Here is a 56,690-nt window from a genome sequence, read left to right as displayed (position 1 = left end):
TGAGCACGGCGACCCGGTCGCCCATGGTCATGGCCTCGACCTGGTCGTGGGTCACGTAGACCGTCGTCACGCCGAGCCTGCGCTGCAGCGCGGCGATCTGCGTGCGCGTCTGTACGCGGAGTTTGGCGTCCAGGTTGGACAAGGGCTCGTCCATGAGGAACACACTCGGCTCGCGGACGATCGCCCGGCCCATGGCCACGCGTTGCCGCTGCCCGCCGGAGAGCGCCTTGGGCTTGCGGTCCAGGAACTCGTCGAGGTCCAGCAGGTGGGCGGCCTCACGGACCCGGCGGTCGATCTCGGTCTTGGGCGTCTTCATCACCCGAAGGGCGAAGCCCATGTTGTCGGCCACCGACATGTGCGGGTACAGGGCATAGTTCTGGAACACCATGGCGATGTCCCGATCACGCGGCGCCAGGTGGGTGACGTCACGCTCGCCGATGGCGATGCGCCCGCCGTCCACCCTTTCCAGCCCGGCGAGCATGCGCAGGGAGGTGGACTTCCCGCAGCCCGACGGGCCGACGAGCACCAGGAACTCACCGTCATGGATGTCGAGGTCGAGCGCGTCGACCGCGGGCCGGTCGGATCCGGGATAGACGCGGGTCGCCTCTTCGTACAGGACTCTGGACATGATCTCTCCTTAGGACGCACCCTCACTCCTGCGGCCGGACGACGGCCTTGACCAGCTTGGGATCACGGGTGCCCGCGGTGAGTGCCTGTTCGACGTCGGCCAGGCCGTAGTGGCCGGTCACCAGCGCGTCCAGTTGGACGCGGCCCGCGGCGGCCAGGGCGATGGCCGCCGGCCAGGTGCCGGCATAGCGGAACGTGCCCGTCACCTCGAGTTCGCGGGTCTGTACGTGGGAGAGCGGCAGCGGGATCTCGTCCCCGCCCATGCCGATGAGCACGACGCGCCCGGCCCGTCCCACCGCGCGGATGGCCTCCCCGATCGCGGCCGGATGACCGGAGCATTCGAGCAGCACATCGGGTTCGAACCCGGCGTCGGACAGGCGGGTCTCGCCAACATTGAGCGTCTCGCTCGCGCCCAGGTCACGGGCGACCCCGAGCCGGACGGAGTTCACATCGGTGATCAGCACGTCGGTCGCGCCGAAGGCCAGGGCGGTCTGCATGCACAGCAGCCCGACCGGGCCGGCGCCGGTGACCAGCACCCGGGTGCCCGGCTCGACCCGGGCCTTCCAGCAGGCCCACACGCCCACCGACAGCGGCTCGATCAGGGCGGCGGCGTCATCGGACAGCGTGTCGGGCACGGGGTGGGCGAACTCCTCGTGGGTCACGACGTACTCGCAGAAGGCGCCGTCGATCGGCGGGGTGCCGAAGAAGCGCATGCTCGGGCAGAGGTTGTAGCGGCCGGCCCGGCACTGCCGGCAGGTGAAGTCGGGCACCCCGGGCTCCACGGAGACGCGCCGGCCCACCCGATCGCGGCTGACCCCGGGCCCGGCGACGACCACGGTGCCGGACGGCTCGTGGCCCAGCACCAGCGGCGACTCCACCACGAAGTCGCCGATGCGGCCGTGTTCGTAGTAGTGCACGTCCGAGCCGCACGTCCCGACCGAGGCGACCCGTACCAGCACCTCCCGGGGGCCGGGCTCGGGCCGTGGCCGCTCCTCCAGCTGGATCCTGCCGACACCCTCCAGTACGGCCGCGCGCATGGCCCACCTACTCCCCGGTGATGGCGCCGAGGGTGAGTCCGGTGACCAGCCAGCGGCGCACGGCGAGCCCGGCGAGCATCATCGGCACGACCACGATCGTGCCGATCGCGGTGAGCTGGCCCCAGTCGATACCCGTCTGGGTGACCAACTGGGAGGCGGCGATGGGCAGCGTCTGGGAGTTCGGCCCGGAGAAGACGACGGCGAAGGCGTAGTCGTTCCAGGCGAAGACCAGGCACAGGATGAACGTGGTGACCAGCCCCGACTTGGTCAGCGGCAGGATCACCATCCAGAAGGCCTGCCAGCGGGAGCAGCCGGAGACCAGCGCCGACTCCTCCAGCGACGACGGCACCTCGGCGAAGAACGCGCTCATCAGCCAGATCGCGAAGGGCAGGTTGAAGGTCAGGTAGGCCAGGATCAGCCCCGGAATCGAGTCGATCAGGCCGAGCCCGCGGAAGATGAGGAACAGCGGCACCACGACCGCCGCGATGGGCGCCATACGCGTGGAGATGATCCAGAACGCCAGATGCTTCTTCCCACGCATGTGGGTGCGCGCCAGCCCGTACCCGGCCAGCGCGCCCAGGCCCACCGCGAGCAGCGCGGAGATGCCGGCGGCGAGCACGCTGTGCACGATGTACGGCCCGAGGTTGTTGGCCCCGCTGAACAGGTTGCGGTAGTTGTCCAGAGTCGGCGCGAAGAAGAACTGCGGCGTGGACGCGGTCACGTCCTGGGCGCTCTTGAACGACGACATCAGCATCCACACCAGGGGGACCAGCGTCCAGAGCAGCGCCACCACGATGAGCAGCGTCACCATCCACCGCGTACGCCGGCTGCTCTCCTCCAGCGGCGACTGCGCCTCTCCGCGCGGGGCAGCGGTGACCGGCTCCCGCGGCGCGGCCCCACCGGGCACGGTCTGCAGAGGCGGGGACGACGGAGGCGTCATCGACTTGCTCATCGGGTCAACCCCCTCACATCCAGCAGCCGCACGAACGTACGGGCGATGAAGATCGAGAAGGCCAGCATCGCCAGGCCGATGGCGGCGGCGTAGCCCAGGTCGAAGAAGCGGAACGCGGTCTCGTACAGCCGGATGGGCACGATCTTGGTCGCGTCCGCGGGGCCGCCGTTGGTGGTGACCCAGATGATGTCGAAGTAGCGGATGGCGTCCATCGAGCGGATGAGCAGCGCGACGAGCAGCACGTTGGAGATCGCCGGGAAGAGGATGTAGCGCAGCGTCATCCAGCCGCGGGCGCCGTCGACGGCGGCGGCCTCCCGTACCGACTGCGGCACGCTGGACAGCCCGGCGAGAGTGATCAGGGCGATCAGCGGGGTCCACTCCCACACGTCCATGAGGACGACGGCGGCGAAGGCGCTGAGCGGGGCGCCGAGGATGTCGCCGGTGTAGCCGAACCCGCGCAGCACCCACGCGTAGAGCCCGAAGGTGGAGTCGGTGAGGTAGCGGCCCAGCAGGCCGACGATCGACGGCGCGGCGAACATCGGCAGCAGCAGCAGGGCGAGCAGGATGTTGCGGCCACGCAGCACCCGGAACAGGCACAGGGCGATGCCCATGCCGAGGACCATCTCCAGCCCGACGGTGAGCACGAAGAAGATGATCGTCCGCAGCCAGGACAGCCACATGTCCGCGTCGGTGAAGAAGCGCGCCCAGTTGCCCAGGCCCACCAGGTCGAGCCGTACCCCGCCCAGCAGCCGGACGCGGGAGAAGCTCATCGCGATCAGGGCGATGAACGGCACGATCGACAGCGCGGCCAGCAGCAGCAGGCCCGGAGCCATCATCCAGCCTTCGAAGCCGATCCGCGGCTCCTTGCGAGGGCTGATCTTCGGCGTGGCCGTTCCGCGTACCGCCGAGGTCTGCGCCGCGTGCGTCATCTAGGCCACCCACCCTCGCGCCACGATCTGGTCCACCCGCGACTTGATCGAACGCATCGCGTTCGCGGGTGACTCGGCCCCGCTGAGCATCGTGGACAGCTGGGTGAAGATCGCGGTGTTGCACTCGTTCCACATCGGGATCTTGGGTCGCAGGCCGATCCGCTCGGGCGTCCAGGCCTCGCGTACCGCGGCGGCCGTGAGCATGTTGGGCATCGGCGACGGCCGTTTCTCGGCAGCGCGCACTTCCGGCATCTCGTACACGGAGGTACGCGTGGGGGTGCCGCCACCGGCCTTGCTCTTGAGGTTGGCCAGTTGGGTCTCGGGGGAGGTGGCCCACACGAGGAACAGCCAGGCGGCGCCGCGCTCGTTGGGCATCGTGTTCGCGCTGATGCCGACTCCCGTGCCGCCGTACATGTTGGCCGTGGCGACCGGGCCCTTGGGCAGCACCGCGTAGCCGGCCTTGCCGGGCATCACCAGCTCGTTGCTGGCCGCGAACTCATGCCAGTTCGGGCACATCGCCAGCCGGCCCGAGCGGAAGGCGGCGCCGACGCCGTCCCAGTCCCACGTCTTGGAGGCGGGGTCGGCGATGGAGAGCAGCCGGTTGTAGAACTCCGCGCCCGCGATGGCGGCCTCGGAGTCGAGCCGGCACGGTCCGGGATCCCGCGCGCCCAGACGTCCCACTTCCTTGCCGTTGTCAAAGTAGGCGCCGCCGTAGGACCACAGCACGTTGCTGAAGTCGTTCATCAGGGAGTCGTGCTGCCTGGCCTGGTGGCCGGTGCCGTACTTGACGTCCGAGGTCGCGTTCTTGTTGAACCACTGGGCGATCTTGAAGTACTCCTCCCAGGTCCGGTCGCCGCCGGGGGTGGGGTCGAACCCGAGGTCGTTGGCCATGCGGTCGTGGTACTTGGCGAACAGGTCCTGCCGGTACTGCCAGATCATCGTCGGCGCGTCATAGGGGAGGGCGTAGTACGCCGTGGGATCGACGAACCGTCCGGCGGCGTCCATCTGGACGGGGATGAAGTCCCCGACCCCGCCGGGCAGCTTGGGGAGGTTCGGATCCGCCTCCAACGTACGCAGGTCCACCAGCCCCCGCTGGTACGGCGCGAGCACCTGGTAGGGGTCGGCGTAGATCACCTGGTATTGGGCCCGGCCCGAGGCCAGGTCGAGGGCGACCCGCTGGACCAGGGCGGTCAGCTCGAGCGTCACGATCCTGACGTCGATCCCCGTCAGATCGGTGAACGGCTTGGTGTTGGCGGCGATGGCGGCGGTGGGGGCGGTGTTCTCGGAGATGAAGTTGAGAGTGGCGCCCTGGAACTGGCGCCACTGGTCGCTGGTGGCGGCTCGGGTCACATCACCGTGAGATCCGCACGAACTCAGACTTCCGCCGATGGTCACCGCTGCCCCGGCGGCCAAGGCCCCGCGAAGAATATCGCGCCGGCTCGGCTGAGCTGGATAGTTCACGGCCACTTCACCCCCGCTACTGCATGAGAAAAGGGCGATAAGACCATGTTTATCCCTTGGCGACATTGCTTTAAATGGTGCATGCGAGATTTTCGCCGGGATTATAGAATCATTTGGCTTTTAGTGAGTTAAGTAAAATTCTCCGCGAGCTCCCGCACCGTGGCGCGGGCGCCCTTGGTGTGCAGCGACTCCAGCGCCTTCAGGTACGGCTCCACGAACCGCTGGTCGTCCACCAGATCGCCGAAGAGCTCCCGGTTCGCGATGAACGCCGTGGGCTCCCGGCGCTGGGTGCCCGCGATGGCCGTCAACCGGTCCTTCAGCCGGTCGACGATCGCGATCGGCGCCCCCGATTCGTCGACGCCCTCGGCATAACGCGCCCAGCTGGCCACCACGGCGGTGGCGCGGCCGACCTCACCGCCCCGGGCCAGCTGCTCGCGTACGACGGGAAGCAGCCACTTCGGGATCCGGTCCGACGACTCGGCGCACAGCCGCGCGACGGTGTCGCGTACCTCGGGATTGGAGAAGCGCTCGATCAGGGTCCGCTTGTAGAGGTCCAGATCGACGCCCGGCACCGGGCGGAGCGTGGGAGTGGCCTCGACGTCCATGTAGGCGAGCAGGAACGCCGCGATCGCCGGGTCGGCGGCCGCCTCGTGGACGTAGCGGTATCCGCTGAGGTAACCGAAGTAGGCCAGCGCCTGGTGCCCGGCGTTGAGCAGGCGCAGCTTCATCAGCTCGTACGGCTCGACATCCGCGACGACCTGGACCCCCACCTCTTCGAACGGCGGCCGGCCACCGGGGAAGTGCTCCTCCAGCACCCACTGCGTGAACGGCTCGCAGATGACCGGCCACTCGTCCCGCACCCCGAACCGCCGGGCCACGGCCTCGCGGTCCTCGTCGGTGGTGGCCGGGGTGATGCGATCGACCATGGAGTTGGGGAAGGCGACCTCGCGCTCCATCCAGGCGGCCAGCTCGGGATCGGCGAGCCGGGCGAAGGCCGTGAAGGTACGGCGGGCGACGTCGCCGTTTCCCTGGATGTTGTCGCACGACATGACCGTGAACGGCGGCACCCCCCGATCGCGCCGGCGCCGCAGCGCCTCGGTGACCAGGCCGAACACCGTGGCCGGGCGCGCTCCGGGCGCCAGATCCGCGAGGATCGCCGGTGCCCGCTCGTCGAACTCACCGGTGACGGGGTGGAAGTTGTAGCCCCCCTCGGTGACGGTGAGCGAGACGATGCGTACGGCGGGCTCGGCCATCTTCTCGATGACCGCCTCGGGATCGTCGGGGGCGAAGAGATAGTCGATGATCGACCCGATGACGCGGGCCTCCCGCGTCCCGTCAGGGTGCTTCAGCACGAGCGTGTAGAGGCCGTCCTGCGCGGTCAGCACGTCGCGCATCCGCGCGTCGCCGGGCAGTACCCCGACCCCGCAGACCGCCCAGTCGAACGCCTCGCCCTCGTTCATCAGCCGGTCGAGGTACATCGCCTGGTGCGCGCGGTGGAATCCCCCCACCCCGAAGTGGACGATGCCCGCCGTGAGCAGCGACCGGTCGTAGGAGGGGACCGCCACCTGATCGGAAAGACTGGTCAGTGTCTCCTGCGTCAGTGTCGTCACAGCCATACGCTCAACATGGCCAACTCCACCCGCTTCAAACTCCTGACCTGCAGGTATGGCCGTGAGCCAGGTGCCTCGTGGCGGTCAGTGGAACTGCGGGACGATCAGGTAGATGCCGTAACCGACCACCGCCGCGCAGGCGGCGAAGCACAGGACGGCCGCGGTCAGTGCGCCACCGCCCGTGGCCTGCCGTTCCTGGGCGAGCTGGCGGGCCGACATCGACAGCACGCCGAGCGAGAAGATGACCACGACGACCACGCTGACGGCCAGGCTGACGACGAAGACCTGGCCGAGAGCGGCCCATTTGATGTCCATGAGATCCTCCGATCAGGCCGCGACCTGCTGCGGTACGGCGGGCAGCTCGTTGACGTTGCCCGCGTGCACGGGGTCGCGGCGGCTGGCCGCGTACAGGCCGGCTGAGGCGGCGAGCGCGACCAGGGCGGCGATCGTGACGCCGAGCGTGCCGGTGGTGGCCACGGCGGCGGCGACTCCGCCCACCGCGGCCGCCGCGGGCAGCGTGAGCAGCCAGGCGAGTGCCATCCGGCCGGCCACGCCCCAGCGCACCTGGGCCAGGCGGCGGCCGAGTCCGGTGCCGAGGATCGCGCCGGAGACCACCTGCGTGGTGGACAGCGCGAAGCCCAGGTGGGAGGAGGCGAGGATGACGGTGGTCGCGCTCGCCTCGGCGGCGAAGCCCTGCGGCGACTCGATCTCGGTGATGCCCTTGCCCATGGTCCGGATGATCCGCCAGCCACCCAGGTACGTGCCCAGGCCGATGGTCAGCCCGGCGGCGGCGATCACCCAGAGCGGCGGGCCGGAGCCGGAGGCGAGCGCGCCGGTCGAGATCAGGGTGAGGGTGATGACGCCCATGGTCTTCTGCGCGTCGTTGGTGCCGTGCGCCAGCGACACCAGCGAGGCGGAGACGATCTGGCCGAAGCGGAAGGTGCTGGTCACCGACTCGTGCCGGGCCTTGGCGGTGATCGTGTAGGCCAGGTAGGTGGCGGTCATGGCGACGAACCCGGCGATCAGCGGCGAGACCAGCGCCGGGACGAGGATCTTCTGCAGCACCGTCTCGAAGTGCACGCCCCGCATCCCGGCCCCGACCCAGACCGCGCCGATCAACCCGCCGAACAGCGCGTGCGAGGAACTGGACGGCAGCCCGAACAGCCAGGTGAGCAGGTTCCACAGGATCGCGCCGATCAACCCGGCGAACACCATCGGCGGGGTCACCAGCTTGTCGTCCACGATCCCGCCCGAGATCGTCTTGGCCACCTCCACCGAGAGGAAGGCGCCCACGATGTTCAGTACGCCGGAGATCGCCACCGCCACCTTGGGCCGCAGCGCGCCGGTCGCGATGGAGGTGGCCATCGCGTTGGCCGTGTCATGGAAACCGTTGGTGAAGTCGAATGCCAGTGCCGTGATGATCACCACGACAACCAGGAACGTTACGTGCTCCATGTCGCTGTCCTCATCGTTTCGACGTTTTCAGCACGTTAGTCGCACACGATGAACCGGTAGTGAACTCCCCACGGAAACCGGATAAACGACACCGGGAGTTGCCGGTCGTTTTCCTGCGGTTAACCTCTCGGCCATTCTTTATGGAGTGTGCGCCTTGATGGCCACGCTGGTCAGGGCGAGCAGCAGGTCCAGGTCGAGCTCGGCGTCGACGTGGACGGCCACCCACGCGCGATCGGCGCAGCTCTCCACCTGGTCACAGTCGCGCAGGTGCGGCTGCAGCCGGTTGATCGCCGGGGCGGTCAGGCGCAGGCGGACCTCGTCCTCGCCGGTCACGCGGACGATTTTCGTCCTTCCGACCGTGAAGGCCACGCCGCGCCGCGTGTCGCTCAGGGCCAGAGCCGGCCAGGAGCGCAATTCGGCCATCGCCCGGGCCACAAAAGGCCCGTGACGAAGGCTCGTCTGTCGCCTGACGGAAATTCCTGCCATACCCCCTAATGCTGCTCCACGGCACACCGCGCCGCCATCCTGTGTTCCACAACTGTTATCCGTACGGCGCCGATCGTGCGCCGTAAATATCAGCCCTCGGTGTTGGCGGGCCGGCGCCAGGGGCCGGTGATCGCGAAGACGTGCCCGGGGGTCTGGATGTTGGCGAACAGGATCCGGCCGTCGGCGCTGAAGGTGGGGCCGGTGAACTCGCTGTCGTTGTGGTCGTTGCGCGCCATCGGGTACGCCTTGCCCTTGTCGGTGACGCCGACCAGGTGCTGGATGCCCTCTCCGTCCTCCGCGAGGATCACTCCGCCGTACGGCGAGACGGTGATGTTGTCCGGCCCGTCGTAGTTCGTGTCCTGGGTGGGGTCGGGGTTGACGCCGAAGAGGGTCTTCAGCGTGACCGTCTGGTGGCGCGGGTCGTAGAACCACACCTGGCCGTCGTGCTCGTTGACGCTGCCGTCGGTGTGGCGGGCGAAGCTGGCGACGAAGTACGCGCCGCCGTCCGCCCACCAGGCGCCCTCCAGCTTGCGGCTGCGGGTGACCTGGTCGTTGGTGAGCTGCACGCGGACCGACTGGGTACGCGCGTCACGGTCGGGCACCTCCACCCACTTGACCTGGTAGCGGGTGCCGGGAGTGGTGGCCTCCGACAGGTCGGCGACGTGCGTGCCGTCGTGGTAGCAGCTCATCGCCTCCAGCTTGCCCGCGGTGTCGCCGCCATCGGACAGCGCCAGCTTCCGCAGGGCGCCCCTGCCGCCGCGGAAGCCCTTCGGCGGCGTCCAGCGGTAGTACAGCCCGTTCGGGCCGCCGGCGTCCTCGGTCAGGTAGATCGCCGACGTGTGCGGGTCGACGGCCACGGCCTCGTGCGAGTAGCGGCCGAGGAACTTCAGCGGCACCGGGTCCTGGTTGGCCTTCCGGTCGAACGGGTCGACCTCGAAGACGTACCCATGGTCCTTCTGGAAGGCGCCACCGGCCCGCTGCTCGGTCTCCTCGCAGGTCAGCCAGGTGCTCCAGGGAGTCTTGCCGCCCGCGCAGTTGTTGTGCGTGCCGGCCAGGCTGACGTACTCGCGGATCCGCTCGCCGTGCGCGTCCACGTCGATGTTCGTGGTGCCGCCGCCCGCGCCCGGGTCGTAGGTGAGACCGGGCAGGGCGGGCACCCGGTACGGCTCGCTGCCGCCGATCTCATGGTTGTTGACCAGCGTGCCACCCCGGCCATGGGAGAAGCTCGCGGTCCCGTCCGCGTCGCTCGGCGTCGGCTCGCCGCTCTCCAGCTTCGTCACCCCCGCCTCCGCGACGATCCGGTACGAGAACCCGGCGGGCAGGGCCAGGATCCCGGCCGGATCGGCGACCAGCGGTCCGTAGCCGAGCGGGGGCCGCGTGGCCGCGAACGCGGGCGGCCCGGCGATCGCCTCGATGCTGCCGGCGAACGCGATGCCGAGGCCACCGGCGGTGCCGCGGCTGATGAAGGAACGGCGGGAAACAGGTGCGGACATGGGACATCTCCTCCAGCGTCGAACGTCTGCAGGAGCCGACCCAACTGCCTTCCGGGAAAGACCGGCACCCCGCACTCCGCACCCATGGTGAACGCTGGATGAAGAAACCGGCAGACCCGACCTGGGAAGATCGTCCGAAGATGAACGACTCGTACGCGCTGCGTTTGGTAACACGACATGTGACACTCCTAGCGTGCCGGGCATGAAACGCATCTCCCTGGCGGTGGGCGCCGTCGCGCTGGCCGTGACTCTCGCCCCCTCGACCGGTCCCGCCTCCTACGCCGCCACGCAGGACGGCACGGGCCGTGCCACGCTGACCGGATTCGCCGCGCTCCCGGCGCAGACCTTCGTGCCCGGCAGTGAGCCCTCCGGCGCCCAGCTCGGCACCACCCCGATCAACGGCGTCACCCCGCCCTTCGCCGGCCAGCCGGTCCAGGGCTTCAGCGGCATCGTCCGGCGCGGCGACGGCAGCTTCGACGTGCTGTCCGACAACGGCTACGGGGCCAAGAACAACAGCGCCGACTTCCTGCTGCGGGTGCACCGGATCAAGCCGGACTTCAAGGCGGGCACCGTCCAGGTGCTGGGCGGGTTCAACCTGTCCGACCCGCGCGGCCGCGTGTCCTGGCCGCTGACCAGGGCGGACCGGAAGCTCACCGGTGCCGACTTCGACGTGGAGTCGATCGTCCGGTCGGATGACGGCACGTACTGGATCGGCGACGAGTTCGGCCCGTTCCTGCTGCACTTCTCCGCCACCGGGACGCTGCTGGAGGCGCCGATCGAGCTGCCCGGCGTCAAGGCGCCGGAGAACCCGACGCTCAACGGAGCGACGCCGAACCTGGCCGGCAGCAAGGGCTTCGAGGGCATGGCCCGCTCGGCCGACGGGCGGTGGCTCTACCCGCTGCTGGAGGGCACGGTCAGCGGTGATCCGGCGGGGACGCTGCGGCTGAACGAGTTCGACGTCCGCAGGCGGGCGTACACCGGTAAGCGCTGGACGTACAAGCTGGACAGTCCCGCCAACGCGATCGGCGATGCCATCGCGGTGGACGAGAACCGCTTCCTGATCATCGAGCGGGACAACAACCAGGGCGACGCGGCCGCGCTCAAGCGCGTCTACCTGGCCGACAAGCGCGACCGCGACCACGACGGCGCGCTGGACAAGACCCTCGCCGCCGACCTGCTGGACCTGGCCAACCCCAAGGGGCTGGGCGGGTTCGGGGAGACCTTCCGCTTCCCGTTCCAGACGATCGAGGACGTCGTGATCCTCGACGACCGCACGCTCGGGATCCTCAACGACAACAACTTCCCGTTCTCGTCCGGACGGACGGCGGGCCAGCCGGACAACGACGAGTTCATCACCGTCCGCCTGCCCTTCCGCCTGCACGCTCGATGACGACCAGGGGGCGGGCCCGGCCCGCCCCCTGGTACGTTCCGATACCATTGCAAATGGACTTTTGGCACAAAGCGGTCCAGATGGGTCGCGGGACTGTCAGGGCACCATAACGGTTGAAGAACGGCAGGCGTCACATGGGTAACGGGCACTCAGTATGGGTCGCATGGCGGTCCCCTTGAGCGCACGCGGTGACGGCTCGACGTCCTATATGGAACGCGCCAAAACCGAGTTCGCCGCCTGGCCCGTCCTGGCCATGGCGCACGCCCCCGACGCCGTCGTCTTCACCGTGGGCGACATCCCGATCCTCCGGCTGACCGGCCGCGACACCGCCCACCTCCACCTGACCAGGCCCGTCGTCGAACGCCTGCACGAGGCGCTCGCCACCTCCGCGCACGTTCACCTCGCCGCGCAGGACGGCTGGATCGCTCTCCGGCTCGACACGCGCGCCGATCTCGACCTCCTGGTGGCGCTGGTCAGCCTCGCGATCAAGGCCAACACCGACCCCGCCTGAGGCGTTCACCGAGTGGTGAGCGCGGTCAGGAGCCGGGGCTTGGCGGCCTTCTTCCAGACCGGCGCGACGTCGCGTAGTGCCGCGTCGGCCGCGTGCCGTTCGTCGGCGAGCAGCAGGCCGAGAGTGAAGGCGTCGGCCACCCGCAGGCCCGGACGGGTGGCGAGCTGGGTGAGCTCCTGCTGGGCGACGAGCGCGTCCTGGCGGCGGCCGAGGGTCTCCTGCAGCCGTTCGGCCTGCTTGGCGAGCTTCTTGGCGGGCTTGCCGAGCACCGGGGTTGCGGCCTCGGCGGTGTAACGGGCGCGCTTGGCGGCCTTGCGGGTGGAATGCAGGGCGATGTCGCGCTCGGCACCTTCGGGCAGTTTTTGGGCTTCGGTGTACCTGGTGAGCACCTTGCGCCAGCTCCTGGCCACCAACCGGGGCGTCTGGCGGCTCGCCTTGCGCCCGGCCCGATCCTGGAAGGGCGGGTCGGCGATGAAGTCGTCGACGGCGGCCAGCAGCGTGAAGTAGCGCGGCGCGCTCAGCGTCTGCCTGAGCGTCTGCCGGGCCTTGCGTTCCCGCGTGGCGAGCAGGCCGGGCCAGCGCGCGTTCCCGAGGCCGCCGTCCTTGGGCTGCCCGGCCAGGCGCTGGTCGAACCGGGCGTTGAGCACTTCGAGATCGCGCACCGTGCCCAGCTCACCGGCCAGCCATCTCAGCTCCGCCTCCAGCGGGGCGACCCGGTCGCCGTCCAGCAGCCGGGAGTGGGTACGCAGGACGCTGCGCATGCGCCGTATCGCCACGCGCATCTTGTGCACCGAATCGTCGTCATGATCGGCCAGCCGGACCAGCGGGTCGTAGCCGAGCAGCTGCTCGCGCTGCTGCCGCAGGTACGCGGCCAGGGCCGCGCCGGCGCTCCGCCCCGAACCCCGGTCCGCGGCCGGCGGCAGATCGTCGCCCAGCACGCGCGCCAGCTTGGACACCGACGGGGACGGCGTCGCCCCGGCCGCACGCAGCCTGCTCTCGACGGCGTCCAGGACGCCGGTGGGCCCGTCGACCAGCTCGACCTCGATCTCGCGCCACGACGCGGGCCGGCGGTCCCGGTCCAGGCGGCGGCCCACCACCTGGTCGTCGGCCACCTCGGCCACGACCTTGCCGCCGTGGTCGTGCAGCCGCCGCACCGTGCGGGTGGTCTCCAGGGTGACGACCGGGACGAGCTCGCGTCCGCGTACGTGGGCCGCGACGAGTTCGGCCAGCTGGGCGGGCACGTGATGGACGTCGGCGCCGAGCGGCGCGTGCACCTCCCGCCTGGCCCCCTTGGCCATCGGCAGCTTGAGATGCCACCCGGCGTCCTCACCGCCCTCGCGACGGCGCAGGGTGATGCCGTGGGTGGCGAGGATCAGGGCCGGAGTGTCGACGTACTCCGCCACCAGCTGCCACGTCTGCGGCTCGTCCGCCGTCACCTCGCCGTCCGGGCCGGTGAGATCCCCGATCTCGACGTCGCCGTCGATATCGTACTTGCGTTCGATTTCCACGTGGCTAGCCATCGCCGTGCTCCTCGACTACAGACAAGTCGGCGAGCAGCCCCTACCCCGTCAAAGGCCCTGAAACTGTCAAGGTGTCCGGTGACGTTCGGTGACAGATCATGTAACGTCACGGGAAACGCGTGACGCTACCGGAGGTGCGGTAGATGGTTGAGCAGCGACAACCCGACACGACAGGCGAGCACGACAGAAGGCAACTCGTCCGGGCGGTGATCGCCTCCGCCGTGGGCACCTCGATCGAATGGTACGACTTCTTCCTGTACGGCTTCGCCGCCAGCACCATCTTCGCGAAGCTGTACTTCCCGACGAGCGAACCGACGACGGGACTCCTGCTCGCCCTCGGCACCTACTTCGGCGGCTTCGCCGCCCGCCCGATCGGTGCGGCGATCTTCGGCCACTACGGCGACCGCATCGGCCGTAAGGCCACCCTGATCATCACCCTGCTGACCATGGGCGTCTCCACCGCGCTCGTGGGCTTGGTGCCCACCTACGCCCAGATCGGGATCTGGGGCGGCATCCTGCTGACCATCCTGCGCCTGCTCCAGGGCATCAGCGTCGGCGGCGAATGGGGCGGATCTGTCCTGCTCGCCACCGAGTGGGGCAAGTCGCGCGGCGGCCGGCGCGGCTTCCTCGGCAGCTGGCCGCAGTTCGGCGTCCCCGTCGGTCTCGTGCTCGGCTACACGGCCCTGCAGGTGTTCCAGCCGCTCGATCCTTACTGGGGCTGGCGCATTCCGTTCCTGCTCAGCATCGTGATGGCCGCCGTCGGCCTCTACATCAGGCTCGGCATCCTGGAGACGCCCGTCTTCACCAAGCTCCTGGCGGAGAACAAGGTCGAGCGCGTCCCCGTACGCGAGGTCATCGTCAGGAACTGGCGGGAGATCGTGCTGAGCGCGTTGCTCCGCACCGGGCAGCAGGCGCCGTTCTACATCTTCACCGTCTTCATCCTGACCTACGCCACCAAGGCGCTGGGCTTCGCGGTGGGTGACGTCTACCGGTACGTCATCGTGGCGGGGATCGTCTCGCTGTTCACCGTGCCGTTCTGGGGGTACATCTCCGACCTCGTCGGCCGCAGACGCCTGTACATCGTGGGCGCCGCGGCCATGGTGATCTGGTCCTTCATCTACTGGCCCCTGCTGGACACCCGCGTCCCCGCGCTGGTCTTCCTGGCCATCGTGCTGGCCGCGCCGATCCACGACATCCAGTACGGCCCCCAGGCCACCTTCATCGCCGAGAGCTTCACCGGCAGGCTGCGCTACAGCGGCGCCTCGCTCGGCTACCAGCTGGCCTCGGTGACGGCGGGCGGGCCCGCGCCGCTGATCGCCGTCTGGCTGTACACCACCTACAAGAGTTCGTTCGCCATCGCCGTCTACATGGCGATCTGCGCGCTGATCAGCCTCGTCGCCGCGTTCGCGCTGAAGGATCGGTCACAGCACGACTACGCGGTCGAGTACGACGAGGTGGCCTAACCGAGGGCGTGGTCGAGGTTGAAGGCGGCGCTGATGAGGGCGAGGTGGGTGAAGGCCTGCGGGAAGTTGCCGAGCTGCTCGCCGGTGTGGTCGATCTCCTCCGCGTACAGCCCCAGGTGGTTGGCGTAGGTGAGCATCTTCTCGAAGGCCAGGCGGGCCTCGTCGAGGCGCCCGGCGCGGGCCAGGGCTTCGACGTACCAGAACGAGCAGATCGAGAACGTGCCTTCCTGCCCCTCCAGCCCGTCCGGGCTGGCCTCGGGGTCGTAGCGATAGACCAGCGAGTCGGAGACCAGCTCGCGGCTGAGGGCGTCGAGGGTGGACAGCCACTTGGGGTCGGTGGGCGAGACGAACTTGGCCAGCGGCATCATCAGGATCGACGCGTCCAGGACGTCCTCGTCGAAGTGCTGGACGAACGCCTGCAGCGTGGTCGACCAGCCGCGTTTCATGATGTCGTGGTAGATCGCGTCGCGGGCCTGCCGCCAGCGCCGTATGTCGGCGGGCAGCCCCCGATAGGAGGCCATGCGCATGGCGCGCTCGATGGCCACCCAGCACATCAGCCGTGAGTAGACGAAGTTCTTGCGCTCGCCGCGGGTCTCCCAGATGCCCTCGTCGGGTTGGTCCCAGTTCTCGCAGACCCATTCCACCAGCGTGCACACCTGCTCCCAGCGGTCGCTGGAGATCGGGTCGCCCCACTTGTTGTAGAGGTAGATGGAGTCGAGGAGCGCTCCGTAGATGTCCAGCTGGAGCTGGCTTACGGCGGCGTTCCCCACGCGTACCGGGGCCGATGCCCGGTAGCCCTCCAGGTGGCTCAGCTCGCTCTCCGGCAGGTCGCTGCGGCCGTCGATGCCGTACATGATCTGCAGCGGGCCGGTGCGGCGGTCGCCGTCGGAGCGGACGTGCGTGGACAGGAAGCCCATGAAGGCCTCGGCCTCCTCGGTGAAGCCGAGCCTGAGCAGGGCGTACACGCAGAACGCCGCGTCACGGACCCACACGTAGCGGTAGTCCCAGTTGCGGCTGCCCTTCAGCCGCTCGGGAAGGCTGGTCGTGGCCGCGGCGACGATCCCGCCGGTCGGCGCGTAGGTGAGCAGCTTCAGTGTGAGGGCCGAACGGTGGACGACCTCCCGCCACCGGCCCCGGTAGCGGGAGGCGGACAGCCACTTGCGCCAGAACCGTACCGTCTCGGCGAACTGCGCCTCCGCCTCCGCGATCGGGCAGCCCCGTGGCGGGGTCCCCTCGCTGATCCGGTCGAGGGCGAACACCGCGCTCTCGCCCTCCTTGAGCTCGAACCGCGCCCAGGCGTCCCGCCCGTCGGTCTCGACGGGCACGCTGGCGGACAGGTCGAGGGAGAGGCACGCCGACTCGAAGATCGTCGAGCCGCCCTGCTGGCGGACCGTGTGGGGCTGCCGGGCGTAGTCGAAACGGGGAGCCACCCGGGCGCGGAACGGGAGAGTGCCGCGGACGCAGGCGACCCGGCGGATCAGCCGGTGCCGATCGGCCTCGCTGGAGTCGCCCACGATCGGCATGAAGTCCTGAATCTCACCCACCCCGTCGACGGCGAAGAAGCGGGTGATCAGGACAGTGGTGTCCGGGAAGTAGAACTGCTTGGTCTTCGCCGGGGTGTCGGCGAACAGCTCGAACGAGCCGCCCTTGTCGGCGTCCAGGATCGAGGCGAACACGCTGGGGGCGTCGAAGCTCGGGCAGCAGTACCAGTCGATCGTGCCGTTGGTGCCCACGAGCGCGACCGTGCGCAGGTCGCCGATCAACCCGTGCTCGCCGATCGGCAGATACCGGGAGTCCTCGGGGTAGTCGCCTGGTCCAGCTGTCATATCCGTTTTCTGCCACTATGCCGTCAAACTATGCAAGGTGCGAAGTTAGGGCCTGTGCTTTATCTGTACTTCCGGCTGACATGATGATCCGCGATTGCGTAGGACAAGAGACAATCGAGGGCAACAAGGATGATTTCGCAGGTCAGGCTGGGAAGAGGGGTCGCCTTATCGGTCGGCGTCCTGCTTCTGGCCATGTCGGGTGCCACCGCCGCCGGGGCCGTGACCGGGTCGGCCGCCGCCGCGTCGCCCATCACCGTCGAGACGGCCAAGGACACCTATCTCAGCCAGGACGCCCCCACCCGTACGCACGAGACCTACACCTGGCTCTCGGTCTGTGCGGCGACGTGTGACGGCAAGGCCGATTCGGAGCGCCGCGCGCTGGCCTCGTTCACCGTGAGCGGCGTGCCCTCGGGCGCCAAGAACGTCAAGCTCTCGCTGGAGGTGACCGCCGCCCGTACCACCGACACGACGATCGCCGCGAGCAAGGTCACCGGAAGCTGGGCGCCGGCCACGGCGAACTGGGCCGGCAAGCCCGCCTTCGGCACGGCCATCGCCACCGCCAAGGGCCTGGTCAAGGACGAGACCAAGAAGCTCGACGTCACCTCCGCGTACACCGGTAACGGCACCTACGCCTTCGGGCTCTCGTCGACGGCCGGCGCGCAGGGGGTGCTGCACTCGTCCCACTCGACCACGGGCAAGGGCCCCCGCCTGGTGGTGACGTACACGACGGCCACCGCCACGCCGACCTCCGGCCCCCTGCCGTTCGATCTGCCGGCCAAGAGCACGCTGCGTGCCTCCGCCAAGAAGGTGTTCGCGCACTACTTCACGCCGTACCCCATCTCCTTGGACAACAAGGAGGGCAGCGTCGACTACTACGCCAAGAACTACCTCAACCCGGCCGGTGAGAGCGGAAAGCACGCCGCCTACGGCGGGCTGCTGCGCGACCGCCCGAAGCCGCGCGCGGCGCTGTCCGGCGACTACCAGCTCCAGGACATGGAGACCGAGGTCAAGACGGCCGCCGCGGCGGGCATCGACGGCTTCACCGTGGACATGCTCTCGCTGAGCAGCGCCAACTGGACCCGGCTCAAGCTGCTGGTGAAGGCGGCCGAGACGGTCGACACCGGCTTCACCATCGTCCCGATGCCCGACATGACCTCGCTGTCGGCCGACGCCTCGACCCTCGCCGCCTCCCTCGCCGAGCTGGCCGCGTCGAAGTCGAGCTACCGCCTGCCCGACGGGCGCGTCGTCGTTTCGCCGTTCAAGGCCGAGGCCAAGACCGCGGCCTGGTGGGCGGACCTCATCGACATCATGAACACCAAGTACGGCCTCAAGGTCGCCCTCGTGCCGACGTTCCTGAACTTCTCCGCCAACGCCTCGGCCTTCGCCTCCATCAGCTACGGCTTCTCCAACTGGGGCAACCGCAGTCCGGCCGGGCAGACGGGCATCGCGAGCAACATCAAGAAGGCGCACGACCTCGGCAAGATCTGGATGCAGCCGGTCTCCGTCCAGGACGAGCGCCCGAACCAGAGCATCTACGACGAGGCCCTGAACACCCAGAACCTCAAGACCACGTGGCAAGGCTCCATCGACAACGGCGCGGACTGGGTCCAGCTCACCACCTGGAACGACTTCTCCGAAGGCACCCAGTTCACCCCGTCCCCGCACAACGACTCGGCCTACCTGGACATCTCCTCCTACTACCTGACGTGGCTGAAGACCGGCAAGGCCCCGGCGATCGTCCGGGACACGGTCTACCTGACGCACCGCACCCAGCTCGCCGCGGCCAAGCCCACGGGCGGCCAGACGAAGCTGATGGCGCCGCGCTCGGGCACCAGCACGCCCAGGGACGACGTCGAGATCCTGTCGTTCCTCACCGGCGCCGCGACCGTGAACGCCACCATCGGCGGCACGGCCAAGACCTACTCGGCCAAGGCGGGCCTGCAGGCCCAGCTCTACCCGCTGGCCAACGGCACCAACAAGGTCTCCGTGGTCCGCTCCGGGACGACGACGGCCACCGTCACCTCCCCCTGGACCGTGGTGGCCGCCCCCGTCGTGCAGGACCTGCAGTACCACGCGGTCAGCAGCGGACGCTGATCAGTTATACGGAAAGGGCCACCCGAATCACTCGGGTGGCCCTTTCCGTTGCTCCTTCCGGCTGTCAGCACCTCCTGCCGGTGTTGATGCAACGGACGACGGTCTTCATGAGCTGCCTGGACATCACCTCGATGGCGCCGGCGTGGTCGGTGTTCGGGCTCTGCTGCTGGCTGGCGACCCCGTCCAGCGCGAACGGCACGTTCGTACCTTCGGGCTGGGTGTTGGGCACGTTGGCGTAGACCAGCGTCATGCGCAGCTGAGGTACGGCCTTGGTCCCGCTCGGGCAGGCACCGCTCTCGTCGGGGAAGACGACGTGGGTACGGTGGTCGGCGCTGTCGAGGTTCTGGCCGTCCCAGCAACTGGGCATGTCGAGGATCCGGACGACAGAGCTGCCGTCCGGGCAGATCGGATACTTGTCGGTCAGCCTGTCGGTGAAGCCGGTGCAGCTGAACGTCGGCCGGGCGTTGTCCGCGCCGGCGGCCGGGGCATCGGTTGGGGCGTCGGTCTGGGCATCGGTTGGGGCGTCAGCGGGGGCGTCGGTCGCGGTGTCGGTCGGGAGGTCGGTCGGAACGTCGGTCGGCAGGTCGGTCGGCAGGTCGGTCGGAACGTCCGTCGGGAGGTCGCTCGGGGCGTCCGTCGGGGCGTCCGTCGAGGTGTCGGCCGGTGCGTCGGCCGCGCTGTTGGTCACCGCCATCGCGTCGCCGGTGACCAGCCTGAGGAAACGCGGCGCCGCCGTCACCCGCGACACGGCATTGCCGCGGAACTGCAACTGCACCGCGGAGGGCAGCACGGACGTGCTCTTGCCCCCCGTGAGCACCTGCAGGGCCGGCCAGAAGTACGTCGACTGGTCGGCGCTGAAGCGGCAGGTGGTGTCCGCGGCGGCCAGGCTCTCGTTGGTGGAGAAGGCGTCGGTGGACTCGTTACCCACGTAGTTGTTCACGTGCTGGGCGCCGTTGGACACGCCCGGAGCGGTGATGACGTTGTCGGAGTTGGTGTGGCTCTCCTGGCCCGTACCGCACTTGGAGACGAAGGTGCCGCTGGACTCGGTCAGCTTCGGCTGCTGTACGGGGGAGACCGCCTGGATGTCGATGAAGTCGTCGGCCGACGGGCCGGCGGTCCTGGCAGCGCCCGAAGAAGCGGAGGCGGAGCTCAGCTTGCAGGTGGACAGGGCCTCTACCGGGAGGTTGGGGCGTGCCGCTACCCGGCCGATGGCGGTGGCCATGCGGTTGATGGTGGCGGTTCGTTTGTCGGCCAGGGGGCCGAGGATGGCGTTCTGGATGAAGTTGGGGCCGCCCTCTCCGGCTGAGGTGACCAGGCGTTTGTTGGCTTCGGCGATCTGGGTGTCGAGCAGGGCGAGGTTGCGGTCGATCTCGGCCTTGGCCGCTGCGGGGATCTCCGGAAGTTTGTCCGCCACGCTCGGGCAGGTGATCTTTTTGCTGCCGGTGCTGGGAGGTGCGGTGGTCGCCTCGTCGGACGGAGGCGAAGTGGGGGACTCGGGGGCGGCGGTGGCAGTGGCAGTGGCGCCGCCGCTGCTGAGCTTGCAGGTGGACAGGGCCTCTACCGGGAGGTTGGGGCGTGCCGCTACTCGGCCGATGGCGGTGGCCATGCGGTTGATGGTGGCGGTTCGTTTGTCGGCCAGGGGGCCGAGGATGGCGTTCTGGATGAAGTTGGGGCCGCCTTCTCCTGCTGAGGTGATCAGGCGTTTGTTGGCTTCGGCGATCTGGGTGTCGAGCAGGGCGAGGTTGCGGTCGATCTCGGCCTTGGCCGCTGCGGGGATCTCCGGAAGTTTGTCCGCCACGCTCGGGCAGGTGATCGTCTTAGCCGTGCCCTCGGGCGCCGGAGCGTCAGAGGTCCCCGGTGTCGCCGAGGCAGAGGCCTCAGGCGCCGGGGTCTCGGTGGCAGTGCCGCCGCCGCTGCCGAGCTTGCAGGTGGACAGGGTGGCCACCGAGAGCTCGGGGCGTGCCGCCACTCGGCCGATGGCCGTAGCGATGCGGTTGATCGTGGCCGTTCGCTTGTCGGCCAGGGGGCCGAGGATGGCGTTCTGGACGAAGTTCGGGCCGCCCTCTCCGGCCGAGGTGACCAGCCGTTTGTTCGCTTCGGCGATCTGCGTGTTCAGCAGGGCGAGGTTGCGGTCGACCTCAGCTTGCGCCGCTGCCGGAATCTCCGGAAGTTTGTCGGCCACACTCGGGCAGGTGATCGTGTCTGCGCGGGCGGACATGTTCGTCAAGGTTATCGACTGCCCTGCTGCGGGGGACCCCGCAAGGACGAGAGTGATACCTCCGACTAAGGAAACAACAGCCAACCATGGCCTGAATGGCCTGCTCCCCGAGGCATTCGCCATACGGGCACTCCTCTCGGGTTAGGAACGTGAACCGGAAAGCCCGGTTTTCCTGAGCTACGGGACAGCACCCGCCATGGTTCACTCCCCGGCAAATTCACTCGTCGGCAGGAATTATCGAAATAAATCCGGCGGGCATTGAACTGATGTCCGTTATTCCGCGTATATCGCTACTATTACCGCGCTGGATTTTCCCCACACGCAGGGCGAATGCCGTGGCCAGGACGGTCCTCACACCGCCATGAGATGGGTCGTGATGGCCCTATGCACCTAACCAAGCGCTTGCTACGCTCCGATCATGTTGTCCACGATCGTCTGGGGCACCGGCAACGTCGGCCGCGCGGCCATCCGTGCCGTCGAGGCCCACCCGGCGTTGCGGCTCGCGGCCGTACTCGTCCATGACCCCGGCAAGGTCGGCCGCGACGCCGGCGCGCTCGCCGGGCTCGGCGCCGATCTGGGGATCGCGGCGACCGACGACGTCGACGCGGCGCTGGCCACCGGTCCCCGCGCCGTCGTCTACGCGGCGTCCGGCGACATCCGTCCCGACGAGGCCCTCGCCGACATCATCCGGGCGATTCGCGCCGGAGCCGTGGTCGTCACGCCCTCCTTGTACGCGCTCTACGACCAGCGCAACGCCCCGCCGGAGCTGCGCGAACCGGTGCTGGCCGCCATCGCGGACGGCGGCGGCTCGCTGTTCGTCTCCGGCGTCGACCCCGGCTGGGGCAACGACGTGCTGCCCCTGCTGATCAGCGGACTCGGCGGCACCGTGGACGTGCTCCGCTGCCAGGAGATCTTCGACTACTCCACCTACGACCAGCCCGACTCGGTCCGGTACCTGGTCGGCATGGGCCAGCCGATGGACTACGAACCGCCGATGATCGCGCCGACGGTCCCGACCATGGTGTGGGGCGGCCAGGTACGGCTGATGGCCAGAGCCCTCGGCGTCGAACTCGACGAGATCCGCGAGACCGTGGACCGGCGCCCGCTCGACGCGACGGTGGCCACCGAGACGATGGGCGACTTCGAGGCGGGCACCCAGGGCGCGGTCCGGTTCGAGGTGCAGGGCATCGTCGAGGGCGAGCCCCGCATCGTCATCGAGCACGTCACCCGCATCCACCCGTCCTGCGCGCCGGACTGGCCGGCCCCGCCCGACGGCCAGGGCGCGCACCGGGTGATCATCGAGGGCCGCCCGCGCATCGAGGTCACGGTCGAGGCCACCGACGAGGGCGGCAACCGGGCCGCGGGCGGGAACGCCACCGCGGTCGGCCGCCTGGTGAACGCCATCGACTGGCTCGCGGACGCCGAACCCGGCCTCTACGACGCGCTCGACGTCCCCCTGCGCCCCGCGATCGGCAAACTCGGGAGGAAACAACCATGAACCTCGACATCCCCGAGGGAAAGGACGCGATCGAGTACGTGTGGGGTGAGATGGTGCCCGGCATCGGGATCGCCGCCTCGCACTTCTCCCTGTCGGTGTACGCCCACACGACCCTCGGGCTCCGTGAGTTCGAGGCTGCCCGGCTGCGGATCGCGCAGATCAACGGCTGCGCCTTCTGCCTCGACTGGCGTACCGAACGAGACGGGCAGAAGGTCGAGGAGGAGTTCGCCGACGCGGTCACGCGATGGCGCACCACCGACGCCTTCGACGATCGCACCCGGCTGGCCGCCGAGTACGCCGAGCGGTACGCCCTGGATCACCACGGCCTCGACGACGAGTTCTGGACGCGGATGACCGCGCACTACAGCCAGCTGGAGATCGTCGAGCTGAGCATGAGCCTCGGCTCCTGGCTGGCGTTCGGACGGCTCAACCACGTACTGGGCCTCGACACCGTGTGCAGACTGCCCAGCGGCCCATCGCCCGCCCCCAAGCGGGCTTTCTAACCAACACGGCCTTCTGACCAACACAAAGGCGCGAGCAACATGCAGGACCTGTTCTCATCCCACCGAGAGTAAGGACCATCGGATGAGTGACAACACCCCCCGCGGTACCGGTTCCAAAGGTGTCTCGCGCCGCGGATTCATCGCGGGAACCGTGGGCGCCCTGGCCCTCACAGCCCACCCCACGGCGGCCCGGGCGGCGGCCGGCCCGATCGGCAACGGGGCCCACGTCGCGGCCCTGGTGATCGGGACCGGATACGGCGGCTCCGTCGCCGCGCTCCGTCTCGCCCAGGCGGGCGTCGACGTACACATGATCGAGATGGGCATGGCCTGGGACACCCCCGGCTCCGACGGCAAGATCTTCTGCAGCACGCTCTCGCCGGACAACCGCTCCTACTGGTTGCGCACCAGGACCAAGGCGCCCCTCAACTACTTCCTCGGCTTCCCGATCGACCGGGACATCTCCCGCTACACCGGGGTCCTGGACGCCGAGGAGTTCAGCGGCATCACGGTCTACCAGGGTCGCGGCGTCGGCGGTGGTTCGCTGGTCAACGGTGGCATGGCGGTCACCCCCAAGCGGGAGAACTTCGCCGCCATCCTCCCGTCGGTCAACGCCGACGAGATGTACGGCACCTACTACCCGCGCGCCAACGCCGGGCTCGGGGTCGGCACGATCAGATCGGCCTGGTTCGACTCCACCGACTGGTACCAGTTCGCCCGGGTCGGCCGTAAGCACGCCCAGCGCTCCGGCTTCCCGTTCGTCTTCGTGCCCGACGTGTACGACTGGAACTACATGGAGCAGGAGGCGGCCGGCACCGCCACCAAGTCGGCCCTGGCCGGCGAGATCCTCTACGGCAACAACTACGGCAAGAAGTCCCTGCAGAAGACCTACATCGCCCAGGCCAAGGCCACCGGCAAGGTCACCATCTCACCGCTGCACAAGGTCACCTCGGTCGCCCCGGCGGCCGGCGGCGGCTACACGGTCGTCATCCAGCAGATCAACACCACCGGCGACACCACGGCCACCAAGACCGTGACCGCCGACCGGGTGTTCTTCGCCGCCGGCAGCGTCGGCACCAGCAAGCTGCTGGTCAAGCTGAAGGCCACCGGCGCGCTGCCCAACCTGAACGCCGAGGTCGGCAAGGGCTGGGGCGACAACGGCAACGTCATGTGCGGCCGCGCCAACCACCTGTGGGACCCGACCGGCAGCTCCCAGTCGACCATTCCCTGCGCCGGCATCGACAACTGGGCGGCCGGTGGCGCGTTCGCCGAGGTCGCCCCGCTGCCCACCGGGATCGAGACCTTCGCCTCGTTCTATCTGTCGATCACCAAGAACCCGAACCGCGCCCAGTTCTCCTGGAACGCCACGACGGGACAGGTCGACCTGAACTGGCAGACCGCCTGGAAGCAACCGGGCATCGACATGGCCAAGACGATCTTCGACAAGATCAACTCAACGGAGGGGACGATCTACCGGACCGACCTCTTCGGCGTCTACAAGATCTGGGGGGACCACCTCACGTACCACCCGCTCGGGGGCGCGGTCCTGAACAAGGCCACCGACAACTACGGCCGCCTGGCCGGCTACCCGGGCCTGTACGTCATCGACGGCTCGTTGATCCCCGGCAACACCAGCGTGAACCCGTTCGTCACCATCACGGCCCTCGCCGAACGGAACATCGAAAAGATCATCGCCACCGACCTGTAGCACTCGATCGGCCCCGTAGCGCTTGGCCGGACCTGTAGCGCTTGGTCGGTCCTGTAGTGCTTGGTCGGTCCTGTGGCGCTCGGTCGGTCCTGTAGTGCTTGGTCGGTCCTGTGGCGCTCGGTCGGCCTTGTGACGATCGGCCAGTCGAAAGGGGCCGCGGCCTGCTCGCCGCGACCCCTTTTTCCGCTTTTTTCCGCGCTCAGTCGCCTAACCCAGATTCACCCGGGTGATCGCGTTGACCCGGGTCGCCATGATGTTCACGTTGAACACCGACATGTTGGTGGTAGCCGTAGTGGCGCTGCACCGCAGCCGAACCACCCCGGTGGTCGCCACAGCACGGGCGGTGCCCGTCGACAGGCTCGCGAGCTGACCGTTGGGGCCGACCGTGGAGACGACACTGGTGTTGTTGGTGCTGCTCTCGCTGATGATCAGGAATGAGCAGGCCAGGGCCGCCGCTGTGGCGGTGTTGTTGCGGGCCGTGAGGGTCGCCACAGCGGTCCAATTGCCGGCCGGAACGTTGAACACGTAGTCGGCAAAGGTGTCGGCCGTCACCGTCCTGGTGGCGAACGTGTCGGCGATGATCACCTCAGGCGGCACCGCGGCGTTCGCCGGGGCCGCCAGTCCGACGCCGACGATCAGCGCCACCCCCGCGACCATGGCCACCCACAGCCCGCGCACCCTCGTGAGAACCGCAGTAAACATGAAACATCACTCCTCGCATCTGGGGCAGCGTCCGCTGCCCACCCGATGCTCAGATGGTCTCGATCGCCGTTGCAGTCCCGTTGCAAGTTGTCGGCCGGGGCCGTGACGCGGTCCGCCTGATCGACTTGCGCCCGTGACGTCGTGCTGTCTGCGCCCGTGACGCCGCGCGCTCGATTGGCCCGCGCCCGTGCGGCGGGTGCTCGTGCGGGTAAAACGGGTGGCGGGACGCCGGGGTCGGTCGGCATCGTGGCTGCATGGCCGAATCGCGCCGCAGGGCGCTGCCCGTTGACTATGACGATGACCCGGGCCGTTTCGCGGCGAATCGGCTGGCGACGCCCAGAGACATCCATCCCTTGGTGTCGGCCCGCATGGCGGCGGAGCGGGTCCGCCCGGTGCTGGACGTCGGCGGCGGCACCGGTGTGCTGGGACGGCTGCTCGCCGACGCCGGTGTGCCCACGGTCGTGCTCGACGCCGCGGCGCACGTCGTACAGGCGCCCCGGCCCGCGGTGCGAGCCGACGCGCTGGCGCTCCCGTTCACCGACGGCGTCTTCGGCGGCGCGGCCGCGTTGTGGATGCTGTACCACTTCGCCGACCCCGCGCGGGTGCTGACCGAGGTCCGCCGGGTGCTGCGGCCCGGAGGACTGCTGGCGGTCTCGGCGCCCAGCCGGCACAACGACCCCGAGTTGTCGTCGGTCCTGCCTGAATGGGGGCGGCCGCTGAGCTTCGACGCGGAGTTGGCGCCCGCTGTCGTCGGCGAGGTTCTGGACGTGGTGGCGGTGACCTCCTGGGACGAGCCGCTGCTGCACCTACCCGACCGGGAGGCCGTCACCCTCTACCTCCGGGGCCGCGGCCTGACCGAGCCGGCGGCGCGCGCCGCCGCACTCCGCGTGGCCACCCCGTTGCGGGTGACCAAGAGGGGATCACTCATCTGGGCCCGCCGACAGTGATCGGAGAGCCCGGCTCATTGTGGTGAGCGGCCCAAGGACCGCCGGCCGGATCTGAAGCAGATCCAGGCCGGGGATCGCGGTCACCGGCACCGGCAGAGAGAGGCTCAGGGGGCGTTGGTGTTCTGCGCGGCCTGGTAGACGGCCATCGCCTCGTTCCCGAAGAAGGGGCCGAACATGAAATCGGGGGCGAAGTCGTACTTGAAGCTGTTCACGGAGTTCAGCCACCCGAGCCCGGTGGACTCGTTGAACCCCTGGAACCACGGCCCCCCGCTCGCCCCGCCGGTCATGTTGCAGCGCAGCCCCTGGTCCCTGGTCATCACGGTGTCGTTGAACGCGCGCCCGCTGCAGTAGACCAGCTTCGACCCGTCGAAGGGCGGCGCCGCCGGATAGCCGAACGAGAACATCTGCCGCTGCCTGGGCTGGTTGAACGCCACCCCCTGCCCGCCCACGACGTCGGTCAGCGTCCGGCCCTGGAGCGGCGCGACCACAGCGGCGGCCACGTCGAAGTTGATGTCCTCGCGAGCGTTCCACTGTTGCGTGGTCAGCAGCCTGCTGGCCACCCAGGTGCCGAACGGGCGCCGGCCGTTGTCGAAGGCCGGGATGAACACCCAGTTCCGGTGAGAAGCACCGCCCTCCTTCACGCAGTGCCCGGCGGTGATCACGACGCTCTCGTTGGCGCTGGTCACGGCCGAGCCGGAGCAGGAGGCGTTGCCGCCGTTGGCGGTGGTGAAGAAAACGCGTCCGGTGGTACGCACGACGGCACCGCCGTCGACCCACCGGAGGCCGGGGCTGTTGGGCACCCGGGCCTGCTCCTGGGCCGCGACGCCCTGGACCGTCAATGGGGTGCCCTGGGTGGCGCCGGCCGTGGCGACGCGGGTGGTCCACGGGGTGCGCTGGGTCGTGGTGGTAGAGGCGCCTCGCGTGGCCCACGGCGTGCCCTGGGTCGGCGAGCCCGACCGGTTGGAGCGTCGTGGCGTGGGCTCGTCGAGCGGCTGCGCCGCCATCACGCGCTGCTGCGTCCAGTACTGAAGGACGGTCCTGCGCTCCGACCAGGAGTCCGTGGCGGACCACCTGACGGGCGTGGGGTCGGCGCTGACCCTGCCACCACTGGCCTGGGCGGCACCCGCGGGGACCAGGGCACCTGCCACGGTCAGCGCGACGGCGGAGAGCAGGGCGACTCTGCGGTGCATTACATACCTCCCGAAACCGGAATCTGCCATCAGGAGGTACGTACGGCGCTATGAATCTTCCTCAAGGCATACGCAAACGGGTATAGCGGCATTTCGCGACGACCTCGCGAGGGCCGGCCGGGAGTTGCTCGCCCTCGACCACACCACGCCAGTGGGCCTGCAGCCGCAGACGAGGCGCAGGAGGTGTCGGCGATGGCGTGGCGGACGGTCAAGCTCAGGGCGCCGGCACCTGGTTCGCGGCTGAGCGGCGCGCCAGGGAAGGCCGTGCGGCTTGTCGTTCCCTGCCCGTGATGCCTCGGTGGCGTCAAGTCGGGGCATCTTGGGCTTGCAATGACGCCATTATGACGCCATAGTTGTGTCATGGACCTCGCGCCGTACGTAGACCAGCTCCGCCGTGAACTCACGATCGCCGCCGAGGCAGGCGGCGAGGACGCTCGTGCGCTCGCCGAGCGGCTCGCCCTGACGCTCGAGCCGGCCACCCGGCTCGCCCTGCTGGAGGCCCTCTCCGCCGCCGCGGACGAGATCACCCGCGACCTCGCACCGGGTTCGGTCGAAGTACGCCTGCGCGGACCCGATCCCGGCTTCGTGGTGACGCCACCACCGATCGGTCAGCCGTTCGGCGAGCCTGGGCACGCCGAGAGGGGTGCCAGGCCGCCGGACGCCGACGAGGGCGGGACGTCGCGGATCTCGCTCCGCGTTCCCGAGCAGCTCAAGCCGCGCATCGAAGAGGCGGCCGGCCGAGACGGGCTCTCGGTCAACACCTGGCTCGTCCGCGCCGTCTCCGCCGCGCTCGAACCCGACGTCGGAGGCCGGCGCGCGGGCCCGCGGACCCTGCGGAGCCACAGCGGCTGGGTCCGCTAGGTGCAGCCAAAACAGCCGGAACGCTTAACCCATAAGGGGACCGTCATGCCAACGTTCGCCACCCCCGAGCCCATCTCCGTAATGATCGATCTCGCGGCCGCCAAAGTCCGGATCAACGCGAGTGATCGCACCGACACCGTCGTCGACATACGCCCCGGTGACGAGTTCAGCGAGACCGACCGGCACGCCGCCGAGCAGGTCCAGGTCGAGTACGCCGACGGCCGGCTGCTCGTGAAGGCGGACAAGAACCGGCCCGCTCCGCCGTCCGGTTGGGGCGACTCGATCGACAAGCTGGTCGAGGCGCCCAGGATCTGGGCACGTTCGCTGCTTGGCTGGGGCGGCACGGTCGACGTGACGATCGACCTGCCGGCCGGCTCCCGCGTCGAGGCGAACGCGGCGGCGGACTTCCGCTGCAGGGGGCGCCTCGGTGAGGTGAAGTTCGCCGCTTCCTACGGCGACATCCGGCTTGAGGAGGCCGGCCGGCTGCAGCTCAAGACGGGGTCCGGGGACATCTCGGTGACCCGGTCGGTGGGGCACGCCGACATCACCAGTTCCAACGGCGACATCCGGATCGGCGAGATCGACGGCACGGCGGTGGTCAGGACCTCCAACGGCGACCTCAGGCTCGGCTCGGTGACCGGCGAGCTCCGGCTGAAGACCGCGTACGGCGACATCACCGTCGACCGCGCCCTGGCCGGAGTCGCCGCCAAGACCGCGTACGGCAGTGTCCGGATCGGCGAGGTGGTGTCCGGCGCGGTCGTCCTGGAGACCGCCGGTGGCCGGCTCGAACTCGGGATCCGGGAGGGCACCGCCGCCTGGCTGGACGTGAGCTCGCAGTACGGCAGCGTGGACGTCTCCCTGGACGACTGCGCCGGCCCTGGCCAGTCCGACGAGACCGTCGAGGTGCGGGCCCACACTGCCTATGGCGACATCGTGATCCACCGTTCGTGAAACAGAACGAAACACCAGAAGGAGAAGATCTCATGCCCCCAGCGATCGTGGCCGAAGGCCTGGTCAAGAGATACGGCGACGTGGTCGCCCTGGACGGGATCGATCTGTCGGTCCCGCAAGGAACGGTGTTCGGGTTACTCGGCCCGAACGGCGCCGGCAAGACGACGACCGTGCGGATCCTGACCACGCTGCTGAAGCCGGACGGCGGACATGCCACGGTCGCCGGACTGGACGTCGTGGCCGACGCGCAACGGCTGCGCTCGCACATCGGGGCGTCCGGGCAGTACGCGGCGGTGGACGAGCACCTCACCGGCGCCGAGAACCTGGAGATGGTCGGCCGTCTCTACCACCTGGGCACAAAACGCAGCAAACAGCGCGCCAGAGAGTTGCTGGACCGCTTCGACCTCACGGAGGCGGGTGACCGCCAGGTGCAGGGCTACTCCGGCGGCATGCGGCGCAGGCTCGACCTGGCCGGCGCGCTGGTGGCCGACCCGCCGGTGCTGTTCCTGGACGAGCCCACGACCGGCCTGGACCCCCGCGCCAGGGTGAGCCTGTGGGAGGTCATCGCCGACCTGGTCGCCGGTGGCACGACGGTCCTGCTCACCACTCAATATCTGGAGGAGGCCGACCGGCTCGCCGACCGGATCGCGGTGGTCGACCACGGAGGGGTGATCGCGCTCGGCACCGCCAACGAGCTCAAGGACCAGGTCGGGGGCGACCGGATCGAACTTTCGGTGACCAGCGCCGCCGATCTGGAGACCGTACGCCGGGTGCTGGCGCCGCTGGCCGTCGCCGAGGTCTGGACCGACCCCACCGCCCTGCGCGTCACCATCCCGGTGGCGGGCGGCGCCGCCTCGCTCACCACCGCCCTGGGCCGCCTGGCCGCCGAGGGCGTCGCCGTACGTGACGCCGGGCTGCGGCGGCCGACCCTGGACGAGGTCTTCCTGAGCCTCACCGGCCACCAGGCCGGCACCCACGACACCAAGGAGACGGTCCGATGAACGCCCTTCAGATGGCCGTCGCCGACGGCATGACGATCAGCAAGCGCAACGCGCTCAAGATCAGGCGAGCCCCCGACCTGCTCGGCGGCGTGATCATCCTGCCGATCGTGTTCGTGCTGCTGTTCGCGTACGTGTTCGGCAGCATGATCGACCTGCCCGGCATCTCCTACCAGGAATATCTGCTCCCGGGGATCTTCGTCCAGACGATCGTCACCAGCGCGCAGATCACCGGCTACACGCTCACCCAGGACCTGCAGAAGGGCATCTTCGACCGGTTCCGCACGCTGCCGATGGCGCCGACGGCGGTGCTGGTCGGGCAGACGCTCTGCGACATGCTCATGAACATCACCAGCATCGTCGTGATGGCGCTGGTCGGGCTGCTGGTCGGCTGGCGCGTCCACTCCTCGCCGTTGGAGGCGCTCGGGGGGTTCCTGTTGCTGCTGTTCTTCTCGTACGCGTTCTCCTGGGTGACGGCGACGGTCGCGCTGGCCCTGCGTACGCCCGAGGTGTTCAACAACATCGCCACGCTCGTGTCGTTCCCGCTGGTCTTCCTGTCCAACGCGTTCGTCGACAGCGCGCGGCTGCCCGGCCCGCTCAAGCCCATCGCCGAATGGAACCCGGTCTCGACGTTCGTCCAGGCGGCGCGCGAGCTGTTCGGCAACACCACTCCGCTCAGGCCGGTGCCCGACGCGTGGCCGCTCCAGCACGCGGTGCCGGTGTCGGTGGGGTGGTCGGTGCTGATCCTGGTGGTGTTCGTCCCGCTGGCCACGCGCCTGTACAAGCGAGCGGTCAGCCAGTGACGTCAGTCCTCGTGGGCGCGCGCGAACGTCAGCGTCTCACCCCGGGCACCGGCCATCCAGATGTCCTGGCAGGCGGCGGCCATCTCCGCGAGTCCCTCGACGACGGTGCCGAAGACGTTGCCCGGCACCCAGCCCTGGTCGCCGTTGAGCAGCAGGTTGTTGCGCCCGTAGAACAGCGCCAGGTCGATGATGTGTGACAGGTCCTTGGGACCGCCGCCGCTCTCGTAGCCGTGCGAGGGAGTGGCGAGATCATTGGCGTCGAACGCGAAGTAACACAGATCACCGGGAATGGGCGTGACCGTGGTGTTCTCCTTCCCGGGCTCGACTGCCGCGAACGCCGGCACCAGGTTGTAGATCTCGTTACGGGCGTACTTGCCGTGGAAGACCTGACCGGACAGCGGCAGCGCGTCCCAGACGGCGGCCGCGGTGCGCGGCGCCTCGTCGTCGAGCAGCCGGGCGGTGCAGGAAACGCCGCGCGATTCCAGCGAGACCGTGATGTAGCGAGCCATGGGGATTCTCCTCAATCGTCAGTCAGGGGCGGGCGAGCGGCGGCCGCGCGGAGGTCCAGGTGGTGGCCGCCTCATAGGAGCGGGCGGCCCGCAGCACGAGCGCGTCGGCGTGCCGGGGGCCGATGATCTGCAGGCCGACGGGCAGCCCGGCGGAGGTGAATCCGCAGGGCACGCTCGCGGCGGGCTGCTGGGTCATGTTGAACGGGTACGTGTACGGGGTCCAGCTGGTCCAGTCCTCGGAGTGCCAGCCCTTCGGGGCGTCCATCCCCTTGGGGAACGCGGTGATCGGCAGGGTCGGGGTCAGCAGCAGGTCGTACGTCTGGTGGAAGCGCCCCATCCGTACCCCGAGGTCCATCCGCACCGCCGTGGCGTCCAGATAGTCCGCGGCGCTGGCGGCCATGGCGCGCATGACGCCGCGGCGCAGCCCGGGGTCGACCCGCTCCAGGGCGCCGGGCCCATAGGCGTCGACGACCTTGGCCGCGCCGGTGAACCACAGGACGTGGAAGGCCTCGACGGGGTCGGCGAAGCCGGGATCGATCTCCTCGACGTCGGCCCCCGCCTCGGCCAGCACGGCCGCGGCGGTACGGACGGCGGCCTCGACCTCGGGGTCGTTGCGCACGTACCCGAGCGTGGGGGAGAAGGCGACGCGCAGGCCGCGGACGCCGTCGTCGAGCCCGTCGCGGAACGAGGTCGCCGGGGTCGGCAGCGCCGACCAGTCGCGCGCGTCGAAACCGGTGAGGATGTCGAGCATCAGGGCGGCGTCGGTGACGGTGCGGGTCATGGGCCCGCCGTGCGACAGGGTGCCGAACGGGCTGGCGGGCCACATCGGGATGAGGCCGTACGTCGGCTTGATGGTGACCGTTCCGGTGAAGGCGGCGGGGATGCGGACCGATCCGCCGCCGTCGGTGCCGACCGACCAGGCCCCCATGCCCAGCGCGACCGCTGCCGCGCTGCCACCGCTCGATCCGCCGGCGGTCAGCTCGGCGTTCCACGGGTTTCCGGTGGCGCCGTGCCGCGGGGAGTCGGTGACGCCCTTCCAGCCGAACTCGGGGGTGGTGGTCTTGCCCAGCAGCACGGCTCCGGTCTCGCGCAGCCGGGCCACGGCCGGGGCGTCCTCCGGCCACGGTCCCTGCTCGTCGATGAGGTTGGTGCCGCGCAGGGTCGGCCAGCCGCGGGTGTACAGGATGTCCTTGATCGAGGTGGGTACGCCGTCGCCGGGTCCCTGGGTGCGGCCGTCGCGCCAGCGGGCCTCGGACTCCGCCGCGGCGGCCAGCGCGGCCTCGGCGTCGACCAGGACGAAGGCGTTCACGTCGTCGTTGGCGGCCTCGATCGCGGCGAGCGCGGCGCGGGTGGCCTCCACCGGGGACACGCTGCGGTCGCGGTAGCCGGCGATCAGTTCGGTGGCGCTCAGCCGGGTCAGGTCGGTCATCATGGCTCCCTAGGCGTCTGCGGGACTCGGCTGCGGCCGGCTCTGCTGGGGGTGGGCGGGGACGAACCCGAGCCGCTTGTCAACGACGTTGACGAGCTCCTCGCCGTCGAGCCAGCGGACGGCGTTGTCGGTGAACTGCCGGGCCAGCGTGTCGAGCCAGCCGACGGTGTCACCGGACATGTGCGCGGACACGACCACGCCGGGCGCGCTCCACAGCGGATGGTCCCGTGGCAGCGGCTCGGTCGCGAACACGTCCAGCGACGCCCCCGCGATCTGCCCGCCCGCCAGGGCCGCGACCAGGTCGTCCTCGACGACGCAGGGGCCGCGCCCGACGTTGATCAGGTGCGCGGTGGGCTTCATCGCGGCCAGCACCGTGGCGTCGATGAGTCCCCGGGTCGCCTCGGTCAGGGGCGCGACCATGATGACGTGGTCGGCCCAGCCCACGTGCGCCGCCAGTTCGCCGCTGGCAACGACGGTGCCGAAGTCGGGGTCGACGGCCCGCGCGGTGCGGCCGGCCCCCCGTACGTCCATGCCGACGGCGCGGAGCAGCCGGGCCGTCTCGCGCCCGATGGCGCCGGTGCCCACGATCAACGCCGTGGTGCCGGCCACCGGCAGGGTCTCCCGGTGCTTCCACGTACGGGCGAGCTGCAGGTCGTGGCTGCGGTGGAGATCCTTGGCGAAGGCGAGCACCGAGCCGAGCACGAACTCGGCGATGGGCCGGTCGAAGACGCCACGCGCGTTGGTGACGATGACGTCGGAGTCGTTGAGCTCATCGAAGAGGAGCTTGTCCACGCCGGCCGCGGCCACGTGGATCCACCGCAGTGACCCGGCGTGATCCCAGATCTGACGTACGGCGCTGGAGAAGAAGTCCCACAGGAAGAGGGCGTCCGCGTCGGCCACGGCGGCGGCCAGGCCGTCGGCGTCGCAGTAGCGGACCGTCGCGCGCTCCTCGACGACCCGCATGTGCGGAGGGGGCGGGCCCCCGGCCGCGCAGAGCACGGCGATGATCGGTTTGCCGTCGGATCCTGCCATGGGCGCCTCCCCGTTCGCTCGCCACCTGGGCCGCGGCCCAACGTAGGAGAGCTACGTATGATTGTCAACAATGCATCGATCCTGCATGATGGCGACACGGCTCCACACTCGCACGGGGCCGGCCCCCATGATCGCAGGAGACCTGTCCATGACCACGAACACGAGCACCGCACCGCCCGGACCGCCGGTCCAGACCGGCGTCGGCGTGATCGTCCCGTACGACATGGCGCTGGATCGGGAGCTGTGGCGCTGGACGCCCGACGACGTGGCCTTGTTCTTCACCCGTACCCCGTTCTCGCCGATGCCGGTGACGGTGGAGATGGCGGAGCACGTCAGTGACAGCGCTGCCGTCAGCCGTTGCACCCGGGACCTGATCACGGTCTCGCCCGCGGTGTACGCCTACGGCTGTACGTCGGGCAGCTTCGTGCGCGGCGTACGGGGAGAGCGGCAACTGGTCGAGGCGATGCGTGCGGCCGGGGCCCCCGCGGCGGTCACGACGTCCGGTGCCCTGCTGGCGGCTCTGAAGCAGTTGGCCGCCGTGCGCGTGGCGATCGCCACCCCGTACGACCCGGATGTGACCGAGCGGCTGGGCCTGTTCCTGCGGGAGGCCGGCGTGGACGTCGTCGGCAGCTCCCACCTGGGGCTGAGCGCCGACATCTGGAAGGTCCCTTACGCGCGCACCGCCGAACTCGTCGCCCAGGCCGACCACGCCGAGGCCGACGCGATCGTGATCTCGTGCACCAACCTGCCGACCTACGACGTCATCGCCCCGCTCGAGGCACGGCTCGGCAAACCGGTGATCAGCGCGAACCAGGCGACCATGTGGGCGGCACTGCGGGCCATCGGCCGCCGGGCGACAGGGCCGGGGCAGCGTCTCCTCGGCGACCACTGAAATGAGGTTTTGCTAGTGCAGCAGTCTTTCCCCGGCCCGGATGCCGCCGAGTACGCGCGACGGCTCACCCGCGTACAGGAGGGCATGGCGGAACGCTCGTTCGCCGCCCTGCTGGTGACGGATCCGGCCAACATGTACTACCTCACCGGCTACAACGCCTGGTCCTTCTATACGCCGCAGTGTCTGGTGGTGCCGGCCAGTGGTCCGCCGGTGCTGTTCGCCCGCGCGATGGACGCCGCCGGAGCCGGTTTCACCGCCTGGCTGCCGCCGGAGCAGATCGAGGGCTACCCGGAGGAGCTGGTCCACCGCCCGAAGGTGCACCCGTACGACTGGATCGCCGAACGCATTCGCGAACGCGGCCTGATCGAGACCGGCCAGGACGGGTGCGTGGGCATCGAGGGCGACTCCGCGTTCTTCACGGCCCGCGGCTACCTCGCGCTGCGGGCGGGACTCCCGCACGTCCGGCTTGAGGACAGCCAGGAGCTGGTCAACTGGGTACGCGTGGTCAAGTCCGACCACGAACTCGCCCAGATGCGGATCGCCGGGTCGATCGCGCAGCAGGTCATGGAGGTGGCGCTGGCGGCCGTGGCCCCGGGGCGACGCCAGTGTGACGTCGTCGCCGAGATCGCCGCCGCGCAGGCGCGCGGCACGGCCGAGCACGGCGGCGACTACCCGGCGCTCGTGCCGATGCTGCCCACCGGCAAGGGAGCCGGTACGCCGCATCTGACCTGGACCGAGGAGGAGTTCCGCGTCGGTGAGGCCACGACGATCGAGCTCGCGGGCGTGTACCGGCGCTACCACGCGCCGCTGGCCCGCACCATCATGCTCGGCGAGCCGCCCCGCCGGCTCGCCGACACCGCGGCGATCGTCCGCGACGGCATGGCCGAGGTGCTGGCCACGCTCCGCCCCGGACGGACCGCCCACGAGATCCACGCCGCGTGGAACGCCGTCATCAGCGCGCACGGCCTGACCAAGGAGTCCCGGATCGGCTACTCCATCGGTCTGGGATACCCGCCGGACTGGGGCGAGCGCACCATCAGCCTGCGGCCCGACGAACACACCGTGCTCGAAGCCGGTATGTGCTTCCACGTCATCCTCGGCATGTGGATGGACGACTGGGGATACGAGCTGTCCGAACCCGTCGCGCTGACCACCGACGGGGTCGAGCGGCTGACCGACCTCACCCAGAACCTCACGATCGGACGGTGAACATGATGACGCGGACCGCCGCGCAGGTGCCGCTCGCGGCACGGGCGGCAGGACTGGTCGGGTCGGTCATCGACTCGAGCACGTCGCTGCTGCAGAAGCAGTCGCACGACATCGTCCGCTTCGCGATGGGCAGCCCCGCCGCCGAAGCGGTCCCCACGCGGCTCCTGGCCGCGATCGGCGCCGCCGAACTGGGCTCGGCCCACGCCTACGACTACGCCGCGACCGAGGGCGACCCCCGGCTGCGGGAGGCGGTGCTCGGCATGCTGTCGGGCACCGGCGAGGCGACGACCCCCGACCGGCTGACCATCACCAGCGGCGGGATGCAGGGCATCGACCTGGCCTGCAAACTCTTCGTCGACCCCGGCGACCTGGTCGTCGTCGAGTCGCCGACCTACACCAACGGCAGCGCCACCGTCATGTCGTACGGCGGAGAGGTCCTCGAAGCGCCCGTGGACGACGACGGGCTGGTCGTCGAGGCCCTGCCGGAGCTCGTCGAGCGGGCCGGCCGCCCGCCGAAGGCGATCTACACGATCCCGAACTTCCAGAACCCCTCCGGCACCACCATGTCGCTCACGCGGCGGCTCGCGCTCATCGAGCTCGCCCGCGCATGGGGGGCGATCGTCATCGACGACGACCCGTACGGCTGGCTGCGCTTCGCCGGCGAGGACCTGCCCAGCCTGCGCGAGCTGGGTGGCGGGGGTGCGGAGGTGTTCTCGGTGCGTACCTTCTCGAAGGTGCTGGCGCCGGGCCTGCGGGTGGGCTGGGTCGACGCGGCCCCCGAGCTCGGCCAGTTGCTGATCAACGCCAAGCAGGCCATGGACACCTGCGCCAACCTGCCCGCGCAGCTCCTGGTGGCCCGGTTCCTCGAGGACGGCCACCTCACCGAGCACCTGAGCGGCCTGCGCGTGGAATACCTGCGGCGCAAGGCCGGTATGCAGCGGGCGCTCACCGAACACCTCGGCGACATCGCGAGATGGACCAGCCCGGACGGCGGCTTCTTCCTGTGGGTGACGCTGCCGGAGGAGGTGGACGCGCAGGAGCTGTTCGAGGTGGGGCTGGCCGAAGGGGTCGCCTTCATCCCCGGCTCGGCCTTCTCGCCCAGCGGCCGATTCCGCAACGCCCTGCGGCTGTGCTTCGCGTCGACCACTCCGGAGCGCACCCTGGAGGGTGTACGCCGGCTGCGCCGCGCGATCGACCTGGTGACGACGGGGGCTCAGCATGGCTGACGGCGAGGCGATCAACGCGACCGACCGCGAGGCGATCAACGCGACCGACGGCGAGGCGATCAACGCGACCGACCGCGAAGCGATCACCGCGGCCGAACACGCGGTCCTCGACCTGATCACGCTTGACGAGATCCGCGATATCGCGGTGGACCTGGTCCGGGCGGTGGGGCAGAACCCGCCCGGCGAGGAGGGGCCGACCGTGGACGTGCTCGCCGCCGCCTGCGCGGCGCGTGGCCTGGCGGTGACGACCACCGAGGTGGAGCCCGGCCGGTCCAACGTGTCGGCGGTCCTCGCCGGGGGATCCGGGCCCGGGTTGCTGCTGCTCGGGCACACCGACGTGGTGCCCGTGGGCGACAACTGGACCGTGCCGCCCTTCGGTGGAGAGGTCCGGGACGGCCGGCTGTTCGGGCGCGGCTCGGCGGACATGAAGGGCGGTCTCGCCGCGTGCGTGGTGGCGCTGTCCGCGCTGCGGCGGGCCGGAGCCGCACTCACCGGTCCGGTCGAGCTGGCCGCCGTGGTCGACGAGGAGGAGACCGGCAAGGGCGTCCGGGCCTACCTCGCCGACGGCGACCGTTCCGGCTTCGCCGGGTGCGTCGTGGCGGAACCCACCGACCTGCAGACGATCATCGCGGCGCGCGGTGACTCGTACGTCGAGATCGCGGTCACCGGGCGGGCTGCCCACTCCGGCAAGCCCTCGGACGGGCTCAACGCCATCTACGGCGCCGCCGCGGTGGTGACCGAGCTCGAACGCTGGCACGGTGAGCTGTCGGACGCGCGGCACCCGCTGGTCGGGGCCGCCACGTGGAGCGTCGGTCAGATCGCCGGCGGCACCGGTACGTCCACCGTTCCGGCCGAGTGCCTGATCACCGCCGACCGGCGGCTGCTGCCCGACGAGAAGGGGGAGACCGTGCTGGCCGAGACGACCGGCCGGATCGACGCCCTGCGCCTGGACGAGCGTGGGCTGGGCGTCGCGGTCACCATGACGATGCAGATGCCCGGGTTCGAGACGGCGCCGGACCATCGGCTGGTCGCGACGGCCAAGCAGGCGGTCGGCGACGCCGGCGGGCCCGATCTGCCGCTGGCGGGATGGACCGCCGCGTGCGACGGCGGATTCATCGCCCGCGACGCCGGGGTTCCGGTGATCGTGCTCGGCCCCGGCTCGGTCGCCGAACAGGCGCACCGGGCCGACGAGTCGGTCAGCCTCGACGAGCTCGTGGTCGCGGCCCGCACTTATGCGCTGTGCGCGATGCGGCTACTCACCGGCTGAACGGGGTCGCCTTCGCGGCCGGCACCGGCGTTCGGTGTCGGCTGCGGTCTGTATCGGCGTTCGGTGTCGGCCGTAGTCCGCACCGGCGTTCGGTATCGCCCGCGGTCCGGACCGGCGTCTGGTGTCGTCGGCGGTTGTCACTGGCGTTCGGTGCCGCCTTCGGGGTCGGTGTCGGCGTCCAGGGCCGCGGCGAGTACCTGGGCCAGGTGCAGTGCGATTCGGTCAGTGCCCTGTCCGATCTGGGTGCGGCAGCTGAAGCCGTCCGCGACGATCGCCGTCTCAGGGTCCGCAGCCCGTACGGCGGGCAGTAGCACCCGCTCGCCGGCCGCCCGCGACACCTCATAATGGCCCCGCTCGAACCCGAAATTTCCGGCGAGGCCGCAACAGCCGGAGTCCGGGGCCTCGGCGTCGATGCCCGCCGCCCGCATCAGCGCGGAGTCCGCCTCGAAGCCCATGACCGAGTGCTGGTGGCAGTGCCGCTGCACCAGTGCCGTCCCGCCCACGTCGGGCGGCCGCCAGTCCGGGGCGTACGCGGCCAGCAGTTCGGCCAGCGTGTGGGTGAGCCGCTTGGCCCGCTCGGCCCGCTCGTCACCGGGCAGCAGATCCACGGCCTCGTGCCGGAACACGGCGGTGCAGCTCGGCTCCAGCCCGACGACGGGCACGCCCGCCCGCAGGTAGTCGTCGAGCAGGCCGAGTGAGTGGCGCAGCACCCGCTTGGCCACCCCGAGCTGCCCGGTCGAGATCCAGGTCAGCCCGCAGCACACCTGGCCCCGCGGCAACACCACCTCGAACCCCGCCGCCTCGAGCACCCGCACTGCGGCGCGGCCGACCTCGGGGGCGAGGTAGGTGGTGAAGGAATCGGGCCACAACACGACCTTGCCACGCGTGCCGCCGCCACCGCCGCCGCCACCGCCGCTGCCGACGCCGCTGGCGTCGGTCGGTCGGCCGCGTCGGCGGAACCACGTTGTCAGCGGCTGGTCGGCGAAGCGTGGGATGTCCCGCTCCGGCGCGATCCCGCCGATCCGTTTGAGCAGGCCCGCCAGACCCGACGACGTCACCCGGTTGACCACCCTCGGTACGCGCCCCGCCAGACGCGACCACAGCGGCAGCCAGCCCATCGAGTAGTGCGACAGCGGCCGGAGCCGATGCCGGTAGTGGTGGTACTGGAACTCGGCCTTGTAGGTGGCCATGTCGACGTTGACCGGGCAGTCGGACAGGCATCCCTTGCACGACAGGCACAGGTCGAGGGCGTCGCGGACCTCGGTGGAGCGCCACCCGTCGGTGATGACCTCACCCCGGAGCATCTCCCACAGCAGGTGGGCCCGGCCCCGGGTGGAGTGCTGTTCTTCGCGGGTGACCTGGTAGCTGGGGCACATCACACCGCCCGAGGACTCCCGGCACTTGCCCACCCCGACACAGCGGCGCTGCGCCTGGGCGAAGCTGCCGGCGTCCTGCGGGTAGGCGAAGACCGTCAGCAGGCGCTTGGGGCCGGCCGCTCCAGCATGCGGGGCGTCGGCGTCGGCCGCTCCGGCATGCCGGATGTCGGCGTCGATCGGCGCGGGGTCGGCGATGACGTGCGGATTCAGCGCCCCGGAGGGATCCCAGAGCTGCTTGACCTCGCGGAACAGGCCCATGATGTCGGTGCCGTACATGCGGGTCAGCAGTTCGGAACGCGCTCGTCCGTCGCCGTGTTCGCCGGAGACCGAGCCGCCCAGGCGTACGACGAGGTCGGTGGCCTGTTCGACGAACGAGCGGAAGGTGGCCAGACCCGCCCGGCTCATCAGGTCGAAGTCGATGCGCATGTGCATGCAACCCTCGCCGAAGTGCCCGTACGAGGCACCGGACAGGTCGTGGGCCGCCATCAGCTCGTCGAGCTCGCGCAGGTACGTCGCGAGGCGGTCCGGCGGGACCGCGGCGTCCTCCCAGCCGCCCCAGGCCTCCGCGCCGTCGGCTCGGCGGGTGGCCAGGCCGGTGCCGTCGCGCCGGCACCGCCACAGCACGCCCTGCGCCCGCGGGTCGGTGACCAGCGCCGACGTCACGGGGATGCCCGCGGCGTCGAGGTCGGTGACGATCGCGCGGCCCGCGCGGGCCGCGCGATCGGCGTCGTCGCCCGCGACCTCGATGAGCAGCCAGGCGCTGCCCTCCGGCAGCCCCGCCGCGACCGCGTCGTTCCTGACCTGGTCGGGCAGGCGCCGCACCAGCTCGTCATTGATCGATTCCATGGTCAGCGGCTGGTGCGGCAGTACGTGGGGCACGCACTCGGCGGCGCTGAACGAGTCGCGGAAGCCCAGCACTAGCAGGGCCTTGGCGGCGGGCAGCGGCACCAGGCCGACGGTCGCCCGAAGGGTGGTCGCCAGGGTGCCTTCGGTGCCACAGAGGAAGCGGGCGACGTCGTAGCCGTGCTCGGGCAGCAGCCGGTCCAGGGCGTACCCGGAGATGCGGCGTTTGAGACCGGAGAAGCGCCGGCCGATCGCGAGGGCATTGCGCTGGGCCAGGTCCTGCATCGCCCGGTGGAGCTCGCCTTCGCGGCCCGGCCGGGCGGCCAGCTCGGCCATCCGCCGCCGGGTGCCGGCATCGGTGGCCTGCACCGTCAGGTCCCGCCCGGTGTCGGCGGCCGGCACCGTGAGGTCCAGCCGGGAGCCGTCCGAGAGCAGCGTCTCAAGACCCATGAGGTTGTCCGCGGTGGTCCCCCAGGCCACCGAGTGGGCGCCGCAGGCGTTGTTGGCGATCATCCCGCCGAGGGTCGCCCGGCTGGCCGAGGAGGGATCGGCGCCGAAGGTGAGGCCATGGCGGGCCGCCGCCGCGGTCAGGTCGGTGAGCACGACGCCCGGCTCGACCACGGCGGTGCGACCGGCGGGGTCGAGGTCGAGGATCCGGTTGACGTGGCGGGAGACGTCGACGACGACGCCGCCCAGGACGTTGCCGGCCATGGACGTACCGCCGCCGCGGACCACCACGGGCGCGCCCACCTCGGCCGCGATGCACACGGCGGCCACGAGGTCGTCGACGTCGGCGGGCACGACGACCAGGTCGGGCACCAGCCGGTAGTTGGAGGCGTCCGTGCTGTACAGGGCCTTGGTCCCGGGGTCGTGGCGGGCCGTGCCCCGCAGGACCGACGTCAGCCGCCTGGCCAGCGACTCGACGTCGAAAGCCGTCGAGTGGCGGGTCAATGGCTCAGGACGGCGTGCAGGAAGCTCTTGGTGCGATCTTCCTTCGGCGCCTTGAAGATCTCGCCGGGCGGACCCTGCTCGACCACCGAACCATGGTCGAACATCACGACGCGATCCGAGATCTCCTCGGCGAAGCGCATCTCGTGGGTCACCATGAGCATCGTCATGTCGGTGCTCACGGCCAGCTCCCGGATGACGTTGAGCACCTCGCCGATCAGCTCGGGGTCGAGTGCCGACGTGGGCTCGTCGAAGAGCAGCACCTTGGGCCGCATCGCCAGCGCGCGGGCGATGGCCACCCGCTGCTGCTGCCCGCCGGACAGCTTCGGCGGCTTGTGGTCGAGGTGCTTCGACAGGCCCACCATCTCCAGCAGTTCGACCGAGCGCTGACGGGCCTCGTCCTTGTCCAGCTTGAGCACCCGGGTGGGCGCCTCGAGGACGTTCTCCAGGGCGGTCATGTGCGGGAAGAGGTTGAACTGCTGGAACACCATGCCGACGTGCCGGCGGGTCGCCCGCATCTGCTTGGTCTCCTTGGGCCGCGAGCCGGGCTTGACGTCCCACAGGGTCTCGCCGTTGACCGTCACGAGTCCCGTGTCGGGGGTCTCCAGGGTCATCAGGATCCGCAGGATCGTGGTCTTGCCCGATCCGGACGGCCCGATGATGGACACCTTCTCGCCCGACCTGACGTCGAAGTTCAGCGATCGGAGCACCTCGTTGTCGCCCCACCGCTTGCTGACGTCGTCGAAGGAGATCATGACCTCGCGGTCCGCCGCCGGCGTCGATTCGGGTACGGGGACAGACTCGGTGTCAATGTGAGGGGGCAAGTCGACGCTCCAATCTCCGGACCATCTGGGAGGCCGGGTAGCTGACCAGGAGGAAGAGCAGACCCGCGATGGTCAGCGGCTCGAGGTACCGGAAGTTGTTCGATCCGATCGCCTGAGCGTGGGCCAGCAGTTCGAACACGGTGATGGCCGACAGCACGGCCGAGTCCTTGAACATCTGGATGAGGTAGTTACCCAGAATGGGGATGACCGACCGGACGGCCTGCGGAAGGACGATCCGGGTCCAGGTGGCGCCGACGGGCAGGTTGAGCGCCTTCGCCGCCTCCCACTGCCCGGGCGGCACGTCGTGGATCCCGGAGCGGTAGACCTCGGCCGTGTAGGCGCTGTAGTTGATGCCGATCACGACGATGCCGGTGGCCATCGGACTGAAGCTCAGGCCGTAGTTGGGCAGGATGAAGAACGCGCAGTACGCCTGGATCAGCAGCGGCGTTCCCCGGACGAACTGGACGTAGAAGTCGAACAGCTTGGACACGACCGGCAGCCGCGAGAACCGGATGACCGCGACCACCAGACCGAGGAGCATCGCGATGACCGTGCCGGCGAGGGTGATCTGGACGGTCACCCACAGTCCCTGAAGCAGATCCGGCAGGATCGACAGCGCGAACTTGGAGTCCCAGATCATACGGGCATCCCTGCCTTCACGAGCGGCCCCGGCTGGTCCCGGCGCGACCTGGGCGTGCGGTCCAGGGCGAATCGCCGCTCCAGCCACTTCATCAGCTGGGAGATCAGTGTCGAGAGCACGAAGTAGAGCACGAGGATGGTGAGGAACACGGCCGTCGTCTGCCCGGTGGTGTTGCGTACCATCTGCCCGCGGAAGGTGAGATCCGCGACCGTGACGAGCGACACCAGAGAGGTGTTCTTCAGCAGATCGACCATCACATTGCAGAAGGGCGGCAGCATGGCCGGGATGGACTGGGGTATCAGCACCCGCCGCATCCGCAGTGCCCGGCCCATGCCGAGGGCCACGCACGCCTCGGTCTGCCCGGCGGCGCGCGAGCTGATCGTGCCCCGCACGATCTCGGCCCCGTAGGCCCCCTCGTTGAACCCCAGCGCCAGCACCGCCGCGGTGAGCGGGGCGAGCTGGAAGCCGAAGAAGGGCAGCGCGAAGAAGAACCAGAACATCTGGACCAGCAGCGAGGTGCCGCGGAAGACCTCGACGAAGACGCCGGCCGGCCACCGAAGCCACCAGTGCTGCGAGAGACGGGCGAGACCCGCCGTGAACGCCGTCACCACGGTGAGGATGGCGCCGAGAACGGTGACGAGCAGCGTGATGAGCAGCCCCTGCAGCAGCAGCGGCGCGTAGGTGATCACATCAGTCATGGGCGGTCGATCTCCTGGGCCGTGGGGGTGAGGTGGCCCATGTGCGTCAGCCGGCGTTCTTGCACAGCTCGGCGGCTGTGACGCCCTTGGTGGTCTGCGCGTCGAAGCCCCACTTGGTGAGGATCTCGGCGAACTCGCTGGTCGCCTTGAACGCGGCCAGCTCCTTGTTGTACTCGGCCAGGAACGTCTTGTCCCCCGGGCGGAAGGCCGCTCCGGACCCGGTCCGTGGCGCGTCCCCCACCGGCTCGGTGACCTCGAAGTCCTTGTCCTTCTCCTGCAGGGCCTTCAGCGAGAGGGTCGGCAGGAAGAAGGCGTCGGCCCGGCCGGCCCGCAGCGCCTCGATGCCGCTGCGCCCGTCGTCCACCTTGACGAGTTGCCCGTCGGGCACCTTGGCCGTCTTGAGAATCCCGTCCTCGAACCCGCCGGGCAGGACCGCGATCTTCAGGTCCGCGTTCGCGAGCACGCCGGCGACGGTGGTGATCTTCTTCGGGTTGCCGGGCTTGACCCCGAAGGACTCCGTCGACACGATGACCGGCTCCGAATAGAGCACCTCGGCGCAGCGCGACTGCTTCATGAACAGGCCCGCCGCGATGGCGTCCCATCGGTTGGCCTTCAGGCCGGGGATCATCGACGCGTACGGAGTGATGACCCCCTGGACGTCGTTGATGCCCAGGCGCTTGCACACGGCGCGGAACACGTCCGGCTCGGCACCCGTGACGTTCCCGTCCGCGGTGACCTGCGTGTACGGCGGCTCGTTCGCGATGCCCACGCGGAGAAAGCCTTGCTTTCGCCCGGTCGCGAGCAGGTCCTGGGCGGCGCTCGCGGAGCCGGGGATCTCCGTGCGGCTGCAGCCGGCCAGGATTCCGGTCAGCGGCGCGGCCATCGCGGCGGCGCCGAGGCCGCGAAGGAGGGCTCTCCGCGAGGGGTCGTAGGTCATGTCGACTCCGATATCGTCGCGGCCGTCCTGGGGGACAGCGTTGGGAAGCCGGGATTCGCCAGGTACGGCGCGAGGCCTCTTTGTTGCTGACCGAAGCTAATCAGCTGGTGTAGCATTGTCAACAATCTTATTGATCCCTTGGGATATTGGAACGCGCTCGAAACACTCCCGACATGCGCACCACTCCTCAGCCGAAAGGTCATCCGTGAACGAACGACTCCGTCATACGACCGTCGGTCTGCTCTACCCCGGCTTCGGCGCCGAGGACGATTTCCCCGCCCTTGAGCGACGGCTGGGCGGGGCCGTGCGCCTGCCGCTGGTGCACACGTCGGTCGGTGAGGACGCCCACCGGGTCGACGCGCTGCTCGACCTCGGCAGCGCCGAGCGCCTGGCCGAGGGCGCCCGGGAGCTGGCCGGCCACGCTCCGGACGCCGTGATGTGGGCGTGCACCTCGGGCAGCTTCGTCTTCGGCTGGGAGGGCGCCCGCGAGCAGGTGGACGGCGTGGCGAAGATCGTGGGGCTGCCCGTCTCGTCGACCTCGATCGCGTTCGTCGAGGCGGTGCGCGCGCTCGGCCTGCGCCGCGTCGCCGTCGCGGCGTCGTACCCGGAGGACGTCGCGACGCACTTCGTGGAGTTCCTGAGGCGGGGCGGGGTCGAGGTCGCGGCGCTGGGCAGCCACGGCATCTTCACCGCGGCCGAGGTCGGCACCCTCGGCAAGGAGCGCGTGGCGGACATGGTGCGCTCCGGTGACGTCGACGACGCGGAGGCCGTGCTGGTCCCCGACACCGCGATGCACTCGCTGGCGTGGCTGGACGACCTCGAAAGCGCCGTCGGCAAACCGGTCCTCACCGCCAACCAGGTCACGGTCTGGGAAGGGCTCCGGATCGGGGGAGGGAGCACACGCCTCGACGGCATGGGATCCCTCTTCCGCCGGTGAGTTGATTCACACGTCACGATGATGAACAATCCACAATCGACACGCACGCCGGGCTCTCCGCGCCGCACTGTCGCAGCCGAATCGGAGACCAGCATGACCACCCTGGGCAGGTTCATCGGACCCGTGGACCGCGAGTCCACGCCGAGCATCATCGCCCGCAAGCTCCGTGAGGCCATCGCCCACGGGGAGCTCCAGCCGGGCACCCAGTTGGGCGAGGCCGACCTGGCCCGCGAGCTCGGGGTGAGCCGCGGTCCGCTGCGGGAGGCCATGCAGCGCCTGACGCAGGAAGGGTTGCTGATCTCGATCCGCAACCGCGGTCTGTTCGTCATCGAGCTGACCGATGACGACGTCTACGACATCTACGTGGCACGCACCGCCGTCGAACGCGCCGCCGCCGCCGAGATCTTCCGCCGCGATCCCGTCGACGCGGGCAAGCGACTGTCGGCGATCATCAAGAAGATGGAGAAGGCCTCCGACCGGCTGGACGGAGAGAAGATCGGCGCCGCGGACCTGGAGTTCCACGAGGAGCTCGTCCGGATGGCCCAGAGCCCTCGGCTGTCACGCATGCACCACACGCTGCTGACCGAGACCCGCATGTGCGTGACCGCGCTGCAGGAGACCTACCCCGCGCCCGACGACCGCGTCCCCGAGCACAACGAGATCGCCGACGCGTTCGTCGCCGGCGATGCCGAACTCGTTGACCGCCTGCTCATCGAGCACATGCGCGACGCGGTGGTCCGCCTCGGGTCGCGGGGAGCCGCCACCTAGCCTTGCGCCGAAGACCGGTCAGGCGAGGGCGATGCCGATGTACTTGGTCTCCAGGAACTCCTCGATGCCGGTCGGCCCGCCCTCGCGGCCGAGCCCCGAGGCCTTGACCCCGCCGAACGGCGCGGCGGGGTTGGACACCACACCCTGGTTGATGCCGACCATGCCCGTCTCCAGCGCCTCCGCGACACGCAGCGCGCGCGTCAGGTCGTTGGTGTACAGGTAGTTGACCAGGCCGTACTCGGTGTCGTTGGCGGCCGCCACGACCTCTTCCTCGGTGCTGAACGGCGTCAGCGGCGCGACCGGGCCGAAGATCTCCTCGTGGCGCATCCGCGCCGACTCGGGCACGCCGGTCAGCACCGTCGGCGGGTAGAAGAAGCCGGGCTCGTTCCCGGTCTCACCGCCGGTCAGCACCTTGGCGCCACGCTCGACGGCGTCGGTCACCAACTGCTGGACCTTCCGCTGCGCGGCGGCGTCGATGAGCGGGCCGACGCGGACGCCGTCGTCGACACCGCGCCCGACGGGCAGGGCGGCCATCTTCTCGGCCAGTTTCGTACCGAAGGCGTCGATGACGTCGGTGTGGACGTACATGCGGTTCGCGGCGGTGCAGGCTTCGCCGGAGTTGCGCATCTTCGCGGCGATCGCCCCGTCGACGGCAGCGTCGAGGTCGGCGTCGGGGAAGACGATGAACGCGGCGTTGCCACCGAGCTCCATCGAGGTACGCAGCACCTTGTCGGCGCACTGCTCCAGCAGCCGGCGGCCCACGGCGGTGGAGCCCGTGAACGACAGCTTGCGCGCCACGCCGGAGCGGATCAGCGGCTCCATGACCGCGCCCGCGTTGTCCGTGGTCACGACGTTGACCACGCCCTCGGGCACACCGGCTTCGGCCAGGATCTCGGCCAGGGCCAGCATGGACAGCGGGGTCTGCGCGGCCGGCTTGATGACGCTGGTGCAGCCGGCGGCGATCGCGGGACCGATCTTGCGGGTGCCCATGGCCATGGGGAAGTTCCACGGTGTGATCAGCAGCGACGGCCCGACGGGCTGCTTGGTCACCAGGAAACGGGCGCCGCCGGCCGGTGCGACCTGGTAGCCGCCGTTGACGCGGACCGCCTCTTCGGCGAAGTGGCGGAAGAACTCCGCGGCGTAGGCGATCTCGCCGCGTGACTCCGCCAGGGGCTTGCCCATCTCCAGCGTCATGAGCAGGGCGAGGGTGTCAATGCGTTCGTGCAGCAGGTGAAAGGCGCGCATGAGCATGTCGGCACGCGCGCGCGGCGCGGTGGCCGCGAACGCGGTCTGCGCCGCGGCGGCGGCTTCGAGGGCGGCCATCCCGTCTTCGGGCGAGGCGTCCGACACGGCGCACAGCACCTTGCCCGTGGAAGGATCCAGCACGTCGAAAGTGGCTCCTGACGACGCGTCGGTCCACTTGCCGTTGATGAAGAGCTGCTTCGGAGCCGCCTCGACGACCGAGCGCTCACGGGCCTGATCAGTCATTTCTCGTCCCTTCCGACAGAGGCCGCTGGACGCCGGCGCCGCTTCGGGGGCTGACGCGGCCCGCGAGCCGTTGTAAGTTATCTACCAGTTTGATTGTCGACAATCTACCAGAGGGGTCCTCGTGGCAGAACTCTCTTCGATCCTCAAGCAGGCAACCGGAGTCATCGCCGCCCGCGGCGAAGGCGTGCACCTCTATGACGAGGACGGCCGCCGCTATCTCGACTTCACCGCCGGCATCGGCGTCACCAGCACGGGGCACTGCCACCCGCGCGTGGTCGAGGCGGCCCAGCGCCAGGTCGCGACCCTCATCCACGCCCAGTACACGACGGTCATGCACCGCCCGCTGCTCGACCTGGTCGACCGTCTCAGCGAGGTGCTGCCCGCCGGCCTCGACCGCATGTTCTTCGCCAATTCCGGCTCCGAAGGGGTGGAGGCGGCCCTGCGCCTGGCCCGCCAGTCGACCGCCCGCCCGAACGTCGTCGTCTTCCACGGCGGCTTCCACGGCCGGACCGTCGCGGCCGCCTCGATGACCACCTCAGGGACCAAGTTCCGGGCCGGCTTCAGCCCCATCATGGGCGGTGTGGTCATCGCGCCCTTCCCGAACCCCACCCACTACGGATGGAGCGAGGAGGAAGCGACCGACTTCGCCCTGCGCGAGCTGGACTACCTCCTCCAGACCGTGACGACGCCGGCCGAGACCGCCGCCTTCTTCGTCGAGCCGGTGCTGGGGGAGGGCGGCTACGTGCCGGCCAACACCCGGTTCCTGGCCGGTCTGCGCGAGCGCGCCGACCGGCACGGGATCCTGCTGGTCCTCGACGAGGTGCAGACCGGCTGGGGACGCACCGGCAAGTTCTGGGGCGGCGACCACTTCGATGCCCGCGCCGACATCCTGATCACCGCCAAGGGCCTGGCCTCCGGGTTCCCGCTGTCGGCGATCGCCGCCCGCGCGGACCTCATGGAGAAGGCCTGGCCCGGATCGCAGGGCGGCACCTACGGCGCGAACGCGGTGGCCTGCGCCGCGGCGATCGCCACCCTCGACGTGATCCTGAGCGAAGGACTCGTCCAGAACTCGGCCGACCGCGGCGCCGAACTCCGCGCCGCGCTGCGGGAGGTGGCGTCCCAGCACAAGAACATCACCGACGTACGCGGCCTGGGCCTGATGCTCGGCAACGAGTTCCGCGACGCCAACGGAGACCCGGACGGCGCCACCGCCGCCGCGGCCCAGCAGGAGGCCGCCAAGCGCGGCCTGCTGCTGCTGACCTGCGGCGCCTGGGGAGAGGTCGTCCGGTTCATCCCCGCGCTGGTGGTCGACTCCGAGCAGGTGAAGGAGGCCGGCGCGATCTGGGCGGAGGCGGTGACCGCGGTGACCGCCTGACCAGCGCTCACTGCGCCCGATGGACGCTGAAATCGTCGAATGACACGGTGATGACACCGCCGCCGGCCTCCGGCACCCGCGCGACCACGCCCGCCTGACTGATCGAGCTGTCCGGCAGCGTCTGAGAGTCGACGACGTCGATCGTCCGGGTTCCGTCGATCCACAGCGTCAGGTGGGTTCCGGCGCCGGCCTTTCGGCACGCGGCCTGGAGGCGGACCTTCCGCCCGGCGGCCGGCGCCCCGGCCTGTACGGGAGGCGTCACATCGAGATTGGTGCCCTGGGCGTTCCTGACGACCCGCGCTTTGCCGTCGAGGCCGAGCAGGAACGCGTACCCGTTGGGCACGTCTTCGTCCCATCGGCACAGGAGCCCGAAGCCGGCCCGGCCCGTCGAGCCCGCCCGCACCTCGGCCGTGGCGCCGATCATCACGTCGCGTACGACGGCGGACGGCGAGGCCGGGTTCTTGGCCGGCACGGGGGAGAGGGCGGGGTTGTTCGGGTAGCTCTTGTCCGCGAAGAGGGAGAAGACACCGCGGTCGATCTCGTACCCGTGCATGGTCCGGTTGTCTCCTTCGGCGGTGGGGTTGAAGGTGTAGCCGTCCCAGTTGCCCCGGTCGCTGAAGTCGTCGGCGTAGAGCAGCGGGCCGTTCGCCGGCGCCTCGTGCGAGCCGAACCGCGGCACGAGGATCACGCCCCCGACCAGCGCCGCGGCCAGACCGGCCGCGACCCCCAAGATCCACCGCCGTGACCGCGCCCTTCCCGGAGTGGTCTTTGTCGCACCGGCTCGCAACGTCGCGGTGGACGGATCCGGCCCCGCCGATAAGGGCGGCTGGGCGTCCGCCGAGGTGCGCGGGTCGCTGCCGGCGTCCTCGCGGAGCAGGTCGGCGGCGGTGGGCCGACTGTGCGGGTCGTCCCCGGTGAGGTCGCGCAGCAGGTCGGCGGCGGTGGGCCGGGCGGCGGGGTCCTTGTTCAGGCAGGCCGCGAGCAGCGGGCGGAGGTCGCCGGGCACGCCGGCCAGGTCGGGGTCGCGGGTGGAGATGGAGTACAGGAGCGCGGGAATCGTCGCGCCGCCGAAGGCGAGACGCCCGGTCGCGGCGAACACCATCGTGCAGGCCCAGCTGAACACGTCCGACGCCCGGCTGGGCGGTTGCCCGGCGAACTGCTCCGGGGCGATGTAGGCGGGGGTGCCCACCACCCCGGACTCGATGGTGGTGTGGTCCAGGGCGCGGGCGATGCCGAAGTCGATGACCACCGGCCCCTCGGGACCGAGGATCACGTTGCCGGGCTTGAAGTCGCGGTGCACGATCCCGGCCCGGTGGATCGCGGTCAGCGCCGTCAGCGTGGCGACCGCCAGCCGCTGCAGCCCGCTGCCGGTCCGCGGGCCGTCGGTGGCGACCGCCTCGGCCAGGGAGCCGCCGGGGATGTACTCGCTGACGACGTAGGGGCGGCCGTGGCTGTCCCCCACGTCCAGCACCCGCGCGGTGCAGAAGGGGGCGACCCGCCGGGCGGTGTCCGCCTCGCGCAGGAACCGCCGACGGCTTTCGGCGTCCATCGAGGCGCTGCGGTGCAACACCTTGATCGCGACGCGGCCGCCCGACGGTGCTTCTCCGAGGTAGACCACCCCCTGCCCGCCCTGCCCGAGCACGCCGGTCAGCCGGTAGTCGCCTATCCGCTCAGGCTCGTCCGGATCCAGGGGACGCGGGCCCACGGCCCACCTTCGATCGTCTCGATGTCGTGGTACGAAGGGCCAGGATAAGCAGTAACCCGGCCGCTAGAACAGGTCGTGCGCCGGCCAGGCGGCGACCGCCCGGTAGACGTCCCACATCATCGCGTCGAGGTCGACGCCGTTGCCGTTGGCCACCGCCGCCCAGCAGAACTCGTTCCCGGTACGCACGAGCACGGCCTCGGTGCCGGGCAGGCGTCCCGTGTGCCACCAGTTGCCGCTGGAGTTGACGGCCCAGCCGCAGGCGTAGCCGGAGTTCGCCGCCGACGGCGTGGTCATCGTGGTGACCGTGTCCCTGCGCAGCAGGTCGGGCACCGTGGCGAACCCGTCGGCCCGCACCGCGAACCGCAGCAGGTCCGTGGGCGAGGCGAGCCAGCCGCCGTGGGAGTCCATCCGCCGCACGCGCATGCCGTACGGGTCCTCGGCGCCGTAGTAGACCACCTCGTCGGCGCGCCGCTCGGCGCGGGTGTCGCCGGCGATGTGCATGTTGGTGATCCCACTGGGAGCGAGCACGTTCTGGCGTACGTGATCGGCGTACGGCTGTCCGGTGACCTGTTCGATGACCCGGCCGAGCACGCAGTAGCCGAAGTTGGAGTACAGGTAGGTGGTGCCCGGGGTGTGCTGGAGGGGCCGGTTGTCGAGCACCCAGCCGATCAGCTGCGCGTGGTTCATGCCGGGGTTGGTGAACATCGGGTCGTTGCCGTCGTTGGTCCAGCCGCCGGCGGTGTGCTGGAGCAGGTGCTGGATGGTGATGGCCTCGATGCCCGTGCCGTACGGCTGGGTGCCGTAGCGGGTGCCGAGCACGCCGCCGGTGCCGAACACCCGCTGCCCGAGCCGCAGCCGCCCGGCCTCGACGAGCCGCATGATCGCGACCGAGGTGATCGGCTTGGAGACGCTGGCGACGCGGAGCAGGTGGCGTTCGGTGAGCTGCTCGCCGGTCTCCCGGTTGGCCCGGCCGTACCCCCGGGCGAAGACGAGCGCGCCGCGCCGGGCGATCGCGAGCGAGATGCCCGCGACGCCGGCGCCGGTCAGGTAGCGGTTGACGACCGCGTCGACGGGGGCGAAGTCACCGGGGGCCGGTGTCTGGTTCCACCAGATCGCCGCGAACCGGGGCGTGCCACTGCCGTAGCCGCTCACCCGCGCGGGCCGGAAGCCCTGGCTCTGGTGCGTGTCGAAGGCGGCCTGGTAGTCGGCGGAGCTGAGGCCGTGGCGGGCCGACCAGCGCGGGCCGGCGCCGCGGGCCCAGATCGCCGCGTACAGATCGGTGCCGCCCACGGTGTAGCCGCTGACGCGCATGGGGCGGTAGCCCTGGCCGTTCAGCCGGTCGAATTCGGCTTGGTACTGCGCGGCGGTGAGGTTGTGCCGGGCCACCCATGGCGGGCCGCCGGTCTGCTCCCAGATGGCGGCGAACAGGGCCTGCCCGCCGACCTGGTAACCGTCCACCTGTACGGGCCGGTAGCCCTGGGCGGTCAATCGGTCGAATTCGGCTTGGTACTGCGCGGCGGTGAGGTTGTGCCGGGCGACCCATGGCGGGCCGCCGGTCTGCTCCCAGATGGCGGCGAACAGGGCCTGCCCGCCGACCTGGTAACCGACCACGTGCGCCGGGCGGTAGCCCTGGCCGGTCAGCCGGTCGAACTCGGCCTGGTACTGCGCGCCGGTGAGGCCGTGGCGCGCGACCAGCGGCGGTCCGGGCATGCGTTCCCAGATGGCCGCGTACAGGGCCTGCCCGCCCGCCTCATAGCCGTCCACGTGCGTGAGCCGGTAGCCCTGGCCGTTCAGCCGGTCGAACTCCGCCTGGTACTGCGCCGCGGTCAGGTTGTGCCGCGCCACCCAGGCGAACGGGCCGGCGGCTCGCGCCGTACCGGCGGCGAGGCGTTCGGCGAACCCCGCCGCCGACACCATCCCGCCCTTGTCCAGGCCGATGAGCGCGCCCAGCGCGGCGCCCGCGTGCAGGACGGTGCGCCGGCTGTACGGCATCGATGGGTCGCCCATGTCGTCTCCCCCCAGAGTCGATCGATCACCTCGATCGTGGGAGAGGGGAGGGGGGAGGACATGAGCACCCCCATACTCAATTCGGCGAAGCGGAGGCGCCTTCCACCGCGTACATGACCAGCGTGGTGAGCACGTCCTTGACCGAGTCGCGCTCGCGCACGTCGCACAGCACGATCGGGATGGTCTCGCTCAGCCCGAGCGCCCGCCGTACCTTGGCCGGGTCGTGGCGGCGGGCGCCGTCGAAGCAGTTCACACAGACCACGAACGGGATGCCGCGCTGCTCGAAGTAGTCCACCGCCGGAAAGCAGTCCTGCAGACGGCGGGTGTCGGCCAGCACGACGGCGCCGAGCGCGCCGACGGACAGCTCATCCCACATGAACCAGAACCGGTCCTGCCCGGGCGTGCCGAACAGGTACAGCCACAGCCCGTCGCGGATGGTGATGCGGCCGAAGTCCAGCGCCACGGTGGTGGTGGTCTTGGACTCCACGCCCGAGGTGTCGTCCACCCCCAGGCTGCGCTCGCTCAGTAGCTCCTCGGTGTGCAGCGGCCGGATCTCGCTGATCGTGCCGACCATGGTCGTCTTGCCGACGCCGAAGCCGCCCGCGATGAGGATCTTGAGTGCCAAGGCCGAGGCGACCGAGGTCGCCCCCGGCTCAGAGGCTGCGTAGTCCATGCAGCACTTCCCTGTAGATGCGTTCGTCGATGGTCTGCGCCGCCGGGCGTGAGCGCTCGATGGTGACCAGGCCCTCTCGCCGCAGGTCGCTCAGGATCACCCGGGTGATGTTGAGCGGCAGCTTGAGGTGCGCCGCGACATCCGCCACGGGTGTGGGCCTGCGGCACACCGACAGCACGGTGTGATGCTCCGGGATCAGGTCCACGTGCGCGTGGGAGCCGCCGACCGTGGTCACGATGGCCACCAGGTCGAACGTCTCACCCCGCGGGCGCGCCCTGCCTCCGGTCAGCCCGAACAACCGGATCAGCGGCCCGGGATCCTCCCCGGTCACGATCTGGCGCCGTTCCAGGCGGGTGCCGGTGCCGCTCCCCTCGGCTGCGAGGAGAGGTGCTCGCCGACCCGCTTGACCATGAGCGCCATCTCGTAGGTGACCATGCCCAGCTCGGCGTCGCCGGAGGCGAGCACGGCCAGCCGGGCGCCCTGGCCGGCGGCGGTGACGAACAGGAAGCCACCCTCCAGCTCGATGATCGTCTGACGTACGCCGCCCAGCCCGAAGTGCCGTCCCGCACCCATGGCGAGGCTGTGGCTGCCGGCGGAGATGGCGGACAGGTGCTCGGAGTCCTCCCGGGTCAGCTCCCGGGAACCGCCCATGGCCAGCCCGTCGGCGGACAGCACGATGGCGTGCCGGATGCCGGGGACTCGCTGGGTGAGGTCGTCGAGCAGCCAGCTCAGTTCACTTCTGGGGTCGGGCATCGGGATGGTCGTCCTTTCGATTCCATACGTCTTGTCCCTGCTCCGTTTGGCTGCGGCCTTGTTGCCAGCCGCGCTGCATGGACGACATCAGCTGGGAGAGCTCCTCCGGCGAGCGCACCGAGACGGAGCTCCGGTCCGCGCGCTTGGCGGCACGCAGTTGCGGAGCCATATTCGCCTGAGGTACCCGCATCGGCAACCCGTCGAGGTCTTCGTCGGCCTCCTGGGCCGGTACCGTGACGCTCCACTCTACGGACGGTCCGGAGGGGAGAGAGGCACCGGGCACCCGTCGCGTGACGGGGCCGGTCCTCGGCTCGTCGACGGATCCGTATCCGGGCTCGTCCGCCGAGCCGCCCACCGGTCCGGTCACCGGGCCGGTTCCGGTCGGTGGGGTCTGCTTCGGCGTGGGAGCGGCCTCGAACCAGGCCACGCGCTCGGGCTCCGAGTCCTCCGCGGGCCAGTTCGGGGGGTCGCCCAGGCCGCCCGGGTCCCCGGTGTCACCCGGGAACTCCCGGCCGTTCGCGGCCTCCGGCCCGCTGGCCGAGAAGGGCTCCGGGTCGAGGCTGGGGAAAGCGTCCGAGGGAAAGCTCGGGAAGGAGTCCGGGGCGACGCCGGGGAAGGGGTCCGAAGAGACGCTCGGGAAGGGCTCCGGGGCCACGGACACCACGCGGGGCCGGCCGTCGGCGGGTCCCGTGCCGAGCGCGCGCATGGGCCTGGCCGCGCGGCCGGTGGTGCGCTCCGCCGTATGGGTCGCCGCGGTGACGGCCGGGGGCTCGGACAGGGCGAGCAGGGCCGTGGGCAGCAGCACGATCGCCGTGGTCCCGTCGTACGGTGAGCGGCGCAGCGCGATCTTGATGCTGTGCCGGACCGCGAGCCTGGACACCACGAACAGACCGAGCCGATCGCTGTCGGCCAGGTCGAACTCCGGCGGGTCGGCCAGCCGGGCGTTGAGCTCGTCGAGAGTGGCCTGGTTCAGCCCCAGGCCCCGGTCCTCCACCTCGAGCGCGAAGCCGTTCGCCGCCGTCATGCTGCGGATGTGCACGGTCGTGTCGGGCGGGGAGAAGACGGCGGCGTTCTCCACCAGCTCGGCGATCAGGTGGATCACGTCGGTGACCGCGGCGCCGACCAGCATCGGGGCGTTCGGCATCGGCGCGATCGTGACGCGGGTGTAGTCCTCGACCTCCAGCACCGCGGCGCGTACGACGTCGAACAGCGACACGGGGTCGCGCCAGCGGCGCGCGGGGGCGGAGTCGGACAGGATGATCAGGTTCTCCGCGTGCCGCCGCATGCGGGTGGTCAGGTGGTCGAGCTTGAACAGGTCCTCCAGGACCTCCGGCTCCTCGATCCGGCGCTCCATGGTGTCGAGCAGCGCGAGCTGGCGGTGGAGCAGCGCCTGGTTGCGCCAGGCCAGGTTGAGGAAGACCTGGGCGACGCCCTTGCGCAGGGTCGCCTGGCCCACCGCGGCCTCGACCGCCGTGCGGCGTACCTCGGAGAACGCGTTCACCACGCGATCGACCTCGGCGGTGTGCGCCGGATCGAGGCCGGGTGCCTCGGTGTCCGAATCCACGTCGTCGCCGCGGCGCAGCCGCTCGACCAGCCGGGGCAGCCGCTCCTCGGCCAGCTCCACCGCGGACGACTGCAGCCGCTTCAGCTCGGAGATCAGCGAACGGCCGAACCGGAAGGACAGCGCCACCGACCCGACGACCGCCAGCAGGCCCAGGACCAGGACCAGCCCGATCCGCCAGTACGCCCCGGACTTCAGCTCCTCGGACTCGATCGAGGCGCGGCCCAGCTCCGTGTGCGTGTCCCGGTTGATCACGCTGAGGAGGGACTCGGCGTCGCTCTTCCACTCGGCCGGCTCCACCGGCGGTGATCCGTTGGTGTCCCAGACGAACAGCCGGTCCTCCACCTCCAGCAGCCGCTTGTA

General features: G+C 70.1%; 49 protein-coding genes (2 of these 49 only partly in view). 19 read left to right on the top strand and 30 right to left on the bottom strand.

Going from position 1 to position 56,690, the window contains the following annotated elements; genetic code table 11:
* From KME78_RS33495 to KME78_RS33450, 10 genes are all read right to left on the bottom strand, one after another.
* On the bottom strand, window positions 1–628 hold the 5' portion of the coding sequence (locus tag KME78_RS33495; RefSeq protein WP_219533409.1) for an ABC transporter ATP-binding protein. The gene continues 482 nt to the left of window position 1, outside the view; 628 of the gene's 1,110 nt are visible here — the first part of the coding sequence; the start codon lies at window positions 626–628; the stop codon falls past the left edge of the window.
* Between the two features lie 22 nt (window positions 629–650).
* On the bottom strand, window positions 651–1,664 hold the full coding sequence (locus KME78_RS33490; RefSeq protein ID WP_219533407.1) for an NAD(P)-dependent alcohol dehydrogenase: 1,014 nt from the start codon (window positions 1,662–1,664) through the stop codon (window positions 651–653).
* A 7-nt stretch (window positions 1,665–1,671) separates the two neighbouring features.
* Window positions 1,672–2,616 carry a carbohydrate ABC transporter permease gene (locus tag KME78_RS33485; protein ID WP_219533406.1) on the bottom strand — a complete coding sequence of 315 codons (945 nt, stop codon included), beginning with the start codon at window positions 2,614–2,616 and terminating at the stop codon, window positions 1,672–1,674.
* On the bottom strand, window positions 2,613–3,545 hold the full coding sequence (locus tag KME78_RS33480) for a carbohydrate ABC transporter permease (RefSeq protein ID WP_219533405.1): 933 nt from the start codon (window positions 3,543–3,545) through the stop codon (window positions 2,613–2,615). Before KME78_RS33480 ends, KME78_RS33485 begins: the two co-directional genes overlap by 4 nt.
* On the bottom strand, window positions 3,546–4,895 hold the full coding sequence (locus KME78_RS33475; RefSeq protein ID WP_372454987.1) for an extracellular solute-binding protein: 1,350 nt from the start codon (window positions 4,893–4,895) through the stop codon (window positions 3,546–3,548). It lies immediately after the preceding gene.
* A 239-nt stretch (window positions 4,896–5,134) separates the two neighbouring features.
* Window positions 5,135–6,622: a mannitol dehydrogenase family protein gene (locus KME78_RS33470; protein WP_219533401.1), complete on the bottom strand. Its 1,488-nt coding sequence runs from the start codon at window positions 6,620–6,622 to the stop codon at window positions 5,135–5,137.
* A 78-nt stretch (window positions 6,623–6,700) separates the two neighbouring features.
* Entirely contained in the window at window positions 6,701–6,931 is a 231-nt protein-coding gene (locus tag KME78_RS33465; protein ID WP_219533399.1) for a hypothetical protein, read from the bottom strand.
* Window positions 6,932–6,943: 12 nt separating this feature from the next.
* On the bottom strand, window positions 6,944–8,071 hold the full coding sequence (locus KME78_RS33460) for an inorganic phosphate transporter (protein ID WP_219533397.1): 1,128 nt from the start codon (window positions 8,069–8,071) through the stop codon (window positions 6,944–6,946).
* A gap of 138 nt (window positions 8,072–8,209) precedes the next feature.
* The gene (locus tag KME78_RS33455) at window positions 8,210–8,494 is read right to left on the bottom strand and encodes a luciferase domain-containing protein (protein WP_219533396.1); all 285 of its coding nucleotides are present in this window, start codon (window positions 8,492–8,494) and stop codon (window positions 8,210–8,212) included.
* Between the two features lie 152 nt (window positions 8,495–8,646).
* Window positions 8,647–10,050 carry an alkaline phosphatase PhoX gene (locus KME78_RS33450; RefSeq protein WP_219533395.1) on the bottom strand — a complete coding sequence of 468 codons (1,404 nt, stop codon included), beginning with the start codon at window positions 10,048–10,050 and terminating at the stop codon, window positions 8,647–8,649.
* 202 nt (window positions 10,051–10,252) lie between these two features.
* Between KME78_RS33450 and KME78_RS33445 the strand changes: the two genes are divergently transcribed.
* Window positions 10,253–11,440: an esterase-like activity of phytase family protein gene (locus KME78_RS33445; RefSeq protein ID WP_246652517.1), complete on the top strand. Its 1,188-nt coding sequence runs from the start codon at window positions 10,253–10,255 to the stop codon at window positions 11,438–11,440.
* Between the two features lie 163 nt (window positions 11,441–11,603).
* Entirely contained in the window at window positions 11,604–11,951 is a 348-nt protein-coding gene (locus KME78_RS33440; RefSeq protein WP_219533394.1) for a luciferase domain-containing protein, read from the top strand.
* A gap of 5 nt (window positions 11,952–11,956) precedes the next feature.
* Here KME78_RS33440 and KME78_RS33435 read toward each other — a convergent pair whose 3' ends face one another.
* The gene (locus KME78_RS33435) at window positions 11,957–13,471 is read right to left on the bottom strand and encodes a CYTH and CHAD domain-containing protein (protein WP_219533393.1); all 1,515 of its coding nucleotides are present in this window, start codon (window positions 13,469–13,471) and stop codon (window positions 11,957–11,959) included.
* A gap of 143 nt (window positions 13,472–13,614) precedes the next feature.
* On the opposite strand from KME78_RS33435, the gene KME78_RS33430 reads away from it, so the two are divergent.
* Window positions 13,615–14,934, top strand: a complete 1,320-nt coding sequence (locus KME78_RS33430; RefSeq protein ID WP_219533392.1) for an MFS transporter — start codon at window positions 13,615–13,617, stop codon at window positions 14,932–14,934.
* On the opposite strand, the gene KME78_RS33425 is transcribed toward KME78_RS33430, so the two are convergent.
* Entirely contained in the window at window positions 14,931–16,760 is a 1,830-nt protein-coding gene (locus tag KME78_RS33425; RefSeq protein ID WP_219533391.1) for a glycoside hydrolase family 15 protein, read from the bottom strand. The genes KME78_RS33430 and KME78_RS33425 overlap by 4 nt on opposite strands.
* Window positions 16,761–16,952: 192 nt before the next feature.
* On the opposite strand from KME78_RS33425, the gene KME78_RS33420 reads away from it, so the two are divergent.
* Window positions 16,953–18,854: a glycoside hydrolase family 71 protein gene (locus KME78_RS33420; protein ID WP_246652516.1), complete on the top strand. Its 1,902-nt coding sequence runs from the start codon at window positions 16,953–16,955 to the stop codon at window positions 18,852–18,854.
* A gap of 64 nt (window positions 18,855–18,918) precedes the next feature.
* On the opposite strand, the gene KME78_RS33415 is transcribed toward KME78_RS33420, so the two are convergent.
* Window positions 18,919–21,072, bottom strand: coding sequence for a DUF1996 domain-containing protein (locus KME78_RS33415; RefSeq protein ID WP_219533389.1), 2,154 nt, complete (start codon window positions 21,070–21,072; stop codon window positions 18,919–18,921).
* Window positions 21,073–21,490: 418 nt separating this feature from the next.
* Between KME78_RS33415 and KME78_RS33410 the strand changes: the two genes are divergently transcribed.
* From KME78_RS33410 to KME78_RS33400, 3 genes are all read left to right on the top strand, one after another.
* Window positions 21,491–22,570, top strand: a complete 1,080-nt coding sequence (locus KME78_RS33410; protein WP_219533388.1) for an NAD(P)H-dependent amine dehydrogenase family protein — start codon at window positions 21,491–21,493, stop codon at window positions 22,568–22,570.
* Window positions 22,567–23,073, top strand: coding sequence for a carboxymuconolactone decarboxylase family protein (locus KME78_RS33405; RefSeq protein ID WP_219533387.1), 507 nt, complete (start codon window positions 22,567–22,569; stop codon window positions 23,071–23,073). The genes KME78_RS33410 and KME78_RS33405 overlap by 4 nt, the downstream gene beginning before the upstream one ends.
* 82 nt (window positions 23,074–23,155) lie before the next feature.
* A complete protein-coding gene (locus KME78_RS33400) occupies window positions 23,156–24,778 on the top strand; it encodes a GMC oxidoreductase (RefSeq protein WP_219533386.1) in 1,623 nt (540 codons plus the stop codon).
* 207 nt (window positions 24,779–24,985) lie between these two features.
* Here KME78_RS33400 and KME78_RS33395 read toward each other — a convergent pair whose 3' ends face one another.
* Entirely contained in the window at window positions 24,986–25,480 is a 495-nt protein-coding gene (locus tag KME78_RS33395) for a hypothetical protein (protein ID WP_219533385.1), read from the bottom strand.
* 254 nt (window positions 25,481–25,734) lie between these two features.
* On the opposite strand from KME78_RS33395, the gene KME78_RS33390 reads away from it, so the two are divergent.
* Window positions 25,735–26,427, top strand: coding sequence for a class I SAM-dependent methyltransferase (locus KME78_RS33390; RefSeq protein WP_219533384.1), 693 nt, complete (start codon window positions 25,735–25,737; stop codon window positions 26,425–26,427).
* A 104-nt stretch (window positions 26,428–26,531) separates the two neighbouring features.
* Here the strand turns inward: KME78_RS33390 and KME78_RS33385 are convergent, their stop codons facing one another.
* Window positions 26,532–27,617, bottom strand: a complete 1,086-nt coding sequence (locus KME78_RS33385) for a trypsin-like serine peptidase (RefSeq protein WP_219533383.1) — start codon at window positions 27,615–27,617, stop codon at window positions 26,532–26,534.
* Window positions 27,618–27,977: 360 nt separating this feature from the next.
* Between KME78_RS33385 and KME78_RS33380 the strand changes: the two genes are divergently transcribed.
* The 4 genes from KME78_RS33380 to KME78_RS33365 are packed head-to-tail and all read left to right on the top strand — an operon-like array spanning window position 27,978 to window position 31,230.
* On the top strand, window positions 27,978–28,478 hold the full coding sequence (locus KME78_RS33380; RefSeq protein ID WP_219533382.1) for a hypothetical protein: 501 nt from the start codon (window positions 27,978–27,980) through the stop codon (window positions 28,476–28,478).
* Between the two features lie 45 nt (window positions 28,479–28,523).
* Window positions 28,524–29,429 (top strand): DUF4097 family beta strand repeat-containing protein, encoded by a 906-nt coding sequence (locus KME78_RS33375; RefSeq protein WP_219533381.1) that lies wholly within the window; start codon window positions 28,524–28,526, stop codon window positions 29,427–29,429.
* Window positions 29,430–29,461: 32 nt separating this feature from the next.
* Entirely contained in the window at window positions 29,462–30,430 is a 969-nt protein-coding gene (locus KME78_RS33370) for an ATP-binding cassette domain-containing protein (protein ID WP_219533380.1), read from the top strand.
* On the top strand, window positions 30,427–31,230 hold the full coding sequence (locus tag KME78_RS33365; protein WP_219533379.1) for an ABC transporter permease: 804 nt from the start codon (window positions 30,427–30,429) through the stop codon (window positions 31,228–31,230). Before KME78_RS33370 ends, KME78_RS33365 begins: the two co-directional genes overlap by 4 nt.
* A 2-nt stretch (window positions 31,231–31,232) precedes the next feature.
* Here the strand turns inward: KME78_RS33365 and KME78_RS33360 are convergent, their stop codons facing one another.
* Genes KME78_RS33360 through KME78_RS33350 form a run of 3 tightly spaced genes read right to left on the bottom strand, consistent with a single transcriptional unit; the run spans window position 31,233 to window position 34,200 of the window.
* Window positions 31,233–31,739: a DUF3830 family protein gene (locus KME78_RS33360; RefSeq protein WP_246652515.1), complete on the bottom strand. Its 507-nt coding sequence runs from the start codon at window positions 31,737–31,739 to the stop codon at window positions 31,233–31,235.
* Between the two features lie 22 nt (window positions 31,740–31,761).
* Entirely contained in the window at window positions 31,762–33,171 is a 1,410-nt protein-coding gene (locus tag KME78_RS33355) for an amidase (RefSeq protein ID WP_246652514.1), read from the bottom strand.
* A 6-nt stretch (window positions 33,172–33,177) separates the two neighbouring features.
* Window positions 33,178–34,200 carry a D-2-hydroxyacid dehydrogenase gene (locus tag KME78_RS33350; protein ID WP_219533378.1) on the bottom strand — a complete coding sequence of 341 codons (1,023 nt, stop codon included), beginning with the start codon at window positions 34,198–34,200 and terminating at the stop codon, window positions 33,178–33,180.
* Window positions 34,201–34,348: 148 nt separating this feature from the next.
* On the opposite strand from KME78_RS33350, the gene KME78_RS33345 reads away from it, so the two are divergent.
* The 4 genes from KME78_RS33345 to KME78_RS33330 are packed head-to-tail and all read left to right on the top strand — an operon-like array spanning window position 34,349 to window position 38,794.
* Window positions 34,349–35,092 (top strand): maleate cis-trans isomerase family protein, encoded by a 744-nt coding sequence (locus tag KME78_RS33345; RefSeq protein WP_219533377.1) that lies wholly within the window; start codon window positions 34,349–34,351, stop codon window positions 35,090–35,092.
* 15 nt (window positions 35,093–35,107) lie between these two features.
* Complete coding sequence (locus KME78_RS33340; RefSeq protein ID WP_219533376.1) at window positions 35,108–36,301, top strand: M24 family metallopeptidase; 1,194 nt, start codon at window positions 35,108–35,110, stop codon at window positions 36,299–36,301.
* A 2-nt stretch (window positions 36,302–36,303) separates the two neighbouring features.
* Window positions 36,304–37,527: an aminotransferase-like domain-containing protein gene (locus KME78_RS33335; protein ID WP_246652554.1), complete on the top strand. Its 1,224-nt coding sequence runs from the start codon at window positions 36,304–36,306 to the stop codon at window positions 37,525–37,527.
* On the top strand, window positions 37,520–38,794 hold the full coding sequence (locus tag KME78_RS33330; RefSeq protein WP_219533374.1) for a M20 family metallopeptidase: 1,275 nt from the start codon (window positions 37,520–37,522) through the stop codon (window positions 38,792–38,794). The genes KME78_RS33335 and KME78_RS33330 overlap by 8 nt, the downstream gene beginning before the upstream one ends.
* Window positions 38,795–38,931: 137 nt before the next feature.
* Here the strand turns inward: KME78_RS33330 and KME78_RS33325 are convergent, their stop codons facing one another.
* The 5 genes from KME78_RS33325 to ehuB are packed head-to-tail and all read right to left on the bottom strand — an operon-like array spanning window position 38,932 to window position 45,060.
* Window positions 38,932–41,964, bottom strand: a complete 3,033-nt coding sequence (locus KME78_RS33325) for an FAD-binding and (Fe-S)-binding domain-containing protein (RefSeq protein WP_219533373.1) — start codon at window positions 41,962–41,964, stop codon at window positions 38,932–38,934.
* Entirely contained in the window at window positions 41,961–42,785 is an 825-nt protein-coding gene (gene ehuA / locus KME78_RS33320; protein WP_372454985.1) for an ectoine/hydroxyectoine ABC transporter ATP-binding protein EhuA, read from the bottom strand. Before ehuA ends, KME78_RS33325 begins: the two co-directional genes overlap by 4 nt.
* A complete protein-coding gene (gene ehuD / locus KME78_RS33315; protein WP_219533372.1) occupies window positions 42,769–43,425 on the bottom strand; it encodes an ectoine/hydroxyectoine ABC transporter permease subunit EhuD in 657 nt (218 codons plus the stop codon). The genes ehuA and ehuD overlap by 17 nt, the downstream gene beginning before the upstream one ends.
* Window positions 43,422–44,123 (bottom strand): ectoine/hydroxyectoine ABC transporter permease subunit EhuC, encoded by a 702-nt coding sequence (gene ehuC, locus KME78_RS33310; RefSeq protein WP_219533371.1) that lies wholly within the window; start codon window positions 44,121–44,123, stop codon window positions 43,422–43,424. Before ehuC ends, ehuD begins: the two co-directional genes overlap by 4 nt.
* A gap of 46 nt (window positions 44,124–44,169) precedes the next feature.
* The gene (gene ehuB / locus KME78_RS33305; protein ID WP_219533370.1) at window positions 44,170–45,060 is read right to left on the bottom strand and encodes an ectoine/hydroxyectoine ABC transporter substrate-binding protein EhuB; all 891 of its coding nucleotides are present in this window, start codon (window positions 45,058–45,060) and stop codon (window positions 44,170–44,172) included.
* Between the two features lie 205 nt (window positions 45,061–45,265).
* On the opposite strand from ehuB, the gene KME78_RS33300 reads away from it, so the two are divergent.
* A complete protein-coding gene (locus tag KME78_RS33300; RefSeq protein ID WP_219533369.1) occupies window positions 45,266–45,997 on the top strand; it encodes a maleate cis-trans isomerase family protein in 732 nt (243 codons plus the stop codon).
* A 93-nt stretch (window positions 45,998–46,090) separates the two neighbouring features.
* The gene (locus tag KME78_RS33295; RefSeq protein WP_219533368.1) at window positions 46,091–46,765 is read left to right on the top strand and encodes a GntR family transcriptional regulator; all 675 of its coding nucleotides are present in this window, start codon (window positions 46,091–46,093) and stop codon (window positions 46,763–46,765) included.
* 18 nt (window positions 46,766–46,783) lie between these two features.
* Here KME78_RS33295 and KME78_RS33290 read toward each other — a convergent pair whose 3' ends face one another.
* Window positions 46,784–48,253: an NAD-dependent succinate-semialdehyde dehydrogenase gene (locus KME78_RS33290; protein ID WP_219533367.1), complete on the bottom strand. Its 1,470-nt coding sequence runs from the start codon at window positions 48,251–48,253 to the stop codon at window positions 46,784–46,786.
* Between the two features lie 121 nt (window positions 48,254–48,374).
* Between KME78_RS33290 and KME78_RS33285 the strand changes: the two genes are divergently transcribed.
* Window positions 48,375–49,628: an aspartate aminotransferase family protein gene (locus tag KME78_RS33285; protein WP_219533366.1), complete on the top strand. Its 1,254-nt coding sequence runs from the start codon at window positions 48,375–48,377 to the stop codon at window positions 49,626–49,628.
* A gap of 7 nt (window positions 49,629–49,635) precedes the next feature.
* Here the strand turns inward: KME78_RS33285 and KME78_RS33280 are convergent, their stop codons facing one another.
* From KME78_RS33280 to KME78_RS33255, 6 genes are all read right to left on the bottom strand, one after another.
* Window positions 49,636–51,333 (bottom strand): serine/threonine-protein kinase, encoded by a 1,698-nt coding sequence (locus KME78_RS33280; protein WP_219533365.1) that lies wholly within the window; start codon window positions 51,331–51,333, stop codon window positions 49,636–49,638.
* 63 nt (window positions 51,334–51,396) lie between these two features.
* Window positions 51,397–53,340 carry a serine hydrolase gene (locus tag KME78_RS33275; RefSeq protein WP_219533364.1) on the bottom strand — a complete coding sequence of 648 codons (1,944 nt, stop codon included), beginning with the start codon at window positions 53,338–53,340 and terminating at the stop codon, window positions 51,397–51,399.
* 76 nt (window positions 53,341–53,416) lie between these two features.
* Window positions 53,417–54,013 (bottom strand): GTP-binding protein, encoded by a 597-nt coding sequence (locus KME78_RS33270; protein ID WP_219533363.1) that lies wholly within the window; start codon window positions 54,011–54,013, stop codon window positions 53,417–53,419.
* On the bottom strand, window positions 53,994–54,344 hold the full coding sequence (locus tag KME78_RS33265) for a DUF742 domain-containing protein (RefSeq protein WP_219533362.1): 351 nt from the start codon (window positions 54,342–54,344) through the stop codon (window positions 53,994–53,996). Before KME78_RS33265 ends, KME78_RS33270 begins: the two co-directional genes overlap by 20 nt.
* Window positions 54,341–54,766: a roadblock/LC7 domain-containing protein gene (locus KME78_RS33260; RefSeq protein WP_219533361.1), complete on the bottom strand. Its 426-nt coding sequence runs from the start codon at window positions 54,764–54,766 to the stop codon at window positions 54,341–54,343. The genes KME78_RS33265 and KME78_RS33260 overlap by 4 nt, the downstream gene beginning before the upstream one ends.
* On the bottom strand, window positions 54,747–56,690 hold the 3' portion of the coding sequence (locus tag KME78_RS33255) for a sensor histidine kinase (protein ID WP_219533360.1). It continues 729 nt past the right edge of the window; the window shows 1,944 of its 2,673 coding nt (coding positions 730–2,673); its start codon lies beyond the right edge, outside the window; it ends in the stop codon at window positions 54,747–54,749. The genes KME78_RS33260 and KME78_RS33255 overlap by 20 nt, the downstream gene beginning before the upstream one ends.

Origin of the sequence: Nonomuraea guangzhouensis (genome assembly GCF_019396345.1) — a bacterium.
GTDB classification, from domain to species: domain Bacteria; phylum Actinomycetota; class Actinomycetes; order Streptosporangiales; family Streptosporangiaceae; genus Nonomuraea; species Nonomuraea guangzhouensis.
Note: the sequence above shows the minus strand (reverse complement) of the source record. Positions and strands in the feature narration are given on the sequence as shown.

What these genes read in the sequence shown, in the direction of transcription:
- KME78_RS33390 (WP_219533384.1), top strand. Translation starts at nt 25,735, where the DNA reads ATGGCCGAATCGCGCCGCAGGGCGCTGCCCGTTGACTATGACGATGAC.
- ehuD (WP_219533372.1), bottom strand. Translation starts at nt 43,425, where the DNA reads ATGATCTGGGACTCCAAGTTCGCGCTGTCGATCCTGCCGGATCTGCTT.
- KME78_RS33355 (WP_246652514.1), bottom strand. Translation starts at nt 33,171, where the DNA reads ATGATGACCGACCTGACCCGGCTGAGCGCCACCGAACTGATCGCCGGC.
- KME78_RS33380 (WP_219533382.1), top strand. Translation starts at nt 27,978, where the DNA reads ATGGACCTCGCGCCGTACGTAGACCAGCTCCGCCGTGAACTCACGATC.
- KME78_RS33465 (WP_219533399.1), bottom strand. Translation starts at nt 6,931, where the DNA reads ATGGACATCAAATGGGCCGCTCTCGGCCAGGTCTTCGTCGTCAGCCTG.
- KME78_RS33375 (WP_219533381.1), top strand. Translation starts at nt 28,524, where the DNA reads ATGCCAACGTTCGCCACCCCCGAGCCCATCTCCGTAATGATCGATCTC.
- KME78_RS33370 (WP_219533380.1), top strand. Translation starts at nt 29,462, where the DNA reads ATGCCCCCAGCGATCGTGGCCGAAGGCCTGGTCAAGAGATACGGCGAC.
- KME78_RS33485 (WP_219533406.1), bottom strand. Translation starts at nt 2,616, where the DNA reads ATGAGCAAGTCGATGACGCCTCCGTCGTCCCCGCCTCTGCAGACCGTG.
- KME78_RS33345 (WP_219533377.1), top strand. Translation starts at nt 34,349, where the DNA reads ATGACCACGAACACGAGCACCGCACCGCCCGGACCGCCGGTCCAGACC.
- KME78_RS33445 (WP_246652517.1), top strand. Translation starts at nt 10,253, where the DNA reads ATGAAACGCATCTCCCTGGCGGTGGGCGCCGTCGCGCTGGCCGTGACT.
- KME78_RS33470 (WP_219533401.1), bottom strand. Translation starts at nt 6,622, where the DNA reads ATGGCTGTGACGACACTGACGCAGGAGACACTGACCAGTCTTTCCGAT.
- KME78_RS33435 (WP_219533393.1), bottom strand. Translation starts at nt 13,471, where the DNA reads ATGGCTAGCCACGTGGAAATCGAACGCAAGTACGATATCGACGGCGAC.
- KME78_RS33460 (WP_219533397.1), bottom strand. Translation starts at nt 8,071, where the DNA reads ATGGAGCACGTAACGTTCCTGGTTGTCGTGGTGATCATCACGGCACTG.
- KME78_RS33490 (WP_219533407.1), bottom strand. Translation starts at nt 1,664, where the DNA reads ATGCGCGCGGCCGTACTGGAGGGTGTCGGCAGGATCCAGCTGGAGGAG.
- KME78_RS33420 (WP_246652516.1), top strand. Translation starts at nt 16,953, where the DNA reads ATGTCGGGTGCCACCGCCGCCGGGGCCGTGACCGGGTCGGCCGCCGCC.
- KME78_RS33450 (WP_219533395.1), bottom strand. Translation starts at nt 10,050, where the DNA reads ATGTCCGCACCTGTTTCCCGCCGTTCCTTCATCAGCCGCGGCACCGCC.
- KME78_RS33365 (WP_219533379.1), top strand. Translation starts at nt 30,427, where the DNA reads ATGAACGCCCTTCAGATGGCCGTCGCCGACGGCATGACGATCAGCAAG.
- ehuC (WP_219533371.1), bottom strand. Translation starts at nt 44,123, where the DNA reads ATGACTGATGTGATCACCTACGCGCCGCTGCTGCTGCAGGGGCTGCTC.
- KME78_RS33275 (WP_219533364.1), bottom strand. Translation starts at nt 53,340, where the DNA reads ATGGGCGACCCATCGATGCCGTACAGCCGGCGCACCGTCCTGCACGCG.
- KME78_RS33455 (WP_219533396.1), bottom strand. Translation starts at nt 8,494, where the DNA reads ATGGCCGAATTGCGCTCCTGGCCGGCTCTGGCCCTGAGCGACACGCGG.
- KME78_RS33290 (WP_219533367.1), bottom strand. Translation starts at nt 48,253, where the DNA reads ATGACTGATCAGGCCCGTGAGCGCTCGGTCGTCGAGGCGGCTCCGAAG.
- KME78_RS33330 (WP_219533374.1), top strand. Translation starts at nt 37,520, where the DNA reads ATGGCTGACGGCGAGGCGATCAACGCGACCGACCGCGAGGCGATCAAC.
- KME78_RS33405 (WP_219533387.1), top strand. Translation starts at nt 22,567, where the DNA reads ATGAACCTCGACATCCCCGAGGGAAAGGACGCGATCGAGTACGTGTGG.
- KME78_RS33440 (WP_219533394.1), top strand. Translation starts at nt 11,604, where the DNA reads ATGGCGGTCCCCTTGAGCGCACGCGGTGACGGCTCGACGTCCTATATG.
- KME78_RS33410 (WP_219533388.1), top strand. Translation starts at nt 21,491, where the DNA reads ATGTTGTCCACGATCGTCTGGGGCACCGGCAACGTCGGCCGCGCGGCC.
- KME78_RS33350 (WP_219533378.1), bottom strand. Translation starts at nt 34,200, where the DNA reads ATGGCAGGATCCGACGGCAAACCGATCATCGCCGTGCTCTGCGCGGCC.
- KME78_RS33270 (WP_219533363.1), bottom strand. Translation starts at nt 54,013, where the DNA reads ATGGACTACGCAGCCTCTGAGCCGGGGGCGACCTCGGTCGCCTCGGCC.
- KME78_RS33335 (WP_246652554.1), top strand. Translation starts at nt 36,304, where the DNA reads ATGATGACGCGGACCGCCGCGCAGGTGCCGCTCGCGGCACGGGCGGCA.
- KME78_RS33415 (WP_219533389.1), bottom strand. Translation starts at nt 21,072, where the DNA reads ATGTCCGCCCGCGCAGACACGATCACCTGCCCGAGTGTGGCCGACAAA.
- KME78_RS33260 (WP_219533361.1), bottom strand. Translation starts at nt 54,766, where the DNA reads ATGCCCGACCCCAGAAGTGAACTGAGCTGGCTGCTCGACGACCTCACC.
- KME78_RS33425 (WP_219533391.1), bottom strand. Translation starts at nt 16,760, where the DNA reads ATGACAGCTGGACCAGGCGACTACCCCGAGGACTCCCGGTATCTGCCG.
- KME78_RS33385 (WP_219533383.1), bottom strand. Translation starts at nt 27,617, where the DNA reads ATGCACCGCAGAGTCGCCCTGCTCTCCGCCGTCGCGCTGACCGTGGCA.
- KME78_RS33480 (WP_219533405.1), bottom strand. Translation starts at nt 3,545, where the DNA reads ATGACGCACGCGGCGCAGACCTCGGCGGTACGCGGAACGGCCACGCCG.
- ehuB (WP_219533370.1), bottom strand. Translation starts at nt 45,060, where the DNA reads ATGACCTACGACCCCTCGCGGAGAGCCCTCCTTCGCGGCCTCGGCGCC.
- KME78_RS33360 (WP_246652515.1), bottom strand. Translation starts at nt 31,739, where the DNA reads ATGGCTCGCTACATCACGGTCTCGCTGGAATCGCGCGGCGTTTCCTGC.
- KME78_RS33400 (WP_219533386.1), top strand. Translation starts at nt 23,156, where the DNA reads ATGAGTGACAACACCCCCCGCGGTACCGGTTCCAAAGGTGTCTCGCGC.
- KME78_RS33430 (WP_219533392.1), top strand. Translation starts at nt 13,615, where the DNA reads ATGGTTGAGCAGCGACAACCCGACACGACAGGCGAGCACGACAGAAGG.
- KME78_RS33295 (WP_219533368.1), top strand. Translation starts at nt 46,091, where the DNA reads ATGACCACCCTGGGCAGGTTCATCGGACCCGTGGACCGCGAGTCCACG.
- KME78_RS33395 (WP_219533385.1), bottom strand. Translation starts at nt 25,480, where the DNA reads ATGTTTACTGCGGTTCTCACGAGGGTGCGCGGGCTGTGGGTGGCCATG.